This is a genomic window from Nocardiopsis sp. B62, assembly GCF_018070675.1.
Lineage (GTDB): Bacteria > Actinomycetota > Actinomycetes > Streptosporangiales > Streptosporangiaceae > Nocardiopsis > Nocardiopsis prasina.
Genome location: NZ_JAGPXK010000036.1, coordinates 1 through 46,750 on the forward strand (window position 1 = coordinate 1; position 46,750 = coordinate 46,750).

The 46,750-nt window shown below is 71.0% G+C and carries 32 protein-coding genes; 21 read left to right on the forward strand and 11 right to left on the reverse strand.

Going from position 1 to position 46,750, the window contains the following annotated elements; translation table 11 throughout:
• The 6 genes from KBX21_RS24285 to KBX21_RS24310 all read right to left on the reverse strand — a co-directional run.
• On the reverse strand, positions 1-5,377 hold a 5,377-nt coding region (locus KBX21_RS24285), incomplete at its 3' end, for a non-ribosomal peptide synthetase (RefSeq protein WP_210843926.1).
• Between the two features lie 98 nt (positions 5,378-5,475).
• On the reverse strand, positions 5,476-6,744 hold the full coding sequence (locus KBX21_RS24290; protein WP_210843928.1) for a glutamate synthase-related protein: 1,269 nt from the start codon (positions 6,742-6,744) through the stop codon (positions 5,476-5,478).
• A complete protein-coding gene (locus tag KBX21_RS24295) occupies positions 6,741-7,736 on the reverse strand; it encodes an asparagine synthetase A (RefSeq protein ID WP_049566774.1) in 996 nt (331 codons plus the stop codon). The genes KBX21_RS24290 and KBX21_RS24295 overlap by 4 nt, the downstream gene beginning before the upstream one ends.
• Positions 7,737-7,795: 59 nt before the next feature.
• Positions 7,796-9,058 carry a methylaspartate mutase gene (locus KBX21_RS24300; RefSeq protein WP_049566777.1) on the reverse strand — a complete coding sequence of 421 codons (1,263 nt, stop codon included), beginning with the start codon at positions 9,056-9,058 and terminating at the stop codon, positions 7,796-7,798.
• Positions 9,055-9,495, reverse strand: coding sequence for a cobalamin B12-binding domain-containing protein (locus tag KBX21_RS24305; protein WP_049566782.1), 441 nt, complete (start codon positions 9,493-9,495; stop codon positions 9,055-9,057). Before KBX21_RS24305 ends, KBX21_RS24300 begins: the two co-directional genes overlap by 4 nt.
• Before the next feature lie 122 nt (positions 9,496-9,617).
• Positions 9,618-10,916 carry a helix-turn-helix domain-containing protein gene (locus tag KBX21_RS24310; RefSeq protein WP_049566784.1) on the reverse strand — a complete coding sequence of 433 codons (1,299 nt, stop codon included), beginning with the start codon at positions 10,914-10,916 and terminating at the stop codon, positions 9,618-9,620.
• A gap of 306 nt (positions 10,917-11,222) precedes the next feature.
• On the opposite strand from KBX21_RS24310, the gene KBX21_RS24315 reads away from it, so the two are divergent.
• Positions 11,223-11,381, forward strand: coding sequence for a hypothetical protein (locus KBX21_RS24315; protein WP_156208010.1), 159 nt, complete (start codon positions 11,223-11,225; stop codon positions 11,379-11,381).
• 31 nt (positions 11,382-11,412) lie between these two features.
• On the opposite strand, the gene KBX21_RS24320 is transcribed toward KBX21_RS24315, so the two are convergent.
• Positions 11,413-14,373: an AfsR/SARP family transcriptional regulator gene (locus KBX21_RS24320; RefSeq protein WP_210843930.1), complete on the reverse strand. Its 2,961-nt coding sequence runs from the start codon at positions 14,371-14,373 to the stop codon at positions 11,413-11,415.
• Between the two features lie 347 nt (positions 14,374-14,720).
• On the opposite strand from KBX21_RS24320, the gene KBX21_RS24325 reads away from it, so the two are divergent.
• The 3 genes from KBX21_RS24325 to KBX21_RS24335 all read left to right on the forward strand — a co-directional run bounded on the left by KBX21_RS24325 (position 14,721) and on the right by KBX21_RS24335 (position 22,459).
• Positions 14,721-15,182 (forward strand): nuclear transport factor 2 family protein, encoded by a 462-nt coding sequence (locus KBX21_RS24325; RefSeq protein WP_082206263.1) that lies wholly within the window; start codon positions 14,721-14,723, stop codon positions 15,180-15,182.
• 174 nt (positions 15,183-15,356) lie between these two features.
• Positions 15,357-17,405 carry a flotillin family protein gene (locus KBX21_RS24330; protein WP_049566789.1) on the forward strand — a complete coding sequence of 683 codons (2,049 nt, stop codon included), beginning with the start codon at positions 15,357-15,359 and terminating at the stop codon, positions 17,403-17,405.
• Between the two features lie 11 nt (positions 17,406-17,416).
• Complete coding sequence (locus KBX21_RS24335; protein ID WP_210843933.1) at positions 17,417-22,459, forward strand: DNA repair ATPase; 5,043 nt, start codon at positions 17,417-17,419, stop codon at positions 22,457-22,459.
• Positions 22,460-22,516: 57 nt separating this feature from the next.
• Here the strand turns inward: KBX21_RS24335 and KBX21_RS24340 are convergent, their stop codons facing one another.
• From KBX21_RS24340 to KBX21_RS24350, 3 genes are all read right to left on the reverse strand, one after another.
• Positions 22,517-22,819 (reverse strand): helix-turn-helix domain-containing protein, encoded by a 303-nt coding sequence (locus tag KBX21_RS24340; RefSeq protein WP_110052466.1) that lies wholly within the window; start codon positions 22,817-22,819, stop codon positions 22,517-22,519.
• A 225-nt stretch (positions 22,820-23,044) separates the two neighbouring features.
• Positions 23,045-23,647 (reverse strand): suppressor of fused domain protein, encoded by a 603-nt coding sequence (locus KBX21_RS24345; RefSeq protein WP_049566807.1) that lies wholly within the window; start codon positions 23,645-23,647, stop codon positions 23,045-23,047.
• 91 nt (positions 23,648-23,738) lie between these two features.
• Complete coding sequence (locus KBX21_RS24350; protein WP_049566810.1) at positions 23,739-24,371, reverse strand: FMN-dependent NADH-azoreductase; 633 nt, start codon at positions 24,369-24,371, stop codon at positions 23,739-23,741.
• A 120-nt stretch (positions 24,372-24,491) separates the two neighbouring features.
• On the opposite strand from KBX21_RS24350, the gene KBX21_RS24355 reads away from it, so the two are divergent.
• The 15 genes from KBX21_RS24355 (at position 24,492) to KBX21_RS24425 (ending at position 43,361) form a co-directional block, all read left to right on the forward strand.
• Positions 24,492-25,103 carry a TetR/AcrR family transcriptional regulator gene (locus KBX21_RS24355; RefSeq protein WP_255352543.1) on the forward strand — a complete coding sequence of 204 codons (612 nt, stop codon included), beginning with the start codon at positions 24,492-24,494 and terminating at the stop codon, positions 25,101-25,103.
• 206 nt (positions 25,104-25,309) lie between these two features.
• On the forward strand, positions 25,310-25,990 hold the full coding sequence (locus KBX21_RS24360) for a DedA family protein (protein WP_369801046.1): 681 nt from the start codon (positions 25,310-25,312) through the stop codon (positions 25,988-25,990).
• Between the two features lie 171 nt (positions 25,991-26,161).
• Positions 26,162-26,995: an aldo/keto reductase gene (locus tag KBX21_RS24365; protein WP_049566816.1), complete on the forward strand. Its 834-nt coding sequence runs from the start codon at positions 26,162-26,164 to the stop codon at positions 26,993-26,995.
• Positions 26,996-27,294: 299 nt separating this feature from the next.
• Entirely contained in the window at positions 27,295-28,338 is a 1,044-nt protein-coding gene (locus tag KBX21_RS24370; protein WP_210843935.1) for a hypothetical protein, read from the forward strand.
• Positions 28,339-28,548: 210 nt separating this feature from the next.
• Positions 28,549-28,731, forward strand: a complete 183-nt coding sequence (locus KBX21_RS24375) for a thiazolylpeptide-type bacteriocin (RefSeq protein ID WP_017590578.1) — start codon at positions 28,549-28,551, stop codon at positions 28,729-28,731.
• Between the two features lie 147 nt (positions 28,732-28,878).
• A complete protein-coding gene (locus KBX21_RS24380) occupies positions 28,879-29,061 on the forward strand; it encodes a thiazolylpeptide-type bacteriocin (protein ID WP_049566824.1) in 183 nt (60 codons plus the stop codon).
• An 84-nt stretch (positions 29,062-29,145) separates the two neighbouring features.
• Positions 29,146-30,063: an ABC transporter ATP-binding protein gene (locus tag KBX21_RS24385; RefSeq protein ID WP_049566828.1), complete on the forward strand. Its 918-nt coding sequence runs from the start codon at positions 29,146-29,148 to the stop codon at positions 30,061-30,063.
• The gene (locus KBX21_RS24390; RefSeq protein WP_049566831.1) at positions 30,060-30,944 is read left to right on the forward strand and encodes an ABC transporter permease; all 885 of its coding nucleotides are present in this window, start codon (positions 30,060-30,062) and stop codon (positions 30,942-30,944) included. Before KBX21_RS24385 ends, KBX21_RS24390 begins: the two co-directional genes overlap by 4 nt.
• Positions 30,941-33,589 carry a lantibiotic dehydratase gene (locus tag KBX21_RS24395; protein ID WP_210843937.1) on the forward strand — a complete coding sequence of 883 codons (2,649 nt, stop codon included), beginning with the start codon at positions 30,941-30,943 and terminating at the stop codon, positions 33,587-33,589. The genes KBX21_RS24390 and KBX21_RS24395 overlap by 4 nt, the downstream gene beginning before the upstream one ends.
• Positions 33,586-34,734, forward strand: coding sequence for a lantibiotic dehydratase C-terminal domain-containing protein (locus KBX21_RS24400; protein WP_210843939.1), 1,149 nt, complete (start codon positions 33,586-33,588; stop codon positions 34,732-34,734). The genes KBX21_RS24395 and KBX21_RS24400 overlap by 4 nt, the downstream gene beginning before the upstream one ends.
• Positions 34,727-36,553: a hypothetical protein gene (locus tag KBX21_RS24405; RefSeq protein ID WP_210843941.1), complete on the forward strand. Its 1,827-nt coding sequence runs from the start codon at positions 34,727-34,729 to the stop codon at positions 36,551-36,553. The genes KBX21_RS24400 and KBX21_RS24405 overlap by 8 nt, the downstream gene beginning before the upstream one ends.
• Complete coding sequence (locus KBX21_RS24410; protein WP_210843942.1) at positions 36,544-38,346, forward strand: YcaO-like family protein; 1,803 nt, start codon at positions 36,544-36,546, stop codon at positions 38,344-38,346. Before KBX21_RS24405 ends, KBX21_RS24410 begins: the two co-directional genes overlap by 10 nt.
• Complete coding sequence (locus KBX21_RS24415; protein WP_210843943.1) at positions 38,298-39,695, forward strand: hypothetical protein; 1,398 nt, start codon at positions 38,298-38,300, stop codon at positions 39,693-39,695. The genes KBX21_RS24410 and KBX21_RS24415 overlap by 49 nt, the downstream gene beginning before the upstream one ends.
• Entirely contained in the window at positions 39,692-41,380 is a 1,689-nt protein-coding gene (locus KBX21_RS24420) for a thiopeptide-type bacteriocin biosynthesis protein (RefSeq protein WP_210843944.1), read from the forward strand. Before KBX21_RS24415 ends, KBX21_RS24420 begins: the two co-directional genes overlap by 4 nt.
• A gap of 163 nt (positions 41,381-41,543) precedes the next feature.
• Positions 41,544-43,361 carry an acyl-CoA dehydrogenase gene (locus tag KBX21_RS24425; RefSeq protein ID WP_049579646.1) on the forward strand — a complete coding sequence of 606 codons (1,818 nt, stop codon included), beginning with the start codon at positions 41,544-41,546 and terminating at the stop codon, positions 43,359-43,361.
• A 185-nt stretch (positions 43,362-43,546) separates the two neighbouring features.
• Here the strand turns inward: KBX21_RS24425 and KBX21_RS24430 are convergent, their stop codons facing one another.
• Entirely contained in the window at positions 43,547-44,146 is a 600-nt protein-coding gene (locus KBX21_RS24430) for a TetR/AcrR family transcriptional regulator (protein ID WP_049579648.1), read from the reverse strand.
• Positions 44,147-44,249: 103 nt separating this feature from the next.
• Between KBX21_RS24430 and KBX21_RS24435 the strand changes: the two genes are divergently transcribed.
• Entirely contained in the window at positions 44,250-44,996 is a 747-nt protein-coding gene (locus KBX21_RS24435; RefSeq protein ID WP_049579651.1) for an SDR family NAD(P)-dependent oxidoreductase, read from the forward strand.
• A 409-nt stretch (positions 44,997-45,405) separates the two neighbouring features.
• Positions 45,406-46,750 (forward strand): HNH endonuclease signature motif containing protein (locus tag KBX21_RS27005; protein ID WP_282104589.1); only part of this gene is annotated, 1,345 nt, incomplete at its 3' end.

A 46,750-nucleotide genomic window follows, 5' to 3' on the forward strand; every position in this document is an offset into this window, starting at 1 on the left:
CGGGACGCTCGTCCAACATCACGTTGAACAACCCCGCCGACATCTGCAGACTCGTCACCCGGTGCTCCACCACCAGATCAGCGATCGCGTCGAACCGCGGACGCTGCCCCGGCTGCAACACACACCGACCACCGAACAACAACGCGCCGTAAAGCTCCAGGGCGAACGCGTCCCACGACACCGGCGAACACTGCAACCACACCTGATCAGGACCGAAGTCCACATACTCCTGACCCAGCAACGTCCCCACCACACCCCGATGGGAGGTCACCACACCCTTGGGAAGACCCGAGGAACCCGACGTGAACATCACACACGCCACATCACCAGGCCCCACCTCCACACCAAGATCACCGCTCTCACACACGGCGACACCGGGCGCGTCCACCGACAGCACCCCGACACCTGACAGGGCGGCGAGGTCCAGTCCACCGGAACCCGGGATCGCCGTTTCGCCCTCGGCTCCGAAGGCCGCGGCGCGGTGACCGGCGTTCGACCCCGTGCCACCCCCACCCGTGCCCGTGCCCGAGAGCACGGTGGTGATTCCGGCCGAGGCGACCACGGACTCCAACCGTGCGGCCGGGAAAGCCGGATCCAGCAACGTGTAACCCGCACCGGCCTTCAACACGGCCAACAACGCCACCACCATCTCCGGCCCCCGAGGCAGATACACCCCCACCAGCTCACCCGGGCGTAGACCCTCACCCACCAGATACCGCGCCAACCGGTTCGCCCGAGCGTTCAACTCCCCATAGGAGACCCGCTCATCCCCGAACACCAACGCCACAGCATCCGGAACCGAAGCCGCACACTCCTCGAACACCCGGTGCAGGGTGCGATCCGCGACGAGGTCGGTGCCCGCGCCGCCGAAGTCCACCAGGACTCGCTGCCGCTCCTGCGCGGAGAGGAGGTCGACCCGTCCCGCCCGTACCCGAGGCTCCGCCACCACGGCGGCCAGCACCCGCTCCAAGCGGGCCACCAACGCCTCCGCCGTGCCACGGTCGAACAGGTCGACCGCGTACTCCAGGGTCCCCCGGATCCCCCCGGGCCCGCCGTCAACGTCGGAGCGCTCGCCGAGGTCGAGAGTCAGGTCGAACTTGGACGTGCCCATGGAACGAAGCTCCATCGCGACGTCCAGGCCCGGTAGTTCCGGGACCGCCCCGGCATTGTTCTGGAGCACGAGCATGACCTGGAAGAGCGGGTGGTGAGCCGATGACCGTGTGGGTGCCAGGGCCTCCACCACGCGGTCGAAGGGCACGTCACGGTGATCGAAGGCAGCCAGATCACCCTCACGCACCCGAGCCAGCAACTCCACGAACGTCGGATCCCCCGACACATCCGTACGCAACACCAACGTGTTCACGAAGAACCCCACCAAGGAATCCAACGCCTCATCATCACGCCCAGCCACAGGCGTACCGATCGGAACATCAACACCACCACCCGACCGCGCCAACACCACCGCCAACGCAGCCTGAAGAACCATGAAGAGGGTCACGTCGTGGTCCGCGGCCAGTTCGGCCAGCGCGGCGTGCAGGTCGGCGGGCAGATCAACGGCGATCGTCGCGCCCTCGTTGGAGGGAACCAGGGGACGGGGACGGTCCGCGGGCAGGTCCAGAACCTCCGGGGCACCGGCGAGGGACCGCTCCCAGTAGGCCGTCTGGCTCGCGAGCAGGCTCCCCGGATCCGACTCCGAGCCCAGGACGTCCTTCTGCCAGAGCGCGTAGTCGGCGTACTGCACGGCCAGGTCGGGCCGGTCGCTCCAGTCGGGGGTCTGCCCGAGCAGCCGCGCCCCGTAGGCGGCGCCCAGGTCCTCCATGAGCGGGGCCATGGACCATCCGTCGCTGGCGATGTGGTGGACGAGCACGACCAGGACGGTGTCCTGTTCTCCCGTACCCAGCAGCCATCCCCGGATGGGGATCTCCCGCTCCAGGTCGAAGGCGTGGCGCACCGCCCGGTCGATCCCGGCGCCGATCTCCTCCTCCCCGACGTCGACGACCTCCAGCACCGGCCGGTCGGGCAGGACCCGTTGGAAGGGTTCTCCGTCATCGGAGGGGAAGACCGTGCGCAGGGTCTCGTGGCGGTCCGCCACGTCCCCCAGCGCCGCCCGGAGCGCGTCCTCGTCCACTCGACCGCGTAGCCGCAGGACCACCGGGACGTTGTAGGTGGGACTCGGTCCCTCCATGCGGTGCAGGAACCACAGACGGCGCTGGGCGAAGGAGAGCGGTACGCGTTCGGGGCGCTCCACCGCCGTGAGCGGTGCGCGCACGGGCCCGCCGGAGACCGACCTGACCAGCGCGTCCACCGCCGCGACTGTGGGAGAGCGGAACACGTCCCCCAGGGCCAGCTCCGCGCCCAGCACCGCGCGCACCCTGCTGACCAGCCGGGTGGCGAGCAGGGAGTGGCCGCCCAGGTCGAAGAAGGAGTCGTCGATCCCGACGGCCTCCACTCCGAGGAGTTCGCGGAAGACTCCGCAGAGGATCTCCTCCTGGGGAGTGCGCGGGGCCCGGCCGGTCGATGTGTACCGGGGTGCGGGCAGGGCCCTCCTGTCCAGCTTGCCGTTGGCCGTCAGCGGGAGCTCGTCCAGCACCACCACCGCCGACGGCACCATGTGGTCGGGCAGCGAGGCGGCCAGAGCCGCGCGCAGAGCGGCCGGGTCAGCCTCCGCTCCCGCCTCGGCCACCGCGTAGGCCACCAACCGCCGGTCGCCAGGACGGTCCTCACGCACCACCACGGCACCCTGGACGACACCGGACAACCCCGCAAGCACGGCCTCGACCTCACCGGGCTCGACCCGGAAACCGCGGACCTTGACCTGGTCGTCCACCCGGCCGAGGAACTCAACGGTCCCCTCCTCGGTCCACCGCACCAGGTCACCGGTGCGGTACAACCGGCCCCCCGGAGCACCGAAGGGATCGGGAACGAACCGCTCGGCGGTCAGGTCCGGACGACCCACGTACCCGAGCGCGAGACCGGCGCCCCCGACGTACAGCTCACCGGGCACACCCACGGGGACCGGGCGCGACCGGCCGTCCAGCACGTAGCAGCTGCGATGGGCGATGGGAGCGCCCACCGGGACCAGGGGGCCGTCGATCTCCGTGACCCTGTGCGAGTTGGTGAAGACCATGCTCTCGACCGGCCCGTAGCCGTGCTGCAGCCGCACGGTGGGAAGGGCCTCCAGGAAGCGGCGCATGTGCTCCGTGGACGGGGCCTCGCCGCCGGTGACGACCTGGCGCACACCTTCGAACACCTCCGGGTGTTCGTCGAGGACCAGGTTGAACAGACCGGCGGAGAGCCACATCGCGGTGACCCCGTGCTCGGCGACCAGTTGCGCCATCCGTCGCGGCTCGGGTGCCTGACCCGGTTGGAGCACGCACGTCGATCCGTGCAGCAGCGCACCCCAGAACTCCAGCACGAAAGCGTCCCAGGAGACCGGAGCGGTCTGCAGCCACACCTGTTCCGGTCCGAAGTCCAGGTAGTCCTGCCCGAGGAGAGTGGAGACCACGGAACGGTGCGGGGCCACCACACCCTTGGGCACACCCGTCGATCCCGACGTGAACATCACGCACGCGGGTGCCCCCGGGGGCACCCGCACACCCAGGTCCTCCGCGCTGCGCCGGGCCACGGTCGCGGCTTCGGCGTCGACCCGGACGAGGTGCTCGGCGCCCACCCCGCGTCCGGCCAGTCCCGCCCTGGTCACGACCGGTCCGACACCGGCGGCCGCGACCATCGTGGCCAGGCGGTCGTCGGGGAAGGCTGGGTCGAGGGGCACATACGCGGCTCCGGTCTTGAGCACCGCGAGCAGCGCGTCCGCGAACTCGGCGCCGCGCTCCAGCAGGACGCCCACCATCGTTCCGGGGCCGACACCGAGCCCGCGCAGGTGCCGAGCGAGGCGGTTGGCACGGGCGTTCAGGTCACCGTAGGAGACCACGGTGCCGTCGGACACCACCGCCGTGGCATCCGGCGCCATCGCGGCGCGCTCCTCGAACACCTCGTGCACGGCCCGGTCCGCCACCTCGGCCGACGCAACGGGGTTGAACCCCGCGACCACCCGCCGGTGCTCGTCCTCGGAGAGCAGGTCCAGGTCACCGACGGCGGTCCCGGGTTCACGGCACAGCGCGTCGAGCAGGCGGACGAACGACTCCGTACGGCGCTCCAGGTCCTCCTGGGAGAAGACCGCCGGGTTGGCGTCGAAGTCGATCTGCAGGGCGCCGTCGCGGCCGCGTTGGAGGACGTCGATCCGAAGTTCCTCGATGGGCCCCTGGAAGAGGTTGTGCGGAACGCAGGGGAGGCCGCCGAAGTCGACGTCGTAGTCGAAGGACATGATGTTGACGAGTGGGCCGAACTCGCGCCTGGTCTGCGGGGTCTGGCCGAGCAGCCGCCGGGTGGCGGCGACCGGGTGACGCTGGTGCGGCAGGCAGGATCGCAGAGCGGCCGCCACGTCGCGGGCCACGTCCGCCGCCGGCGCCTCCGGGTCAACGGCAAGGCGCAGCGGGATGACGTTGGAGTACATCCCGGGGGTGCGGCGGCTGAGTTCCGTGGTGCGCGCGGTGACCGGAAGGCTGAGGAGGATGTCCCGCTCCCCCGTCCACCGCTGGGTGTAGGCGGCCACGGCCGCCATGAGCATCTGTTTCCACCGGGTTCCGCAGCGCTCGGCCGCCCGCTGGATCCGGGCCACGCCCTCCTCGTCGATGATCCGAGTGCAGCGCAGGTACCGGGGTCCGGGTTCCGCCCGGTTCCGGGTGAGGGCGGTGTGGTGCGGTGCACCGTCCAGGTACCCGGCCCAGTAGCGGCGGTCCTCCTCGCGCTCCGGTCCGTCCTCGTACCGGGCCGACTCCTCGACCAGCGCGCCGAACGAGCCGAGGGTCGGGCCGGTGTCGGTGCCGTGGAGCAGCGCCGTGTACAACTCGGCCACGCGCCGGGCCAGCAGCATGAAGGTGTACCCGTCGACCATGAGGTGGTGCGCCCTCTGGAACCAGACGTGGCGGTCGCCGCCGAGGCGGAAGAGCACGTGGGCGTAGAGCGGGTGGCGGGTCACGTCCAGCGGCACCGCGAGTTCCTCGCGCATCATCGCCAGCGCCTCCGCGGCGGGGTCGTCGGCGTCGCCGAGGTCCACGATGCGCATGGGGTAGGTCAGCGTCGCGTCGGTCCACTGGCGGGGGCCGGATTCCGTGGCGACGAAGCGCGTGCGCAGGATCTCGCTCTCCGACACGACCCGCCCCACCGCCCGCTCCAGGACGACGGGGTCGAGCGGCCCCGTGATCTCGTAGTACTCGCCGTTGTTGAGCATCGGGCTGTCGGGGTCGGCTTCCTGGGTGAACCAGATTCCGCTCTGCGCCTCGTTGAGCGGCCGGGTTTCGTCGAATGTGCAGAGCATCGAGTTTCCCTTCTCCCTTTCCTGGACGTATCGGACTTGCGGCTGCGGCCTTCGGGGTTCGGAAAGCACCGGCCCCGGCTGGCGGGGCCGGGGTGCCCTCACGGGACGGTGCTCGGTTCCGCCGCGACCGACGCGACCGCGGCGGCCGACGCGGGCAGCAGGACGTCCTCGCTGCCCAGCGCCTCCGGGGAGTACTTGCCGAGCGCGCTGATGAGCAGGCGTGCCTCCAGTGCCAGCGCGCTGACGAGGTTGACCAGACCGTTCTCGGGGTCCTCGTCGACGGCGACGAGCGCGGCGCGGCCCAACCCCACGGCCCGCGCGCCCAGAGCGAGGGCGACGACCGCCCTCCCGGCCTCCCACATCCGCCCGGAGGCGAGCAGGCACCCGTCCGGGGCGCCGATCCTGCGCAGGCACTCACCGAGTGGCAGGCCCACCCGGCTCAGGAAGACCGGCGGCGCCCAGCCGGATCCTCCCTCGGCCCCGTCGACCGTGACGGCGTGCGCTCCCGCCGACCAGGCCACGCGGGCCGCGTGCCCGACGTCCCGCCCGGGCGGGAGCTTCACCCAGACCCGGACCCGCGGGAAGTTGTTGCGCATGAACCTGATCTGCTGGGCGAGGATCTCCTCGGTGAACGTGCCGGGGCTGGAACTGCGCAGCCGCGGGCCGCCTCGGGGGTCCAGGCTGGCGGTGACGTCATAGCGGTCCGAGAGGCGGGCGGCGTCGGCTTCGCCGACCATGGTCATGCCGCCGAGGCCGGGCTTGGCGCCCTGGCCGAGCTTCAGTTCGAACCCCATGCGGCCCGAGTCCAGCAGCGGTGCGACGGCCGGGTCGGTGTGGACCCGGTTCCACACCTCGGCGTCGGCGTCCTCCGTGCTCTGCTGAACGACCACGCCCCCGACGCCCTCGGGCAGTTCCGAGGCGTAGGCCTCCAGCCTGCTCAGCAAGGAGGAGTCCGCACTGTAGCCGTGGGCGGGCGCCACGTTCTCGCCCACCACCAGGGGGATGCCCAGGCGTCCGGCCTGCCGCCCCGCGGCGAGGGCGAGTTCGGTCCCGACCTGGGTGGACCCGAAGGCCGACACGTACACCGGAAGCTCCGAGGCGAAACCGCCGATCCGGGTCCGCAGCTCGACGTCGCTGAAGAGCGGCTCCCGGGCCAGGTCGATGAGCTTCTCCATGCGGCGGGGCATGAACACCGGGGGCACGAGGCGGGCGGCGTCGAGGGGGTCCGCAGTGGCGGCGGAGGTGACGTCCGCCCCGATGACGGTCCTACCGTAGGAGTCGTCCGGCGGGAACACGGCGGCGCTGCCCCTGCGGGCGCGGTCGCGGATCGCCTGTTCCGGCAGGCCATCGGCGTGCAGTCGGTTCATGCCGACACCACCCCGGGAAGTTTCGGATAGGCGGTGACCTGCCACAGGGAGTCCATACCGGTCAGGTACCGCAGGACCCGCTGCAGGCCCATACCGAACCCGGCGCTGGCGGGGATGCCCTCGCGGGCCTCCTTCAGGTACCAGCCGTACTTGGCGGGGTTCTCGCCGCTCTCGCGGATACCGGTGACAATCGCCGCGTAGTCGGCCTGGCGTTCGCTGCCGCTGACCAGTTCGCCGTAGCCGCCGTGCGCCAGCAGGTCGAAGTTGCGCAGGACGCCGGGGTGCTCGGGGTCCTCCCGGTCGTAGAAGCCCCGGGAGCCCTTGGGGTAGTCGGTGACGAAGAAGGGCCGGTCCGCCTTGTGGGACAGCATCGCCTCGCCCTCCCAGTCGATCTCGGCCCCCGCGTCCTGGTCGTGGCCCATCCCGCGCAGGGTGTCGACCGCGTCGGTGTGGGTGCGGATGCCGAAGCCGCCCGCGAGCAGTTCCTTGAAGAAGACCGGATCCCGCCCGAGGCCGGTCAGGAGTTCGGGGACCCGATCGAGCACGTGGGCGACGACGTGGGTGAGCAGTCGCTCGGCCACCCGCATCGCGTCGTCCCGGGTGGCGCCCGCGATCTCCACGTCGATCTGGTGGAACTCGAAGAGGTGGCGTCCGGTGGAGGCGGTCTCCAGGGGTTCGGCACGCACGTTCGGCGCGATGTAGAAAAGCTTGGGGAAGCCGCGCAGCGACGCCTGTTTGTAGAGGATCGCGCTGGTCATCAACTTGTAGCGGTGACCGTAGAAGTCCACGTCGAGCTGTTTGGCACCGCGGCCGCCGGGGTCGGTGACCGGGCCGGTCAGGGGTGGCAGGAGCTCGACGAAGCCCTGTCCGCGCAGGTGGTCGCGGGTCGCTGCGAGGACCTCCTGCTGGACCAGCATGATGTCGCGCGTGGTCGGGGAGGTGAGGTGCTCGCCCAGGGGCGGGATCGGCGCGGGGTTCGCGGGGTCGTTCATGGTTCCTCCGTTTCGGAGCGCCGGGGTCGGCGGTCGTGGGGGTGCGACACCGGGTCCGCTCACGTGACCCGGTCGTAGCGCTGTTCGACGTGGTGGAGCATCATGAGCAGGGCGTCGGCGGTCAGCCGGGTGGGGACCACCGAGTCCACGGGCACGGGGATCGGCATGTTCCCGGTACTCAGCCAGCGCAGGTATCCGTCGTCGCCGATGTAGCTGCGGGCCTGTCCGCGGTTGTCCGGGTGCAGGCAGAACGGAAGGTCGAGCCGGCCCCGTTCGAACGCGCGGGGAAGCGCCCGTCCGACGTCCGGGTCGATGTCCAGGACCGCCTCGACGAGCGAGCGCGCCTCGGCGAGGACACCGCTGTCCCCCGCCTCGGCCACGCGCGGTCCCGCCGTCTCCGCGGCGCGGGCGCTTGCCTCCAGCGCCCGGATGTTCTCCTCGATGGTGGGGATCCGGTGCGCCTCCGCCTCGGTCTTGACGATGACGCGTGCGGCCCCGGCGCGTACGGCGGTGCGCGCCGCCTGTTCCATCAGGAGCACCGCGCCGCGGGAGGTCCGGGGGTAGACCCCCATGTAGGCGTAGAAGACGATGTGCCACTGGGTGTCGGGGAGGTACTCGCTCGCCAGTCGGCGCAGGGCGAGCACGGCCTCCTCGTCCTGCGCGGGGTGGATCTGCTGGGCGTAGCTGAGCGAGAGGCTGCGGATGCCGTGCTGTCGGAAGAAGACCCCTTCGAGCAGGCTGATCGCGACGAGCAGGCTGGGCGGGCAGAGCTGGCCGAGCATGCATCCGCCGAAGCTCTCCACGTGGGGACGGCGCCCGTCGGCCCCGGACTCGGCGAAGAGTTCGGTGCTCTCGACCCAGCTGTCCACCGCCTCCCGTAGCGGGGTGCGGCTGTAGGGCAGGCAGTAGGAGACCGGTCCGCCCTCGGTGGCCTCCAACCCGAGTCGGGTGAGGGTGCGGAAGATGTCCTGCGGCCGGGAGGATCCGTGGCGGACCTGCACGGGGAAGGCCGTGTCCCGGACCCCGTCGAGAAGCTCCACGGTCTCGTGGTCGGGACGTGCGACGATCGGATAGCCGTTGAGCTTGACGCCGTCGGCCAGGGCCCTGCGGGCGGCCTCGTGGTTTCCCGTCCGCGTGTAGCTGTCCAGGGTCAGGGTTCCCACACTGACCGCGTCGGCCGCCTTGGTCGCGACCAGGCCCGCGCGCATCCGTCGCAGGTCGCCGAAGCCCATCCGGGGCTGGACGACGAGGTTCCCGTTCCGTTCCGCGGCGGCGACGAAGTCACCGAAGGAGGGACGGGCGGTGTCGAGGGGCGGGGTCATGACACCGCTCTCAGCCCGCGCGCCGTCACGAACTCCCGGAACCCGCCCAGCTCGTGCTCCGCGAAGACCGCGTCGAACCCCTCGTTGAGGAGGCGGCGGGTGAAACCGACGTCGCGGACACCGTCCACACCCAGCTTCCCGCCCACGACGAGGGGGATCCGTTCGAGGCCGGGAACAGCGCGCAGGTGCCGGATCAGCCCGAGTGCGTCGTTGAATCCGTGGCCGTTGACGCTGCTCACCACGACCAGGTCGGGGCGGTGTTCCAGGCACGCGTCGGCCAGCAGCTCCTCGGGAACGCAGGCCCCGACGTTCACGACCTCGTGCCCCATCTCCTCCAGCAGGAGCTGCATATAGATGAGATTCCAGGTGTGTGAGTCGGAAACGGTACTGGAAACGATGGACTTGGGCCGAAAACCCGTCACGCCACCACGGAACATCTATCCCACCTCGAATGGCGCTTGGCCGTTGGTTTCTTTCCTCGCGGAGAAGTTATGTCCCGTACGGACGGAGAACGGGAAGTGCTGTCGGCAGATTGGGCGGCATGTGCGCCGACCACGGCTCAGGCCGCGACCGGGGCCGCGACCCGAGGGGTGTGCGCCGCACGCAGGACGCGGACGAGGTTGAGCGTGTGCACACGGGCCTGGCCGGTGCCGCGCTCGCAGTGCACGAGCCCGCGAGTGATCAGGCCGTTCAGCACCCTGCCGCAGTCGGCGAGCGGGAGACCGCAGATACGTGCCAGGCCGTCCGCGCGTTCGCCGTCGGCGGTGGCGCACAGCAGGTCCAGCACGGTCTCCTCGTCCGGGGAGAGGGTGGCGAACGCCCTGTTCAGTCCCTCGACGACGCCGGGCACGGCGGGGCCGGTCAGCGAGCTGAGGAACGGGAGGGGGTCCTCCCGCAGGCAGGCGAGCAGGGTGGCCGGGTCGTAGAGGGTCAGCCATGTCGCCGCGCAGACCAGCGCGCCGGGGATCCGGTCGAGCAGCACGCAGATCTCGGCCAGCAGCGGGGCGTCCTCGGGGCCGGGGCTGGGTGAGAGACGGGTGTCGCCCAGGTGCCAGACGAGCACGTCCACGGCCGCGGCGGGCGCGAGGGCAGCCAACGGGAAGACCTGCTCACCGGGTACGCCGTAGGGCTGGTCGGCCACCGCGAGAACGCGCAGGGCGGGGCATTCGTGGAGGAGGCGGGCGAGCGCCGCGCCGTTGGGTGCCCCCGGACGGGGCGCGTCCAGGACCAGCAGGGCGGGGCGGTCTCCCACGGTGTGCACCAGGTCGGCCACCCCGTCGCGGTCGCTGTCCACGGGTCCGACCACGGAGAACAGGTCCGCGACGGCCCGGCCCACCAGGTCGGCCAGCTCACCGGCGGGCGCCGGGAAGTCGTGGTCGGACCCCGTGGCCCACAGGACCGGGAGCTCGCAGGAGCGGTGCAACCGCTGGGCGACCTCGATCGCCAGGCGGCTCTTGCCGACCCCCGGGGCCCCGGTCACGGTCACCAGGCGGCGGCCCGGAGCGGCCAGGGCCATGGCGAGGGCCTCCGCCTCCTCCTGCCGCCCCAGGACGGGGGTGCGGGGATCCGGGGCGGGTGCGACGACGGCGTCCGGTCCGCACAGGCTGACCGTGCGGGCGCCGCGCCGACCCGCGGCGGCCAGCAGGTCGGCGCGGTCGCGGTCACCGAGGCGCAGGGCCTCTCCCAACAGGCGGACGGTGTCCCTGCGCGGGTGCAGGGCCCTCCCGTGTTCGAGGTCGCGGATGGCCCGGACACTGATCGTGGAGAAGTCGGCCAGCTCCTGCTGCGTGAGCCCGGACCGCGAGCGGTACCGGCGGAGCAGATCTCCGAAGCGCTGGTTCTCAGTGGGGGATGCCATCCTCTGCGCCCTCTTTCCTCTGGGTCGGTTCCGAACAGGACCCATTCTGGAAAAAGCCGCTATCTCCGGCGCATCGTCCGGCAAAACCGCCGGTCCGGAGAGGGCGGACCGGGCCGGACCATCGATCCGACGGGACCGGTGGGACCGCTGTGGCCTGTGCGGGAACGATCAGGGGCGGGGTTGCGACGCGGGTATCCCGCCTGAGGGAAAGGGGGATAGCGGCGTGATAGCCAAACCAGCGATTCGGCGATGCCCCCTGTTTCTAGATTCGTGTTCATCGGAAGAACGAACACGAAAGGCACTCACTTGAAGCTCCTCAGAATCCTCGCCGCCGCGGCCATCGCCGCCACCGCCGCTCTCGGCCCGATCGTCCTCACCGGGGCCGCCGCCCACGCCGGCACGTCCCTGAGCCCCGGAGCGCCCATCTCCCAGGAGAGCCCGAACAACGACCCCTGGGAGCCGTAGACCGCAGGGGCGTCCACCGGGTCCGCCCGTGTCAGGAACCGGGTGCTCCCGCGATCCGCACCGCCTCGGCGTGCTTGGACTCCATCCCCCTCTCCGCGAACACCCCGGCCACCCTCTCCGCGAGTTCGACGGCCTGCCCGCTCTCGCCCAGGCCCTGGAGCAGCCGCGCCAGGTCCAACCCGACCTCGGCGGCACCCGCGCCGTCCCGGATCTGTTCGCGTACGGCCAGCGAACGGCCGAGGAACCGCCGGGCCTCCCCCGACCGCCCCAGCAGCCCGCAGACCCGCCCCAGGTCATGCAGGAGATAGCCCTCCCCGATCGGATCGCGCAGCTCGCGCACCAACTCGAAGGACTCGGTGAGGATGCCCAGCGCCTCCCTGTGGTCCCCCTTCAGTAACGAGTACTGACCGATCCTGCGCAGCACCTGCGCGCGACTGCGCGGGTCTCCCGTCGTCTCCGCGTGCTGACGGGCGCGCAGGAGCTCGACCATCCCCCGCTCCTCCTCGCCCATGGCCAGCCGGACGTGCCCGGTGAGCAGCAGGGTGCGGCCCATGCCCGCCACGTCGCCGATCGACTCGAAGACCTCGTAGGCCCGTTCCCCGAAGTCCAGCGCGCGCTCTCGGTCGCCGTCCACGTTGGCCAGGTGGGCGAGTTCGCGCAGGCACTTGGCGCGGCCGAGCGCGTCCTCGAGGCCGGTGAAGCCCTCCAGGGCGGCCGTCATCGCCGCCCGCGCCTCGTCGTTCTTCCTCTGGTCCAGGTAGAGGCAGCCGTTGGAGAAGGTGATCGCGGCAATCCCACGCAGGTTGCCCGCCGCGCGTACCGCCTCCATCGCCCGCTGGTTGGTGAGGGCCCACTCGTCCGGGTGGCAGCGCCGGCCGAACAGCGTGAGCAGGGACACCGCGAGATCCCAGCAGAGTTCGTCGAGCCCCGCCCGGGCCGCGGTGTCCACGGCCGCGTACAGGTTGTCCTGCTCCCGCTCCAGCCACTCCATCGGGTCCGCGAGGGCGACCTCGGTGAGCGCGCGAGGCGGGTGCCAGCGCGTGCCCTCGCCGTGCAGGAGCAGGTAGTCGCCGCCGTGGATACGCCGGTTGGCCTCGTCCACCAGGCCGAGCCACCCTCCGACGAGTCGTCCGAGGGCGGCGTGCCGGTCGGGCCCGGGTTCCTGGTCGAGGAGGCGCTCCCGGGCGAACAGGCGGATGATGTCGTGGAAGCGGTACCTGGGGTCGCCGCCGGGGTCGATCCCGGTGACGTCCAGCATCTGGGCGTCCACAAGGGGTTCGAGCAGGTCCGACGGGTACCGGCGACGATCGTCGAGGAGCGCGCCGGCGATCCAGCCCGGCTGGTTCGGCCCGTCGGCGAGGGCGAACAGCCGGAGGGTGCGGCGGGTGACGTCGTCCATGCCGTCGTAGGTCAGGCTGAGGCTGGCGCGGACCCCGAGTTCGCCGTGGGTGAGCTCGTCCAGGCGGTGGCGTTCGTCGGAGAGCCGGTTGACCATGGAGGCCAGGGACCAGTGCGGGCGCGCCGCCAGGCGCGCGGCGACGATGCGCAGGGCCAGCGGCAGCCGTCCGACCGATCGCACCAGTGAGTCGGCCGCGGCGGGTTCGGCCTCCACCCGCCCGGAGCCGACGATCCGGCGGAGGAGGTCGAACGACTGGTCCCGGTCCAGCACGTCGAGTTCGACGAGGACCGCCCCGGGGACGCCGGTGAGCCTGGCCCGGCTGGTGACGATCACGCCGCATCCCGGGCTGCCCGGAAGCAGGTCCGCCACCTGGCGCTCCGATCCGGCGTCGTCGAGCACGACCAGGACCCGGCGCTCGGACAGCAGGCTCCGGTACATCTCGGCGCGCTCGTCGCGGCCCTCGGGAATGGACTGGCCCGGGATGCCCAGCGCGCGGAGGAAGCGGGCGAGTACCTCGGCGGTCTCGGTGGGGCTCTCACGGCTGCCGCGCAGGTCGCAGTAGAGCTGCCCGTCCGGGAAGCGCTCGTCCTGGAGGCGGTGGGCGACGTGGACGGCCATGGCGCTCTTGCCGACCCCGGGCCGACCGATGATGACGGCGACACCGACCGCGTGGCCGCGCTCGGGGAGCGTGAGGGCGACCTCCACGGAGCTGACGGACTCGGCGCGGCCGACGAAGTCCGCTGTGTCAGCGGGCAGTTGCCGGGGGCGGGCCTCACCGACGCCGGAGTACGCTTCGGGCTCCTCGGGCAGGATCGGGAGCTCGTTCCCCTTGTCGTCGCCGTCAGGGGCGGCAGGTGTGACGGGGGGCGAGGGGGACCGAAGGTCGGTCCGCTCCGGGCCCAGGAGCAGGGTCGGGTCCCCCGAGAGGATGCTCGTCTCCAGGCCGCGCAGCTCCTCGCCCATCTCCAGACCGAGTTCCCCCATGAAGAGGTCCCGGCCCCTCCGGTACGCCTCCAGCGCCTCGGCCTGCCGACCGGAGCGGTAGAGGGCGAGCATCAGCTGCTTCCTGAGGCGTTCGCGCAGGGGGAAGTCCTGCACGAGCGCGTTGATCTCACCGATGAGCCCGCTGTGGCGGCCGAGCCCGAGCTCGAGCTCGATGTAGGTCTCGATGAGGTTGGTGCGGGCCTCGTCCAGGCGCGCGGCCTTGGTCCCGAGGCTGCGGCTGGAGATACCGCTGAGCGTGGGACCGCTCCAGAGCCCGGACGCCCTGCGCAGGAGGGCCACCGCCTCGGCGTCCCGGCCCTCCCTGCCGACGACCTCGGCCTCGGCCGCGAGCCGTTGGAAGCGACGCACGTCGATCGCGTCGGGTTCGGCCTGGAACCGGTAGCCAGGAGGCCTGGTCTCCAGAGTGGCCCCGGTCGAGGCGAGGCACTTCCTCAGCCGGGAGACACAGATCTGCACCTGCGTGCGCGCGGTCCCCGGCGGGTCCTCGTCCCAGATCGCGTCCACGAGGTAGTCGGTGGACACGACGTGCCCGGCCTCCAGCAACAGGGCGGCGAGAACGACCTGTTGCCGTCCCGGGGGGATGCGCACCTGGCCTTCGGCACCCTCGACCTGAAGTGGCCCGAGAATTCTAAAGGGGGGATCCCCTCTGTCCTCGACAAGTGTTTCATAGCCGATGACGGGCCCCTTTGACGGCAGGGTCGGGGTGGGCCGACCAAGGTTATTCTCGGATCCTTGTCGGCCAAGGTAGCCACTCGAAAAGCAACCCGTCAATATGGACCCGACAACAACAAGGAAACGGATGGTAGCCATGCGATAGCGAACGAATAGGTCCGATGGGCATCCTGGTACTCAGAGCCAGAACACAAGCCGCGCCTGCGCGAGCGGGACGTGACGATCCGTGACCAAAAACGGGTTCGGAGCAGGGGGCAGGGAGCGTGGCCACAGTCGAGAATGATCACGACCACCTATCACCAAACGCCACGATAACCTCACTCGGAGTAGAACACGTTCGCCTTTCGTATCACTATTTAGATAGCGGGGATATTGACGGATACGCATCGCTGCTCGCGGAAAAGGTGCAGATAAAGCGACCCGACCTTCCGCTCGCGCACGGGCGAGACGAAGCCGAAAGACTGTGCGGCGACCCGCTGCGCCCCCGCGGTTTCCACGACCTCTACCGGGTGTTCGGTCAGTCCGGGCACATCGCCGCGGTCGGCCGCTTCGTGGTCCTGCCCCACGAGCCCGACCGGGGCCCCGAGGACGTGGACTTCGTGGACATCTTCACCCTGGCCGACGACGGTCTGATCCTCGGCCAGCGCCGCTTTCTGTCCCCGCGCTACGCCGACCGGCGGCGCGGCGGGTGGACCCCGGCCTCACAGCCGGGCGGGAGCACGTGAGCGGACGCGACCACGGGTGCCCTGCTCGTTCCCGATCACACGGAACCGTTTGCCCCGTTCACGCGTCACAAAGCATGACGAACGCTTCTCTCCCCCGGTCGCCGCACCGCCAGCCCCGCGTCGCTCCCCCGGTGCCGGACCGACCAGGTTCACCTCGCAGAAAGAGACACCCACGTGTTGCTGAGTGCATCCTCCACCGGCGGCCAGGAGGCGGCTGACGCGGCCTTCCTGACCTTCGGAGTGGCCCTGGCCATCGGCCTCGTCGTCCTCATCGCCCTCCTGGTGATGGTCACGCGCCTCTTCCGGAAGGTCGAGCAGGGCAAGGCCCTGATCATCTCCAAGGTCAGGGACGTCCACGTCACCTTCACCGGCTCCATCGTCCTCCCGGTCCTGCACAAGGCCGAGATCATGGACATCTCCCTCAAGAGCCTGACCCTGGAGCGCGGCGGCCGTGATGGCCTGACCTGCAAGGACAACATCCGCGCGGACATCAAGGTGTTCTTCTACGTCCGTGTGAACGAGACCGCCGAGGACGTCAAGAAGGTCGCGAAGGCGATCGGCACCGCGCGCGCCAGCGACCAGGACACCCTCCAGGAGCTCTTCAACTCCAAGTTCTCCGAGGCGCTCAAGACCGTCGGCAAGCAGTTCGACTTCGAGGAGCTGTTCACGCACCGCGAGCAGTTCCGCCACGCGATCGTGTCCCTGATCGGCACCGACCTCAACGGCTACATCCTGGAGGACGTGGCCATCGACGAGCTGGAGCAGACTCCGCTCCACCACCACGACGCGAACAACATCCTCGACGCGCAGGGCATCTCGAAGATCACGGAGCGCACCGCCAAGGAGCACAAGCGCACCAACGAGTTCGAGAACGACCGCCGCAAGGAGATCGACCGCCAGAACACGGAGACCGCCGAGACCCTCGCCGAGCTGGAGAAGCGTCGCGAGGAGGCGGCCGCCAAGGCCAAGCGCGAGATCGAGATCATCCGCGCGCAGGAGGAGGCCGAGACCGCCCGCGTCCAGGCCGAGGAGCGGCTCAAGTCCGAGACCGCCAACCTGCGCACCAACGAGCAGCTCGGCGTCCAGTCCGAGAACCAGCAGCGTGAGATCGCGGTCGCCGAGAAGAACCGCGAGCGCGTCATCGCCATCGAGACCGAGCGGATCGAGAAGGACCGCCTCCTGGAGGTCATCGGCCGCGAGCGCGAGACCGAGCTGAGCCGCATCGCCAAGGACAAGGAGGTCGAGGCCGAGAAGCGCGAGGTCGCCGACGTCGTCCGCGAGCGGATCGCCGTCGACCGCACCGTCGCCGAGCAGGAAGAGGCGATCAAGAAGCTCCGCGCCGTGGAGGAGGCCGAGCGCCAGCGGCAGTCCATCATCATCCACGCCGAGGCCGAGGCGCAGGAGAACCTGGTCAAGGACATCAAGGCCGCCGAGGCTGCCGAGGCCGCCGCCAAGCACAAGGCCCAGGAGGAGCTCACGCTCGCCGAGGCCCGCCAGCAGGCCGCCGAGCTGGACACGCGCGCCAAGATCCGACTCGCCGAGGGCATCCAGGCCGAGGCTGCCGCCGCCGGTCTGGCCGAGGTCCAGGTCCGCCAGCAGGACGCCGAGGCCGTCGAGAAGCTCGGCCGCGCCGAGGCCGTCGTCGCCCGTGAGAAGGCCGACGTCGAGGCCGACGCGGTGGAGAAGAAGCTGCGCGCCGAGGCCGCCGGTCTGACTGACAAGGCCGCCGCCATGGCCGCCCTGGACCAGGTCAGCCGCGAGCACGAGGAGTACCGCCTGCGCCTGGACGCCGAGAAGGAGGTCCGCCTGGCCGGGATCGACGTGCAGCGTCAGGTCGCCGAGGCCCAGGCCACGGCGATGGCCGCCGGTCTGGAGAGCGCCGACATCAGCATCGTCGGCGGCGACGGCGCCTTCTTCGACCGCATGGTCAACTCCATCGGCATGGGCAAGGCCGTGGACGGGTTCGTCGGCAGCTCCGACACCGTCCAGGCGCTGGGCAGCGGTTGGCTCAGCGGCGAGGGCAACTTCGCCGACGACGTCAAGCGGGTCCTGGCCGAGGCCGACAGCGAGGACGTCAAGAATCTGACCGTCTCCGCCCTGCTGCTCAAGCTCATCGCGGCGGGCGGCCCCGAGACGGGCAAGCTGGACAACCTGCTGACGACTGCCCGTTCCCTGGGCCTCGACCAGCTTCCCGTGAACGCTCTCGCCCCCGTGAAGCAGTGAGGTAGTCCTCCGTGACCGAGGCCCACTCCCAGGAGAACCGGGAGACCGACGGCCCCGGGCCGGAAGCCGAGGACGCGCGGTCGCTGGACGCGGGCACCTACGAGGTGCTCCGCGCCCGGCTCCGCGAACAGACCGGTGAGCTGGCCCGGCGGACCGAGGAACTCAACAACCGCCGACTCGAGGTGTTCGGCGGCACCGAGCTCTCCCTGCGCGGTACCGAGCGCATCCGCACCGAACACAACTGCGTGCCACGCGACATCGTCAGCGTGGGGCGCTCCGTGGGGAACGACGCCGACGGGGACATGATCCTCTTCGGCTACAACGTCTACATCGGCATGCAGAGCCAGACGCACGTCTCCGACGTGTTCTCCCTGCACCGGTACGAGCACGGCGGCGACTCCTTCGAGTTCACCGACGCGGCCGAGGACGCCGTCCCCGGTCTCCTCGCCGACGAGCGGTTCCGCCAGGAGTTCGCCCAGCTCTACCGGTACTACCGCGACGCCCGCCTGCTCCAGCTGCGCCGGGTCGAGGAGCGGCTGCTCGCCGTCTTCCAGACCGGCCCACGCACCGAGGACGTGCGGGTGCTGCGGTGGTCGGTCTCGCCCACCGGCGAGGTCGCCTACCTCGATGACCGGGGGGAACGCGACCACGTGTTCCCGCCCTCGCACGACTTCTCGTGGACGGAGGCCACCCGCGAGGACCACGTGCAGGGCCGGCACCCGCACATCTCGATCCGCGACGAACTGTTCGTGGAGACGGTCGGCGGCGACCTCACCATCAAGGTGGAGGACAACACCGAGGTCGGCGAGGGCATCTACAGCGAGCCCGTCGACGAGCCGCTGCAGAGCCTGGCCGACGCTTCGGTCTTCCACGCGCAGGTCGGCGCGCTCGTCCTGCTGAAGATCAGGCCGTACAACGAGACCGCGTGGCGCTACCTGGTCTTCAACACGCGGACCAAGGGCGTCGAACGCCTCGACGGTATCGGCCAGTCCTGCCAGCGCCTGCCCGACGACCAGGGGCTCATCTTCCCCGGCGGGTACTACCTGTCCACCGGGGTCGCGCGGACCTTCGACACCGACGTCACCGACCTGGAGTTCGAACGGGTGGTGCGCTCGCCCAACGGCGAGGACGTGCTGTACGTCTTCCACTCGCGGGCGGACGGCCGCAGCCTGCTGCTGTCGTACAACACCATCCGCAAGGAGGTCGCCAACCCGATCGTCTGCCACGGCTACTCGCTGTTCGACGACGGGACCATGACGGTCTTCCGTGACACCTCGGGTGAACCCACCCGGGTGCACCCCATGCAGGTGTGGCAGACCCCGTACGTGTCCGACGTGTACGCGGCCGCGCAACCGGTCGGCACCGGGCCGCTGGAGCGGATCGGCAACGCCGAACTGGTCCAGGGCGTGTCCGAGTGCCTCTCGGTGGCGCGGATCTCCGAGGACATGCGGCCCTCCACCGAGGTGTTCGAGGCACTCATCGCCTCGTGCCGCAGGGTCCTGGACCGGTTCCACTGGCTGGGTGAGGACGAGCTGGGCGACCTCGCCGCCCCGCTCACTGAGGTGCGCTCCACGGCCGAGCGGGTACTGGACGAGTTCGAGACCGTCCAGGAGCTCACCCGTCAGGCCGCGAAGAGCCTCTCCGAGACGGAGGAGAAGGTCACGGCGCTCATCCGCCGGTCGCGGGGCGAGACCCCGCGCTCGGCGGAGGGGTGGGTGACCCGGCTGACCGAGCTGCGCCGCGCCCAGGGGCAGGCCGCCACGCTGCGCGAGATGCGCTACGCGGACACCGCCCGGATCGACGCGGTGGAGGAGGGCCTCGGTGAGGAGATCGCCTCCGCCGGGCGCCGCACCGTCGCCTTCCTCGAACAGGACGACGCCTTCGACGGCTACCACTCCGAGGTGGAGCGGCTGGTCGAGGACGCCGAGGCCTTGGAGGCGGTCAGCGCCGCCACCGCCGTGGGCGAGCGGATCGCCGAACAGACCGAGGGCCTGCAGGTCGTCACCGAGGTGATCGGGTCCCTGGACATCGGCGACGCCCAGGTGCGCACGCGCATCCTGGAGCGGATCAGCGAGGTGATGGCCGGGGTCAACCGGGCCCGAGCCACGCTGGAGTCGCGACGCAGGGAACTGCTCGCCCTGGAGGGCCGGGCCGAGTTCGCCGCGGAGTTCGCCCTGCTGGGACAGGCCATCACCGGGGCGATCGCCGCTGCGGACACCCCGGAGCGCTGCGACGAGCAGCTGGGCCGGATCATGCTCCAACTGGAGAACCTGGAGTCGCGCTTCGCGGAGTTCGACGACTTCCTCCAGGAGCTGTCGGACAAGCGCGAGGACGTCTACGAGGCGTTCTCCACCCGCAAGCAGTCGTTGGTCGACGCGCGCTCCCGAAGGGCCGACCGGTTGGCGTCCTCCGCCGCCCGGGTCCTGGAGGGCGTGCACCGGCGGGTCGCGGCCCTGACCACGCTGGAGGACATCAACACCTACTTCGCCTCGGACGCGATGGTGACGCGGCTGCGCCGCACCGCCGAGGAGATGCGCGAACTCGGCGACACGGTGCGCGCCGAGGAGCTGGAGGGCCAGATCCTGGCCGCCCGCCAGGAGGCGGGTCGGGCGCTCCAGGACCGCACCGACCTGTACGAGGGCGGCGCCGGAGGGGAGACCATCCGGCTGGGCAGGCACCGCTTCGCGGTCAACACCCAGCCCATCGACCTCACCCTCACCCCACACGACGGGCAGATGTCGGTGGCGGTCACCGGTACCGACTTCCGGTCACCCGTGAGGGACGAGGCGTTCCAGGAGACCCGGCACCTGTGGGACCGGCTGCTGGTCTCCGAGAGCCCCGAGGTGTACCGGGCGGAGTACCTGGCCACGTCGATCCTGAGCGCGGCGGAGGAGGGGGCCGAGGGGTTCAGCCTGGAGGCCCTCAACGAGGCCGTGCTCAACCCCGAGAACGGGGACTCCCTGGAGTCCCTGGTGCGGACCGCGGCGGAGTCCCGGTACGACGAGGGCTACGAGCGGGGCGTGCACGACCACGACGCCACCCGCGTCCTCGCCGCGCTGTTGCGGCTGCGCGCCGGGGCCGGACTCCTGCGCTACCCCGGGCAGGTCCGGGCCGTGGCCCAGCTGTTCTGGGCGTACGGAGCGGGCAAGGAGCGGCGGGGTGCCTGGAAGACGCGGGCGACCTCGCTCGCACGGGCCCGGAGCGTGTTCGGGGCGCGCCGGTCCGCGGCCATCGACGCGCTGCGTACCGAGCTGGCCGAGGGTGTGGACGCCTTCCTCACCGACACCGGTCTGTACCAGGACGCCGACCTGGAACTGGTGGGCGACTACCTCTTCGAGGAGCTGGCCCTGGACGGGGCCGCAGAGCGCGGGTTCGTGTCCGGTGCGGGCGCCCGGCAGCTGCTGGACCGGTTCCACCGGGCGCTGGGCAGCACCCGGGAGACGACCCGCAAGGCCTTCGAGGAGGACCTGCGGGGGCTGGGCGAGGACCTGGCCGCCCGTCACCAGCTGGTGACGGCGTGGCTGGAGGCGTACGCGACCACGCTGGAGGAGCCGCCCGCCCCGGGCGACCTGCCCGAAGCAGCCGCGATCGGCCTGTCCGAGAACGCTTTGGAGCGGTACGAGTCGTCGGCGGCGGTCAGTGAGAGCGTCACCGGTCTCCTGGGGTCGCACCCGAGGATCAGCGAGCGCTCCCTGGACGTGCGGCTGGACGAGATCCTGCCGCGCACCCGACGGTTCCGCACGGTGGAGGTGCCCGCCTACCGGGACTTCCAGCGCCGCCGGAACGCCCTGGTGGCGACCGAACGCGAGCGCCTGCGGCTGGAGGAGTACAAGCCGAAGGTGATGAGCGGGTTCGTGCGCAACCGTCTGCTCGACGAGTCGTACCTGCCGCTGATCGGCGACAACCTCGCCAAACAGCTCGGCGCGGCCGGGGACGACAAGCGCACGGACCAGAGCGGCCTTCTGCTGCTCATCTCCCCTCCCGGCTACGGCAAGACCACGCTGATGGAGTACGTGGCGAGCCGTCTCGGGCTGGTGTTCGTCAAGGTCAACGGCCCCGCCCTGGGGCACGCGGTCACCTCGCTGGACCCGGCCGAGGCCCCGGACGCCACCTCCCGCCAGGAGATCGAGAAGATCTCCCTCGCGTTGGAGATGGGCAGCAACACCATGCTGTACCTGGACGACATCCAGCACACCAACCCGGAGCTCCTCCAGAAGTTCATCTCGCTCTGTGACGGCCAGCGCCGCATGGAGGGAGTGTGGGAGGGACGGACACGCACCTACGACCTGCGCGGCAAGCGCTTCGCCGTCTGCATGGCGGGCAACCCGTACACCGAGCAGGGCAAGCGGTTCCGCATCCCGGACATGCTCGCCAACCGGGCCGACGTGTACAACCTGGGTGACGTGCTCTCGGGCAAGGAGGAGCTGTTCGCGCTCAGCTACATCGAGAACGCGCTCACCTCGAACCAGACCCTGGCGCCGCTGTCCACGCGGGACCGCGAGGACGTGTACACGTTCGTGCGGATGGCCCAGGGCGACGACTCGGTGGGCACGGACCGGCTGAAGCACCCGTACTCGGCGGCCGAGGTGGACCGGATCGTCTCCGTCCTCCAGAAGATGCTCCGGGTGCAGGAGGTGGTGCTGGCCAACAACCAGGCCTACATCGCCTCCGCGGCGCAGTCGGAGGACGCCCGTACCGAACCGCCGTTCCAGCTCCAGGGTTCGTACCGGAACATGAACCGGCTGTCGGAGAAGATCGTGCCGGTCATGAACGAGTCCGAGGTGGAGGCCGTCATCGACGACCACTACCTGGGCGAGGCGCAGACCCTCACCTCCGGCGCGGAGGCCAACCTGCTCAAGCTCGCCGAACTGCGCGGCGTGATGACCGCCGAGCAGGAGGCGCGCTGGCGCGAGGTCAAGGAGGGCTTCCGCCGCGGCCGCGCGCTGGGCGGGTCCGACGACGACCCGATGACCAGGGCCATCGGCGCGATGGGCCTGCTGGCCGACCGCGTGGGTGAGATCGGCACGGCCCTCGAACGGGGCTCCGAGAGGTAGTCACGCGGAACCTGCGGGGGCCGCCGTCCCGAGAGGGCACGGCGGCCCTTTTCGTTCTCACACGATGGGGAAGCGTTCGTCCCCGATCACCATCTCGACCCGCAGGTTCCCCCCCAGGGCCTCCACGTACCTCCTCAGGGTGTCGACCTGCGTGTGGCCGATTTCCCCGCGTTCGATGCTGGAGACTCGGTTCTGACTGACGTTCAGCTGCTGGGAGAGCTGCACCTGCGTCAGGTCGGCCGCCTCCCTGAGTTCGCGCAGCCGGTAGGACCGAACCTCGTCCAACAACCGCTGCTTGTGCCGCTCCACCGCTTCCCGGTCGACAGGACGCTTGGCCAGCATGTCTCGAAGGTTCGTCATCGGTGTCCTCTCCCTAGTCCGGCGGCGTGTTCGTCGAAACGCTGGTCGGCCAGTGGAATGTTGACCCGGTACCACTTCTGCCAGTTGATCGCCCTACGCACGGGACGCACAGGTTGCAAAGGAAGGTCGTTCGGGTGTTTTCCTCGGTCCGTGTTCACGGGGACCCCATGACCACTCCCCCCGCGTGACCACCCGGCGTACGTGAGGTGACCGCCACGGATTCCGTCAGAGGCGGATGGTCTCGCGCCCGGGGTCCGTGATCATCTTCGGGTCGCGGTCACGGAGCAGCGCCATGATCGGGGCGATCGTGTCGGCTTCCTGGGCGTACTCACCCTCCTCGGCCTTGAGCCCCACGACCTGGAAGAACAGCACCAGGCCGTTGTCGGTGTCCAGGATGCGCATGTCGGCGTCGGGCACGATCGCCAGCGAGGTCATGTCCCCGTTGGCGCTCTCGCCGCCGAGCGGGGACCGGGTGACGATCCAGTGGCCGACGTCCAGCTGCGCACCGGCCACGTACTGGTCGGCCAGCGCGTGCAGCACGCGCAGGATCCACGCGGGCACGGTCTCGTCGCCGTCCGCGCGCGGGATGCGGCACGTGAACTCGAATCCGGCGCCGGAGACCCGCTTCTCCTCGCTGGTCTTCTCCCCCAGCTCGGTGAGGCCGAAGGTGACCAGCAGCCAGTGCCCCTCCATGGGGTAGGCGAGGACACCGTCGATCCCCTGCTCGGACTCGCGGGCGGGGAACTGGATGGTCAGCGGGCGCACGTCCGGGTAGTGCTGCGCCCACCCCTCGTAGATCTGGGTGAGTCCGGGCAGCAGTTCCAGCATCGTGCGCTCTCCAGGGTCGTGAACGGTGCACCCCAGAGGATATGCGCCGAGGCGGGGGCGGCGGCGTGGTGGCGCCGCCCCGCCCTTGGGGTCAGACCCCGGCGAGCACCCGACCGGTGTCGCGCGCGGCGTCCAGGGCCCGGGTGCGCTGCTGCTCGGCCAGGTCCCTCAGGCCTTCCATCCCCGGGGTGGTGGCGGCCAGGGTGAGCTCGCACTTGATCAGGGTGAGGTCGGCCTGCCAGAGGTCGCCGACGACGCGCTCCAGATAGGGCGTGGAGTGGTCCCAGCCCTCGCGGGGAGTGCCGGGGCCGTAACCGCCGCCCGCGGTGGTGACCAGCGCGGTGGGAACCCCCTTGAGCAGCGGGTTGGTGGGCCCGGCACCGGCGATGACCAGGTCGACCCAGGTCTTGAAGTGCTGGGAGACGCCGTAGTTGTACATCGGCACGGCCAGGATCACGGCGTCGGCGCTCTCCAGTTCCCCGGCCAGCCGGGCGGCGAGCGCCAGCGCCTCGTTCTGGGCGGGTGTGCGCTCGGGCTCGGGGGTGCCGGAGCCCACGGTGGCGTGCACCCAGGCGTCGGCGGGAAGCGGGTCGGTCCCCAGGTGGCGGCGGTTCACTCCGCCATCCGGGTGCGCCGCGGTCCACTCCGCCTCGGCGCGGTCCGCGATCTCGGCGCTGGAGGACACGGACGGGAAGATGCTGCCGTCGAGCCGGAACAGGTTCATGATTCCTACTTCTCCCATTGGTTCGGTGTACCGCTGACCGGATGCGTGCCCGGCGTCGCGGCGTGATGACAGCATAAACGGACTATCCCCCGCTTAGTATTCCCGGGGTAGATTGATTCCGTGGATGTGCCAGTGGTCCCCTTCGGAAAACCGCGCCCCGAGCGGGCGGACGCGGCCCGCAACCGCGAGCACCTGCTACGGACGGTCCGCGCGATGATCGCCGAGCTGGGCCCGGAGAGCGTGACCATGGACGGCCTGGCCGAGCGCGCCGGGCTGGGCAAGGGGACCGTCTTCCGACGCTTCGGTACGCGCGCGGGGATCTTCCAGGCCGTGCTCCATGACGACGAGCTCCGGTTCCAGGAGCGGGTGCTGCACGGCCCACCGCCGCTGGGGCCCGGCGCCGAACCGAAGGAGCGCCTGATCGCCTACGGCCTGGCGCGCTTCGACATGCTCAGGGGCAACCACGCCATCTTCCGTGCCGCACTGGGCCATTCCCCGCTTGCCCCGGCCTCCGTGAGCATGACCCCTCCGCACGTCCGGATGCTGCTCCGCCAGGCCAGCCCGCCCCTCCCCCACCCGGACGGCCTCGCCCTCCAGCTCGCCGCCGCCCTGGAGGGCCCGCTGCTGCTGTACCTGCGCACGGACGAGCTCACCGGACCGCAGGGGGAGGTCGGCTGCAACCACCTGGCCGAAAGCTGGCGGACCCTCGTCGAGCGCGTCTTCGACGGCTGAGGCCAGCCCGGCGGTCACGAGGTCCGGCGCGCCCCGGATCTGCGCGCGAACGGCGGCCGGAGACGGGACCGGAGGCAATCACAGCCCCGGTGGCCCCTCTTGCCACGATTCGGCCGTAGAACGGAATCCGTCTTTACACGGAGCGTCGCTCCCCGCCTCTAACGTTCTGTTCCACCCTTCAAAGGGACCGTGAACAGGAGCAACGAGTGAACGCCAATCTCGCCATCGCGGCGGCCGGACCCGCGGACGGATTCGTCGGGTGGGTCGTCGGACTCATGGAGGTCCTCGGCGGGCCGGGGGTCGGTCTGGCCATCGCGCTGGAGAACCTCTTCCCGCCCATCCCGAGCGAGGCGATCCTGCCGACCGCCGGTTTCGCCGCCTCCCGGGGCGAGTTGGGGCTGGTGGAGGTCCTGGTCTGGGCCACCGTCGGCTCCGTGGTGGGTGCGCTCGCCCTGTACGGCCTCGGCGCCTGGCTGGGACGGGAGCGTTTCAGGGCGTTGGCGAGCCGCGTCCCGCTGGTCAAGATGGCCGACATCGACCGGACCGAGGCGTGGTTCGAACGGCACGGGCCCAAGGCGGTCCTCCTCGGCCGAGTCATCCCGATCTTTCGCAGTTTCATCTCGATCCCGGCCGGAATCGAGCGCATGTCCCTGCCGCTCTTCCTCGGGCTGACCACCCTGGGCAGCGCCGTGTGGAACACCCTGTTCGTGCTGGTCGGGTACCACCTGGGCGAGCAGTGGCACATCGTCGAGGGGTACGTCGGCGTCGGTTCCCGGGTCGTCCTGGGATTGGTGGCGGCGGCGGTCGTCTGGTTCGTGGTGCGTCGGGTGCTGGAGCGTCGGCGCGAGCGGCGGACCGCACCCGATCGCGGGCCCCGGCGCGGGTGAGGTCGCGGCCCGACGTACCCGGCGAGCGCACTCCCCTGGCGGTGGGGGCCGTCTGCCGCCCCGAGCAGATCGACCACCGGGCCCCGCCTCCCTGTTTCGTGTGGACTGAAGTGGTGAGGGTTGGGGGTGAGGGGATCGAGAGGTCGAGGAGCAAGGAAACGGGGAACGGCCATGAGACACCTTCTACTGCCCTCCCGCGAGGAGCTGCCGGTACTCGGTCAGGGGACCTGGGGCATGGGAGAGGACCCCGACGCGCACCACGCGGAGGTCCATGCGCTGCGGCACGGGCTCGACCTGGGCCTCGGGCTGATCGACACCGCCGAGATGTACGGATCGGGCGGGGCGGAGAGGGTGGTCGGGGACGCGATCCGCGGCCGCAGGGACGAGGTGTTCCTCGTCAGCAAGGTACTGCCGAGCCACTCCGACCGCCGGGGCGTGGTTGAGGCGTGCGAACGCAGCCTGCGTCGGCTGGGGACCGACCGCATCGACCTGTACCTGCTGCACTGGCGCGGAGGGGTGCCGCTGGCCGAGACGTTGGAGGCCCTCACCGAGCTGCGTGACTCGGGAAGGATCGGCGACTTCGGAGTCAGCAACTTCGACACCGACGACATGCGCGAACTGTGGGGCGAGACGGGCGGCGACGCCTGCGCCGCGAACCAGGTCCTCTACAACCTGTCCCGGCGCGGACCGGAGTACGACCTCCTGCCGTGGTGCCGGGACCACGAGATCCCCGTGATGGCCTACTCCCCCATCGAACAGGGGCGGCTGCTGGGCGACCCCGTCCTGGAACGGGTCGCCGAGGGGCACGGGGTCTCGGCCGCGCAGGTGGCCATCGCCTGGGTCCTGGCGGGCGGGGGCCTGTGCGCGATCCCGAAGGCGGGCACCGTCGGACACGTCGAGGAGAACCACGCCGCCCTCGACCTGCGCCTGACCGAAGAGGATCTGGCGGCCCTGGACGCGCGTTTCCCCGGCCCGGACGGGCCCAGCCCGCTCGACGTGCTCTGACCGGGGCGAAGGGAGCCGGGGCGCACGCAGCCGGGGGCGAGGACCAGGACGGGGCCGGACCCGGAACGGCCCGGGCCGGATGGGCGCTGGGGGCTGACCCGGAGCGGGTACGCAGCGGAACGGGCCCGGACAGCACCCTGTCCCCGAGGTGAGAGTCCGAGGTACTCCGCCAGGGGATCTTGTCCGAACCCGGAGCGGGATGTAACTTTCCTCCGAGTCAGACATCCACGTTGGAGACAACCGACAGTGCCCCGGTCGGCGACAGCCCCTCCCCTCTAACCCGCTCCTGAGGTGGACACGTGAAGACCCCCCGACCGCCGCGCTCGCGGCGTGCCCTGACCACCCTCACCGCCCTGGCCGCGGCCGTCCTGCTCTGCACCCCGCAGGCGGCCCTGGCCGAACCGGCGCCCGACGACACCGTCGAGTTCGTCCCCACTCCGGCCGACACCCCCACCGAACGCACCGAGGCCGACCGGGAGGCGCTGGAGGAGAAACTCGCCAACACCGCCGTCCCGCCCGGACCGCTGAGCTTCGGCGCCGAACCCCTCGCCGCCGCCCGGAACGCCGCCGAGGGCGCGGCGGCCGGTGCCTCCTGCGCGATCACGGCGGAGTCCGCCACCGCCCTGGCGCTGGCCCCCGTCTGGCCCGAGGTCTCGGTCGGCTCCGCCCTGCCTCCCTCGCCGATGACCCTGTCGAGGTACGACAACCAGTCCGGCCTGTACGACCCCGCCGGACGGGACGGCCTGTTCTTCAACCCGGGCGTCGGCCTGTGGCAGATGGACTCCGCCGGACTCGGCACCAACAACACGGCGGGCGAGGCGATCGACTCCGTCTGGGTCTCCGACTTCGTGGTGCCCTACATCGTGGACAAGTACTGCTCCGCCATCAACGGGGGCTCCGCGGCGCCCGCCGCCCGGGCCACCGCGTGGGCGGACTGGAACGCCTGCTCCGACGGGGACTGTGACACCGTGTACTGGCGTGCGATGAACGACGGGATCGGGTCGGACCCGTCCGTGGGCCGCCACGGCGGCGCGCAGCCGCGCACCTGTGAGTTCGAGGGAGCCTCGTACGACTGCCTGTTCGTGGACGTCTCCGACGTCCAGGGCGCCGACTGGTGGACCCGGCCCGAGAGCGGCCGTTCCCCGGTGCCGTCACCGTTCTACGTGCTCAGGGCCGGTTCGGGCGACGGCGTCCGCGAGGTGCGCGTGTGGCTCGCGGCGGACTCCGGGCACGGGGTGGACGTGACCGTCACCCGGCCGTTCGGCGGCAACGCGCGGGACGCGCTCTCCTGGACCGACGGTCTGGGCCTGTGCGACACGACCGCCGGACGCGGTTCCTGCTGATCACGGAAAGTGTGGGATGAATTCGGGCTCTGGTCCCTTCTGGGACCAGAGCCTGTTTCCATTTGCAGTGTTCCCTCTGTGAAACACAGGAGAACCAGAGGTCACACCAGGGAAAAGGTTCAATACAACCTCTATCTACCGGCCGAATCGCATGTTACTTTCTTTCCCGCCCGGGGGACCCGCTAGGAAGATTCAAACGAAGAGGCCACAATGCCCCATTCGACGGCACCCGAGATCGACCTGCCCGAGCTGAACTTCGACGACATGGAGGTGATGAGCGTCCGCGAGGCGGTCGCCGTCCCGGAGACTGGCGCCACCAGCGGCTCCAGCTCCTGCACCTCCACCTCGTGCTGCGGCTCCAGCAGCTGCTGCTCCGGCGGCTCCTGCGGCTGACTGGTACTCCGGTCAGCCCCGCCACCGGAAATGCACGCGCGCGTGCGTGATCAACGCGTGCGTGCCTGATCAAAGCGTGGAATTCGGCAAGGGCAAGCTCCAGAGTTTCACGCCAACATCCCCCTCCCACCCAGAAGAAGGTGTCCGATGGCGTTGCAGGAAACCCCCACGATCGACCTGCCCGACCTCAACTTCGACGACATGGAGGTGATGAGCGTCCGCGAGGCGGTCGCCGTCCCGGAGACCGGCGCCACCAGCGGCTCCAGCTCCTGCACCTCCACCTCGTGCTGCGGCTCCAGCAGCTGCTGCTCCTCGGGTTCGTGCGGCTGACCCCCTGAACCGGGGCGGCCCTCTCGCCGGGGTCGCCCCCCCCCTGCCCCGAACCCCCCAGTAGAAGCACGACGAGGGCCGCACGTGTACGCGATCGACGCCACGGACATCACCAAGGACTACGGGAAGGGAGAGGTGCTCCACCGCATCTCCTACCAAGTGCCCGCCGGACAGATCGCCGCGCTGCTCGGCCCCAACGGGGCGGGCAAGACGACGCTGATCGAGATCCTGGAGGGGCACCGGGGACGCACCTCGGGACGGGTGGAGGTGCTCGGGCTCGACCCCGGCAACCGCCGCGACTTCGCCGAGCTCCGCAAGCGCATGAGCGTGGTGCTGCAACAGACCATGCTGGAACCGGGGCTGTCGGTCCGCGACATCGTGCGCCGCCACGCCTCCTACTACCCGGACCCGCTCGACGTGGACGAGGCCCTCGCCCAGGTGGAGCTGACGGAGAAGCGCTCCGCCCTGGTCAAGTCGCTCTCCGACGGCCAGCGCCGCCGGCTCGACCTCGCCCTCGCGCTGACCGGCCGCCCGGAGCTGCTCTTCCTCGACGAACCCACCACGGGATTGGACCCCGTCTCACGCCGCCGCATCCGCAGCCTGGTGGCGGGACTGCGCGAGAGCGGCACGACCGTGGTCCTGACCTCCCACGACCTCACCGAGGTCCAGGAACTCGCCGACCGGGTGGACGTCATCCGCGACGGCTCGTTCATCGCCTCCGGCAGCCCCGACGACCTCGTCCGGGGCTCGGCGGCGTACACGGTGGTGGAGTTCGCGCTCCCCGAGGGGACGGACGGTCGCCTCCCCGAGGGCGCCGCACTGGTCAACGGGAGGGCGCGCATCCTCACTGACGACCAGGACGCGGTGGTGGAGCGGGTGCAGGCCTGGGCGCGGGACGAGGGGACGCGGATCAGCGGCCTCACCATCGTGCCGCCCAGCCTGGACGACGCGTACGTGGCGATGTTGGAGAACGGCGTGCTGGAAGCGGAGAAGAGCGAATGAGCGTCACGGGAACCGAACGCGCGCGGAGCACCCGCCGCCCGTCCTCCTTCTGGCTGCACGTGGACGGGGAACTCAAGGAGTTCTGGCGCTCCCCCATCACCCTGGCGTTCATCGTGCTGATGCCGGTGATGTTCTACGTGGGGTTCGGGCTGGCCTTCCGCTCCCAGGCGGACGAGATCCGGCTCGTGGGCGAACACGGGATCACCCAGGCCAACCTGAGCTTCGGCGGCATCCTCGGCTTCGCGCTGATGTCCGTGGCCTTCGCCAACGTCGCCATCGGGCTGGCGATCCGCCGCCACCACGGGCTGTTCAAGCGCTTCCGCACCACACCGGTCAGCCCGGCCACCGTGATGGGCGCCTACCTGGTGAACACGCTGCTCACCGCCGTGATCGTGCTGGGAGTGGTGACCGCGATCGGTCTGCTCGGCATGGGTGTGACCATCGACCCGGCCCGCCTGCCCCAGCTGTTGACGGCTCTGCTGCTCGGCTTCGTGTGCATGGCCCCGCTCGGCGCCGCCGCCTCCCTGCTGCCGCCCAACGCCGACGCCGCCGTGCCCATGGTCAACGGCATCTTCTTCCCCGCGGCCTTCCTCGCGGGCGGGTTCATCATCCTGCCGTTGGGTGACACGGTGGGCGCCGTCGTGGACCTGCTGCCGGGCCGACCGCTGACCCTCCTCATCCAGGGCGCGTTGTCCGAGTCCGGGCCCGTGTGGGACTGGTCCTCGGTGGCGCTGCTCATGGCGTGGTCGTTGCTGGGCACCGTGGCGGCGCTGCGCTGGTTCCGGTGGGCCTCCGAGCGGGAACCGCGCGGTTTCGGTTCGTCCCGGAGCAAGGGCAAGGGCAAGGACGAGGCCAAGGCGCCCGAGGGGACCGGGGCTTGAACACTCCCGCCGAACCCTCACGGTCCTTCGAGGTCGTGGAGGGTCCCTACCTGGTCTCCCGGGTCAACCCCCATCCCCACCGACATCTGCGCGGGGACGCCCCGACCGCGTCTGGGCTGCGCAGCCTCGCCCGGCTGGAACGCGAACGCGAGGAGCTGCGCGAACGGCTGCTGGACGCCCTCCACCGGGCCGCGCCCGAGCTGGGCGCCCACCGGAGCGCTGCGCTGGCCGCCAAACGCGCCGTGTTCAACCGCCGCCCGCCCCGGGAGGACCTCCTCGACCACCCGGTCACCCGCGAGATCCCCCTCCTCGCCGTGTGGGCGGACAACTGGCGGGAGGCGCTTGCCACGGCCGCCTCAGTGGACGCCGAACACGAGCCCGCGCTCCTGGCCGAGCGCGCGGCGCTGACCGCGTGGGCCCGCGATCCCGGCGTGGACCGTGCGACCGCGCTGTCCAGCCCGGATCTGCACCGGGCGGTGGCCGCCCGCGCCGCCACCGATCAGGCCCCCGACAAGCGGATGCGCAAGGCCGAGGCCGCCCTGGTCCGGTACTTCTCCCGCTCCACGGTGAAGGTCAGCCCGTACTCGCTGTACACCGCCGTGCACTTCACGCCCTTGGAGGCCGAGGCCCCCGAGGACGCCGACCAGCCGTTGCGCCTCACCTCGCACGCCGCGCTCCGGCGGCTGCTGCCCCGGCAGGCGGCGCGGACACTGGCCGCCGACCCCGAGGCGCGTCTCGACCTTGAGTGGGTGCTCACCGGCGGGGCCCGACGCGAGACCTCCGACCAGGGAGAACGTCTGGTCGTACGCCGCCGCCGCTGGGCGCCGCCCTCCCCCGGGCTGCGCGCGGAGGCCTTCGGTGAGGAGGAGGTCCGGCTGCCCATGACCGGGAGCTGGGACCGCCTCGTCACGGTCCTGGAGAAGCGCGCGGCCACCCCGGTGCGGTTGGCGGCACTGCGTGACGCGGTCGCCGCCGAACTCGGCTGCGGAGCCGAGCGGGCGCTCGGCGTCCTGGACAAGCTCATCGACGTGGGCGTCCTCGTGCCGTGGTCACCCGTGCCCGAACAGTCCCCCGACTTCACTCGGCACTGGCACCGGCTGGCCGGCACCCTGCCCGGCGAGGCGGCGGCCCGGGTGGCGTCCGCCTTCGAGGAGACCGAGGCGGTGCTGGCCGGGCTCGCCGAATCCGACGGCGCCGGTCGGGCGGTCGACGTGCTGCGACTGCAACACCTGTGGTCGGCGGCGGTGGGTGTGGAGGGCTCCGCCACCTCACCGGTCGTGGAGGACTGCCTGGTCTCGCGCGGCGTCCCCGTGGAACGCGACCGCACCCGCGCGTGGTCGGCCGACCTGGGTCGGCTCATGCCGATGTTGTTCGCGCTGGACGACCAGCGCGTGCTCTCCGGTGCGCTGGAGCAGGTGTTCGTGTCCCGGTACGGCCGGGGCGGGCGCTGCACGGACCTGGAGGGTTTCGCCCAGCACGCCCGGGCGGCCTTCCCGCTGACCCAGGAGCTCATGGGCGGTGAGCCCGCCGCCCTGGCCGGGGCCGACCCGGAGCTGACCCGGGTGCTGGCAGCGCGGCGGCGCGCGGTGAACCACCTCGTGGAACTCGGCCGTTCCGGCGGGGAGCGGGTGGACGTCGACCCCGCCGTGGTGGACGAGGTCGCGGCGATGCTGCCGGACCGGGAGTTCGCCGCCCGTCGTTCCTTCGCGGTGTTCGGCCAGGTCGTTCCGGACGGTCTGGTGGTCAACCACCTCTACGGCGGCCGGGCCCGCTACTTCAGCCGGTTCCTCGGCCAGCTGCCGGAGGAGTTCCGGGAAAGGGTCGCCGAGCACGTGCGACGGCTGGGCCCTGAGGAGGCCGACACCGTGCACATGCGGTCGGCGCTGGGATTCAACGCGAACCTCTCGCCCGCCCTCGCCGACGAGGAACTGGCGCTGCGCGACGAACCCACCCTGGTACCCGGACCCTCCACCCTGGACCTCACCCTGGTACACACCCCGCACGGGCTGCGCCTGGTCCGGGGCGACGGCCGCGAGATCGACCCCGTCTACACCGGGTTCCTCGTGCCGCACGCGCTGCCCTACGACGAGATGCTCGTGGCGATGGTCGCGGACTCGCCGTTCTTCTCCTTCGGCGACCTCACCATCGACCTCCACGAACGGTGGACCGAGCACGGGTTCCATGGCGGGACGCCCAGGATCGGCTTCGGTGAACTCACCCTGTTCCGCCGCAGGTGGGGCATGGACACCGCCGACCTCTCACCCCGCTCCGAGGAGTCCCCCGCACAGCTGCACCGACGGCTCAACGTGGAACGCGAACTCCGGGGCATCCCCGAGCAGGTGTTCGTCCGCCCGCTCCAGGGGTCCCGCCTCGGGCCGCTGGAACGCGCCATGGCGCCCAAACCGCAGCACGTGGACTTCCTGAGCAGGCTGCACACCGGCACCGCCGCCAAACGCCTGGCCCACCTGGGACCGGCGCTCCTGGTGGAGGAGATGCTCCCCGGGCCGGACCACCACCGGGTGCGCAGCCCCGTCGGTGAGCACGCCAGCGAACTGTTCCTCGAACTCTCCACGGTGCCGCGCGCGGCGCGCACCGACGCCACTCCCCCTTCCCATCCCCCAGGCGAAGCGAGGCTGACCCCTTGACCGTCGGACTCAGAGTCAACTACCACGACAGCGACAAGAGCACCCTGCTCGGAGACTGCCTCGTACCGGCGGCGCGCGCGGCCGCCGCGCGTACCGGCGTCACCGCGGCCTGGCTGCACCTGCACTGGCGGCTCGGACCGCACTGCGTCCTCTACGCGGACGGTGACCCGGCCGCAGTGGAGGCCGCGGTGTCCGAGGCCGAGGAGGGCGTCCGCGCCTTCCTGGGCCATCACCCCTCAGACCGGCGGTTGGACCCCGGGCAGTACGAGGCCTTCTCCCAGCGCATGGGGCGGCTGGAGCTGGTGGAGGGCCCCTACGCACCGATCGAGCCGGACAACAGCACGCGACGGCTGGCGGGCGACCCGGTCGACACGTTCCTGCGCGGCCCGGAGGCGGTCGCCCTCAAGGGGCGGGTCCTCACCGACGGCCTCTCCCGGGTGGCCGACCACGCGGGAGGGCGCGGCGGCGAACGGGCGGTGTCCGCGAACGTCTTCGCGGGGATGGGCGCGATCGCCACGCGCTATCCCGAGTGGGGGCTGCGCTCCGGGTACCAGGCCTTCCTCTCGCACTGGAAGGAGTACTTCCACTGGTCGGACCCCCAGGGGACCGCGCAGGAACGGCTGGCCACCGCCTACCGCACCCAGCGCGAGGGACTCGTGGCCTCCCTGCGCGCGGTGCACGAGCGCGACGGCGCGGACCCGTACGCGCTGGCCTGGGGAGAGTGGGCCGACCGCTGGCTGCCCGAGGCGGTCGCCCTGGCTCGCGAGGAACACATCCTGCCGTTCCCGCATCCGGACCGGCAGGAGCAGGCGGCGAAGTTCGGCGAGGACGTCGGGGTGCGCTGGAGCGGCTCCGACGACCGCTCCTACAGCGACTTCCACCAGGAGTTCCGCAAGCTCGACTTCACCCGGCTCGGCGACGGGTACGGGTTCGCGGCCTTCCGGTTCCTCATCAACTGCTTCTTCGACCTCCTGCCGCTGATGGGTGTCGCCCCCGTCCAGCGGTACTCGGTCGCGTACCTGTTCACCGAGGCCGCGCAGGAGGTGGTGGGCGAGGGGTGGGAGGAGACCGTCCGCCGGGTCGTCGACCACCAGAGCGAGGACCCCCAGCTGAGGCCGACCCTTCCGTGGGTGGGCGATGCCTGACTCCACCGCGAACACCCCCGCGACACGACTCAAGAGCGCCGTCCGTGCCCGGTCACTCGCGTCGGAGGGGGTGGCGCTCAGCATGGGGTCCACCGCCGTCGTCGTCCGGGGCGCCCGGGCCGACACCGTGTGGCGGGCCCTGGAACCCACCCTTCGCGCCGGGTTCCACCGGGCGGAGCTGCTGGGACGCTTCCCCGAGGCGGGGCGGCCGTTCCTGGCGGGCATCCTCGACCAGCTGGAGGAACACCGCTTCCTCCGCGACCTCGAACCCGAACCAGCCTCCCTCACGGACGCCGAGCGGGCCGCCTACCCGCACCTGGAGTCGGCGACCCACCGGCCCCACGCCGCGCTGGCCGCGCTGCGCACGAGCGTGGTCCGGGTGCGCTCCTCGTGCCCGCTGCTGGAGGCGCGGGTGCGGCGGGCGCTCGCCCGCGCGGGGTTCGGTGAGGTGCACGCGGACACCGGGCCCCCGCCCGAGGCCCCCGTCCTGTTGAGCACCCGGCTCTCCCTCGACGGGGACGCGGCCGGGCACGGGGCCGAACACGTCGTCGCCGCTGGCGACGGACTCTGGCTGACCGGGCCGCGCGACCGTCCGGGCACCCCGGACCTGTCGGGGCGGTTGCGCGCCTGGTTCGCCAAGAGGGAGACCGAGCCGGACCGCCTGGCGCCGGACGACTCCGCGCTGGAGGTGACCCGGAGCCTGGTCGCCGCCCAGCTGGCCCTGGCGCTGGTGGCGCAGGTGGCGCGGGCCGTGTCGGATTCCGGCGCGCTGACCGCTTCGGGGCCGGGCCCCGAGTTCATGGTGACCACGGACGAGCTGGTCAGTGAACCCCACGTCCTGCTCGTCGCGGCGCCGCTGGACCCGCGCTCCGTCGAGGTGCTGCCCGAGGCGGCCGCCGAGGAGACCGGTCCACCGGAGCCGCTGGAGGTCCCCGACCGCCTGGACACCGTCACCCACCTGTGGGACCGCGTCTTCGGGCCGGTGGCCGAACCGGCACCCGGGAACCTGTCCCAGCTGCCCGTGGGCCTGGCCAGGTCGGGACGGCACGCGGGTTACGGCCTCACCACCGCACAGGCCCGAGAGAACGCCCTGCTCAACGCCCTGCACGGGGTCGTTTGGCGTGCTCGGGGCACTGACGGCCCGGAGGTCGGTGAGATCCCGGCCGGTGGTTGGACCACCGGTCAGAGGGTCGGACAGGGCGTGGGCGAGGCCGATGGGCGGACTGTCGGACAGACCGCTGGAGGCGCCGTTCAAAGGGCCGTTGGAGGCGCTGAGGAAGGTCAGGAAGCGGGCGGAGCGGGGGACGGGGCCGACGGGGAGGCACGCACGGCGGGGCCCGGGACGGGGCACGGGCTGGGCCTGACCTCGACCGCCGCGATCGGCGCCGCCGTGGGCGACCTCGTCCTCCAGGAACCCGACGAACGTTGGAAGGACGTGGACCAGCCGTCCCCGTCCCCCGCCGCGCGACGTCTGTGGACCGCGCTCACCCTGCGGTTCGGAGTGCCGGTCGAGCTCGCCCTCCAGGAGCTCGACGGCACCGGTGTGTGGCGCTCCCGGGTGTTCTCGGAAGGAGATCCGCTGGGAACGAGCGCGGCACCCGACCCCGTGACCTGTGTCGAGGAGGCCCTGCTCCAAGCGGTCGCGCGCGTGCGGCTGGCCGAGGAGGCCCCCGACGCCCTCCTGCCACCCCTCGCCACCGGCACGCGAACCCTCGCCCGGTGGGCCCGGGAGACGGGACAGGTGCGGGTGGACGCACCCGAGGGCGCCGACACCTGGCGCGACCTCGGGGTGCACTCGGCGGTGGCCGCGTGGACCTGACCCCCGACAGCCACCGGCCTCTCCCCTCAGGCGCCACCCTCGACAGTCCGCACACGGTGCGCGTCGCGGGCGGGGTCCTGCACTCCGCGATGAGCGGCGCCCTGGCGATCCTCGGCCCGTGGACCCCCGACGGGGCCGCGGGCTGCGCCCGGTGCGCCGGGCTCTGGCGCGCCGACGTGGAGGGCGAACTGACCCCCGTCCCACCGGCGCCGGAGCACCTCCTCACTCTGTGGCGCGACGTGTTCTCCGCCCTGGCCGCCGCCACCGACCCCGCCGACCTGCGCCTTCGCCTGATCGCGCTGGACTGTCGCACCGGGGAGGTGACCCGGCACGGTTTCGTCCCCCACCCCTCCTGCGGGCACTGCTTCCCCGACGGCCAGGGGCTTGCGGTCGCGGTACCGGGTGACACCCCCGAACTCACCGCCCCGCTGCCCGTCGTCGGCGACGCCCTGCGCACCCGTGCCATGGACAGCGACGACCTCCGCGACCGGTTGCTGGACTTCCGGTTCGGACCCGTCGCGCACGTCTACCGCGACGAGGAGTCGCCACTGGCGCTCATGACCTGCGAGACCGTCGCCCCCGGACACGCGTCCCGGGAGGGCGGCTACGGGCGCTCCACCCGCTTCACCGCGAGTGAGATCCCCGCCTTCCTCGAAGGGGTGGAGCGGGTGACCGGCGGACGACGGCTGACCGGCGCCGCCACCGTCCACGGCTCCTACGCGGAGGTCGCCGACGACGCGGTCGACCCCGCACGCCTCGGCCTGCACGAACCCGAGTGGTACGGGCACCCCTCGTTCGACCCCGTGCCCTACACCCCGCACACCCCCACGACCTGGGTGTGGGGATGGTCCACCCGGGAGCGCCGCCGCGTCCTGGTCCCCGAACACGTCGCGTACTGGCACGCGGGCCGCGCCGAGGAACGTTTCCTGTACGAGTCGTCCAACGGCTGCGCCGTGGGCGGAACCCTCGCGGAGGCGGTCCTGTACGGACTGTTCGAGGTGGTGGAGCGGGACGCGTTCCTGCTCGCCTGGTACTCACGCACCCGGCTACGACTCATCGAGGGGGCCGACGACCCGGACCTGGCCCACCTCACGGACCTGCTCACCGAGCGCGGCCTCACCCTGCGCCTGTTCGACCTCACCTCCGACCTGGGGATACCCACCGTCCTGGCGACGGTCACCGCCCCCGAGGAGGTGGTCCGCGCGGGGCGGGCACCCGCGCTCAGCCTGGCCACCGGCACCCACCTCGACCCGCGCCGCGCCCTCATGGCGGCGGTGGAGGAGACCGCGACCAACGCGCTGATGTACCCCAAGTGGGTGCGGATGCGCCCGTCCGTCTCGGTGGATCGGTGTCGGCCCATGCTCGACGACCCCACCCTGGTACGCACCCTGGAGGACCACACGGGCCTGCACGGGCTGTGGGAGGCCCGTCCGATGTGGGAGTTCCTGGAACACCCCAGCGGAGAAGTGGCCCTGGACCGGCTCACCGAAGGTCGGCCCCCCTCCTTCGCCGGAACCGACCTCGCCTCGGTGCTGCGCGCCCGACTCGCCGCCGTGCACGAGCTCGGCCTGGACGTGGTGGTCGTCGACCAGAGCAGCGCCCCGTACACGGCGGCCACCGGCACCCGCGCGGTCAAGGTGATCGTGCCCGGGGCCCTGCCGATGACCTTCGGCCACACACACCGCCGAACCCGCTCCCTGGAGCGGCTGACCCGAGCGTCCGCGCTGTTCGAGGGAGGGGTTCCATGGGAAGCGCCCGGCAGGACGTACCCGGATCCGCACCCGTTCCCGTGAGGAGCGGATTCGAGGAGGCGCTCGCGCACTTCCACGCGCAGTCCCACGACAAGGACGTGACCCAGGTCGAGACGCTGTTCTTCGGCGACGAACCGTCGAACGGGCTGGCCCTGCCGGTCCCGGGACAGCTGCGGCCGCCGTTGCCCGCGCTGGCTCCGCTGCGCGACCTGGACGCCGCCGCGACCGCGCTCGGCGGTGGCTGGCCACCCGCTCAGCGCCTGCTCGCAGCGTGTGTGGAGGCCGTGCGGGTACGCCGGATCTCGGCGGCCGACCGGTACCCGGTCCACCGCGCCTACCCCTCGCCGCGCGGCCTGTTCGGGGCGGACCTCTTCCTGCTCCCGCCCGAGGGGGCCGCGTGGTGCCTGCGGGTGGACCCGCAGTCGCACGCCCTCCAGCCGGTCGGGGGGCCGGGAGCCCCCGCGGACCTGGACGGGGCCCGCCTGGTGGTGGCGGTGGACCAGAACCGGTACCCGCCCGAGTACGGAAGGCTGCGGCCCTCCCTCGCGCGGTTGGAGGCCGGGCACCTCCTGGCCACACTCGGCCTGACCCTCACCCGCGCGGGGCTGCGACCGCACACCCACCCCGACCCGGCGCACCCGGCCTGCGCGGAGGCGGCCCAGCTGCTCCCGGAGGGCATGACCGCGGTCGCCGCCCTCACCCTCGACACCGCGCCCCCGCGCACCACCGCCCCACTCCCCAGCGCTCCGAGCGGGGTGGTCCTCTCCCCCGAGGCCACCGCCCGAGTGGCGGCGACCGTCGCCCCGCCCGGTCGAACCCTGCGCCGCTGGCTCGACGAGCGGACCAGCGGGGTCTCCACAGCCAACCTGGTGACCAGCGCGTACGTGAGCCCGAGCCAGGGATCGACGATCAACTCCGGGCTGACGCGGGCACTCGCCGCCGCCCACGACGCCCTCCCCCACCCCCGCACCCTGCGCCTGTACCAGCACGCACTGGAGGGGGACCGGGTGGACGACCGGGTCGTGCGCGAGCTCCACCCAGACGGCACCGCGGGGCCCTCCCGACCCGCGCCCCGCACCGGCGAGACCAACTTCTCCGCCACCCTCGGCCACACCCTCACCGTGGACTTCCCCGCCTGGGCCCGTGCCCTCGGACCGGAACACGCCGAGACGGTCCTGCACACCCTCCTCGGGTGGATCACACAGTGGGGCTGCCTCGGGGCCGCCGCCACCGACCTGTGCGCCCGCCCCATGCGCAACTACTCGGAGGCCGACTGGGCCTTCGCCCTCGGCCTGGAACCCGAACAGACCCCCGTCTACCAGCTGTGGGTGCGAGCCGAACGCGGCACCTACATGGACACCCCCGTCGACGCCGCCCCGGAGACCCCATGACCCGCACCTGGTCCGCCGTGTACGTGTACCTGCACCGCAGCGGCGCCGACATCAACGCCTTCCTCCTGGAGCACCTGGCCCCCGAAGCGGACGGGATGGTCTCCACGGGGCGCGCCGCCTCCTGGTTCTTCCTCCGTTACTGGGACGGCGGGCCCCACCTGCGGGTCCGGTTCCTGGACGCCGAACCGGACGCCGTCGCCGCGTTCGCCGACCGCATGCGCGCGCTCGCCAAGGAGACCTCGGGGGCCGCGCTGGACCTGGACAGCGGCACCTACTACGCCAACCTCCCCCAGGCCGACCCCGCCCGCTGGCACGCGGACGGCGACGTGGTGGAGGCGGTGTACGAGCCCGAGACCGAGCGGTACGGCGGGCCGCGCGCCCTGGAGGTGTGCGAGGACTTCTTCGCCGTGAGCACACGCATCGCCCTGGCCGTCCTGAGGTCGGCGCCCCACCAGCACCAGCGGCAGGTGGTGGCGGTCGACCTCACCTCCCTCGCCTTCGGAGCGCTCGGGTTCGACGACGTGACGGCGGTGCGGCAGGCGCGCGGGTACTACGCCACCTGGGACTACTCGGCCGAGGTGGCGCGCGGCGGGACCCAGGCACGGGCCGACGCCGAGCGGCTGTTCCACTCCTCGCCCGCCCGGTGGTTGCAGCGGCGTCCCCAGGTGGAGCGGCTGGTGTCCGGTGACGGTTCCTCCACCCACCACCTGTGGAACCGGGGCCTGCGGGAGACCGTCGCGCGCCTGAGGCGGATCGACACCGAGGAGGGGCTGGCCAACGGGCTGGACCGGATCGTCTGGTCCCTGCTGCACATGACGCACAACCGGCTCGGGCTGGACATCGACGACGAACGCCGGATCGCCTGGCTCCTCTCGCTGGCCTACCCCCGCTGGGAGCCGCCGGGCGACTACTTCGACCCCGGCGTCGGGTCCCCGGACCGCAACTACCTGGAGGCCAGCAAGTACCTCCCGGACACCATGGCCGGCGACCACCTGCCCCGCGAGGTCCCTCCGGAAGAAGTGCGCGAGGGTGCGTCGGAGGCACCCGAGGTGGCGCTCCCCGAACCCGCCCCGCTCACCGCGCCCCTCGGCCGGGTTCTGGCCGAGCGCAACAGCGACCACGGTGACTTCGGTTCCCACCTGGAGCTGGCCGACCTCTCCGCGCTGCTCGGCCACGGTGCCGGGATCAGCCGTGACCGCGCCGACCAGCCCGGGCGCCACCTGCCGCCGCGCACCCACCCCTCGCCGGGCGCGGCCTACGCCACGGAGGTCTGGGTGGTGGCACGGCAGGTGACGGGCCTGGAGCCGGGGGTCTACCGCTACCGGCCCGAGGGCCACCGCCTGCTTCGGGCGGACGGGCCTCCAGAGATCGACCGTCTGACCGAGCTCTCACCGTTCCTCCGGGAACACGCCGACGGCCGCCCCGGGGTGGAGGCCTCCACGACGGGGGCACTGGTCCTCCTCGTCGGCGATCACGGCAGGCTCCGGCGGGGATACGGCCAGAGGGCCCTGCGGCTGCTGCTCCAGGAGTGCGGTCACGTGGCCCAGAACATGTCCCTGTGCGCGACCGCCCTGGGCCTGCGCTCCCTGGTCGTCTCGGGGTTCGCCGACGACGCGGCCAACGCGCTGCTGCACCTGGACGGCGTGGACCGCACGGTGCTGACCCTGTTGCCCCTGGGCACCTAGGCGACCCCGGAACTGGACGGACGACACCTTTACCTACCCCTGGGGACACAAGTGTCCACCGCCACTGGCATCTTGTTCTACTGAGTAGTAACATTGACTTGTTACTAGTCGGTAGATCCGCGTGTACAGACACCGCGGCCAGGGAGACACAGCGGAGCTGTCCATGACGCATTACAAGAGCAACCTGCGCGACATCGAGTTCAACCTCTTCGAGCTGTTCCGACGTCAGGACGTACTGGGCGACGGCCCGTTCGAGGAGCTGGACGAGGAGACCGCGCGCACCATCCTGGACGAGATCAACCGCCTCGCCACCGGTGTCATCGCGGAGTCCTTCGAGGACGCCGACCGCAACCCGCCGGTCTTCGACCCCAAGACCAACACGGTCGCCCTCCCCGAGAGCCTGAAGAAGTCCTACCAGGCCTACATGGACGCCGGCTGGTACAACCTTGACCTGCCCCAGGAGCTCGGCGGCCTCGGTGCCCCCCGCTCCCTGGTGTGGTCCGCCGCCGAGCTGATCCTGGGCTCGAACCCCTCCGTCCACATGTACTCCGCCGGTCCCGGCTTCGCGAGCATCCTGCACTCCGAGGGCAACGAGGCGCAGAAGAAGTTCGCCGAGCAGGCCATCGAGCGCGGCTGGGGCGCCACCATGGTGCTGACCGAGCCGGACGCCGGTTCGGACGTCGGCGCCGGCCGCACCAAGGCCACCGACCAGGGTGACGGCACCTGGCACATCGAGGGTGTGAAGCGCTTCATCACCTCGGCCGAGCAGGACATGACCGAGAACATCTTCCACCTGGTGCTGGCCCGCCCCGAGGGCGCCGGCCCCGGCACCAAGGGCCTCTCGCTCTACCTGGTGCCGAAGTACCTGGTGAACGAGGACGGTTCCCTCGGCGAGCGCAACGGCGCCTACGTCACCAACGTCGAGCACAAGATGGGCCTCAAGGCCTCCACCACCTGTGAGCTGACCTTCGGCGACAAGCACCCCGCCATCGGTTACCTCGTCGGTGACAAGCACGACGGCATCCGCCAGATGTTCCTCGTCATCGAGTACGCGCGCATGATGGTCGGAACCAAGGCGATCGCCACCCTGTCCACGGGTTACCTGAACGCCCTGGAGTACGCCAAGGACCGCGTGCAGGGCAACGACCTCGCCGGGCCCAAGAACTCCCCGAAGGTCACCATCACGCACCACCCGGACGTGCGTCGCAGCCTCATGACGCAGAAGGCGTACGTGGAGGCCATGCGTTCGCTGGTCATCTTCACCGCCACCCAGCAGGACGCCATCCAGATCGCCCACTCCAAGGGCGAGGACGTCACCGAGCTGGAGGCCATGAACGACCTCCTGCTGCCCATCGTCAAGGGCGTGGGCTCGGAGCGCTCCTACGCGCTGCTCGCCGAGTCCCTCCAGACCCTCGGCGGCTCCGGGTTCCTCCAGGAGTACCCGATCGAGCAGTACATCCGTGACGCGAAGATCGACACCCTCTACGAGGGCACCACGGCCATCCAGGCCCAGGACTTCTTCTTCCGCAAGATCGTGAAGAACGGCGGCCAGGCCATCGGCAAGCTGTCCGCCGAGATCAGGGCCTTCGCCGAGAGCGAGGCCGGCAACGGCCAGCTCAAGGAGGAGCGCACCCTCCTGCTGACCGCCCTGGGCCAGGTCGAGAAGCTGGTCGAGCTCATGGTCGGCCACGCGATGAGCTCCGCCGAGGACTCCCGCGAGCTCTACAAGGTCGGTCTGAACTCCGTCCGCCTGCTCTTCGCCTTCGGCGACGTCGTCTTCGCCTGGCTGCTGCTCCGTCAGGCCGAGATCGCGCTCAATAGCCTCGACGGCGCCAGCGACGACGACAGGAACTTCTACACCGGCAAGATCGCCGCCGCGCGCTTCTTCGCCGAGCAGTTCCTGCCGCGCGTGGAGTCCGAGCTGAAGATCGCCAACGGCGTGAACCTGGGCGTCATGGAGGTTCCCGAGGAGGCCTTCTAGCCTTCTGGAGGGCCCAAGCGCCTGAGGGGCGGGACGAGCGATCGTCCCGCCCCTCCGCTGTTCCCAGGGTCCCGTGCGAATCGTTTCTCGTGTCGCGGCTGGTTACCGTCGTGAACGAAGGCGGCAGCGAGGCAAAGAGAGCCCCCAGGCCTTGTGCCGTTCGGGCCCGTGCCGCGGCTGCCGGTTCAGTCGCCGGAGGGGTCCGGCAGGAGTTGAGCCGTAAGTGAGCGTGCTGTGGCGGTCAGTGTGGCCGCGTCCAGCCCGGTCCGGCCCATGAACAAGATCCCTTGTTGCGCGGCCAGGAGGGCCCGCGCCAGTGCGATCGGATCCGCTCCGGCCGGTAGGTCGCCCTCGCGTTGGGCGCGGGCGACGCAGTCACCGATCAGCGCGGTGGACGTCTCGTAGGTGCGGTGGGCGTGGTCGAGGACTTCCGGATCGGCGTTACCGAGTTCGCAGGTGCTGTTGGCCATCAGGCAGCCCCGCCGCGTGCCGGCGCCGGTCGGGTCGTCGATCGGCGCCTCGAGGAGCATGCGCAGTGCGTCCAGGGCCCGTGGAGCCTCGGCGAGGGCTTCCCGAAGATGGCCATGGCTGTCGTCGGTGTAGCTGCGCAGCACCCGGAGGAAGAGCTGACGCTTGTCGCCGAACGCCGCATACAGGCTGCCTTTGCCCAGCCCGCTGACCCGCATCAGGTCTTCCAGCGAGGTCGCGGCGTAACCGGCCTCCCAGAACTGATCACGGACGGCGTTCAGTACCTGCTTCTCGTCGAACGATCGCGGACGTGCCATGCGAACAGGATACGAGTTCTTGACCGTTCGGTCCACCATGCTTATGGTGGACCGAACGGTCAAGAACTCCGTGGCACGTCGTACCCAGGGAAGTGGGAAGCACATGGGAAAGCTGGACAACAAGGTGGCGATCGTGACTGGCGGGTCGCGAGGAATCGGGGCGGCCTCGGCGCTGGCGCTAGCTGACGAGGGAGCCGACGTCGCGATCAGCTACTCGTCCTCGGCGGATCAGGCCAAGGCCGTGGTCGCCGACCTGGAGGCGAAGGGAGTGCGTGCGGCGGCCTTCCAGGCAGACCAGGCGGACGCGGCGCAGGCGGCGGGCCTGATCCACAGCGTGGTCCAGCATTTCGGAAAGCTGGACATTCTGGTCAACAACGCGGGCGTCACCGTCGGTGCCCCGATCGACAGCGAGCTCGCCGACGAGGCCGCCTTCGACCGCCAGCTCGCCATCAACTACACCAGTGTGGTGGCCGCGGTCCGAGCGGCGTTCCCGCTGCTGCCCGACGGCGGGCGGATCGTCAGCATCAGCTCGGGCGTAGGAACACGGGTGGGCTTCCCCGGAATGAGCGACTACGCGGGTACCAAGTCGGCCCTCGAGGGCTACAGCCGGGGCGCCGCCCGCGATCTGGCCCACCGGGGCATCACGGTCAACGTCATCCAGTCCGGGTTCATCGACACCGAGATGAACCCCGCAGACAGCCCGGCCGCCCCCATGTTCCTTCCGACAACGGCGATGGGGCGGTACGGCAGGCCGGAGGAGATCGCCGCGGGCGTCGTCTTCCTCGCCAGCCCGCAAGCCTCATACGTCACCGGCGCAGTGCTGAGGATCGACGGCGGATACGGCGCATAGCGCGACCGAGCAGCAAACGGCGAGCGGCCACGGATCGCGGCCGACGGTAGCGCAGAAGTACGGCCCCTTTCCATGGCAGATTCCCGGGCCACTTCTGCCACCCAGCCGTCCGTGGCCGTCGTCGGCCTGCATCTGGAACCGAGCGGATCCGGATTGCGCACGGGCTCATGGACGCATTGCGGGACGCCGCGCAGAGCTAACTCATCGCCGCAGTCCAGACCCCTTGATCGCCAGAGCATGACCAGGTCAGCAAAGGCTTACTGTCTGGGGCGTTTTACATAACACACCCAGGCACCGTTTTCGGGGTTATCCACAACCCCTTTACAAGGGAAAGAAACCTGGCATTCCAGGTCACATTCCACCTTGCCTTTCTATTCTCTTTCCTTGTATTCGCGCATACAATGGAAGCATGACCTTCTCTTTCGCGCACCACACGGTTATGGCGGGACGCTCTCCCGCTGTGACCGCGATGCGCCACGCGAGGGAACAGGTCACCCACGCTCTGGCTGAGGTTCCTCCGGCTGGTGCGGTAGCGGGGGTGCTGGACGAGATCTGCCACCTGTGGCAGGACATGGACCAGGCCACACTCGCCATCCTGTTGCGCCTGGCCCAGATCCAGGCCACCGGTAACCTCCTCGAAGTCGGCGGACAACGCACCCTGGCCGGATGGATCACCCAAGCCCTGGGCACCAGTGCGGCCCAGGCCCGCTCCCTGGCCTGCCTGGCCCAAGCCCTCTTCAACGAAGAACTCCCCCACACCCGCACAGCCCTGGACGCCGGGGTGCTTTCCCTGGGCGAAGCCGCTGCGACCGCGAAAGCGGTAGAAGCAGCCACCACAACCCGCGACAAGAACCAATTTCCGGACGCGGATGAGTTTCGAGTGTTGATGGATTCCGGACTCATGGCCGCCAAAGCCGACCAGCCGACCCTGTCCGCCGCCCAACTCACCCAACTGGGCAAGCGCGTCTCCACCCAACTCCACCCCACCCTGGTCCAGGACGAGTACAAGAAAGCCTTCGACGCCCGCCGCCTGGACGTGGTGCGCAGCTTCGAAGGCTCCTTCTACCTCCAGGCCTGGGGCCCGGAAGTGGACGCCGAACTGTTGGAGAAAGCCGTGGGGGCCTTCACCAAACCCCCCAACCCCACCGGGCCGGAGCAGTCCAAGGCGGAGCGTTCCTACGACGCGTTCATGCACCTGGTCAAGGCCGCGCTGGGCCACCAGGGGTGCACCAAACCCCCCGGCCCACTCGCGATGATCAACGTGACCGTCCCCCTGGACGTCTACACGGGCCACCACACCACCACCCCCACCCCGGTTTCGGGTGGTGGCGAGGGTGCTGCTGCGACGCAGGACGGGATGGTGCTGGCCATGGAAGCCGTGCACGCCATGGCCCCTAACAGTGTGTTGCGGCGGGTGATCACCGACCCCGCCACCGGCAAACCCCTGGACGTGGGACGCGGGATGCGTAACGCCCCCGAACAGATCCGCACCGTGGCCCACCACGGCCGTACCACCTGCGCCTGGCCCCAAGGGTGCGACGTCCCCATCAGCGCCACCGAAGCGGACCACATCACCAGCTACTCCCAGGGCGGGCACACCAGCGCCGGAAACATCCAGCCGCTGTGCTCCACCCACAACCGCCTCAAATGGAGGCGGGAGAACAACCCCCACCGGGCCGCCTGGAAAGGCCGCCCCACACACAAGCCCCCAAACCCACCACCAAAACCAGAACCACCACCCCCGCCGGAACCAC

Coding starts and splice junctions, on each gene's coding strand:
- KBX21_RS24290 (WP_210843928.1), bottom strand. CDS start 6,744: ATGAACCGACTGCACGCCGATGGCCTGCCGGAACAGGCGATCCGCGAC.
- KBX21_RS24295 (WP_049566774.1), bottom strand. CDS start 7,736: ATGAACGACCCCGCGAACCCCGCGCCGATCCCGCCCCTGGGCGAGCAC.
- KBX21_RS24300 (WP_049566777.1), bottom strand. CDS start 9,058: ATGACCCCGCCCCTCGACACCGCCCGTCCCTCCTTCGGTGACTTCGTC.
- KBX21_RS24305 (WP_049566782.1), bottom strand. CDS start 9,495: ATGTTCCGTGGTGGCGTGACGGGTTTTCGGCCCAAGTCCATCGTTTCC.
- KBX21_RS24310 (WP_049566784.1), bottom strand. CDS start 10,916: ATGGCATCCCCCACTGAGAACCAGCGCTTCGGAGATCTGCTCCGCCGG.
- KBX21_RS24340 (WP_110052466.1), bottom strand. CDS start 22,819: ATGACGAACCTTCGAGACATGCTGGCCAAGCGTCCTGTCGACCGGGAA.
- KBX21_RS24345 (WP_049566807.1), bottom strand. CDS start 23,647: ATGCTGGAACTGCTGCCCGGACTCACCCAGATCTACGAGGGGTGGGCG.
- KBX21_RS24350 (WP_049566810.1), bottom strand. CDS start 24,371: ATGAACCTGTTCCGGCTCGACGGCAGCATCTTCCCGTCCGTGTCCTCC.
- KBX21_RS24365 (WP_049566816.1), top strand. CDS start 26,162: ATGAGACACCTTCTACTGCCCTCCCGCGAGGAGCTGCCGGTACTCGGT.
- KBX21_RS24375 (WP_017590578.1), top strand. CDS start 28,549: ATGCCCCATTCGACGGCACCCGAGATCGACCTGCCCGAGCTGAACTTC.
- KBX21_RS24380 (WP_049566824.1), top strand. CDS start 28,879: ATGGCGTTGCAGGAAACCCCCACGATCGACCTGCCCGACCTCAACTTC.
- KBX21_RS24390 (WP_049566831.1), top strand. CDS start 30,060: ATGAGCGTCACGGGAACCGAACGCGCGCGGAGCACCCGCCGCCCGTCC.
- KBX21_RS24405 (WP_210843941.1), top strand. CDS start 34,727: ATGCCTGACTCCACCGCGAACACCCCCGCGACACGACTCAAGAGCGCC.
- KBX21_RS24415 (WP_210843943.1), top strand. CDS start 38,298: ATGGGAAGCGCCCGGCAGGACGTACCCGGATCCGCACCCGTTCCCGTG.
- KBX21_RS24420 (WP_210843944.1), top strand. CDS start 39,692: ATGACCCGCACCTGGTCCGCCGTGTACGTGTACCTGCACCGCAGCGGC.
- KBX21_RS24425 (WP_049579646.1), top strand. CDS start 41,544: ATGACGCATTACAAGAGCAACCTGCGCGACATCGAGTTCAACCTCTTC.
- KBX21_RS24430 (WP_049579648.1), bottom strand. CDS start 44,146: ATGGCACGTCCGCGATCGTTCGACGAGAAGCAGGTACTGAACGCCGTC.
- KBX21_RS24435 (WP_049579651.1), top strand. CDS start 44,250: ATGGGAAAGCTGGACAACAAGGTGGCGATCGTGACTGGCGGGTCGCGA.